The sequence below is a fragment of the Flexivirga oryzae genome (assembly GCF_014190805.1).
GTDB lineage: Bacteria > Actinomycetota > Actinomycetes > Actinomycetales > Dermatophilaceae > Flexivirga > Flexivirga oryzae.
In genome coordinates this window covers 1,827,123-1,883,617 of sequence record NZ_JACHVQ010000001.1, presented here as the reverse complement: position 1 = coordinate 1,883,617, position 56,495 = coordinate 1,827,123, and the positions used below count along the sequence as shown (strand labels likewise).

The window sequence follows — 56,495 nt, the reverse complement described above, 5'->3', positions numbered from 1 at the left end:
CACGGAACCGCGACCGCAGCCGCTGATCACCCCGCCGATCCAGATCTGAGAGGACCCCGGATCACCACCTCGTATGCCGAGCGCGAACTCGCCCAGGCCCGACGACTGAACACCCTGGGTCAGTGGTCCGCGTCCCGGGCCAGGCTCACGGAGGTCGTCGACCGGCTGGTCTCGGGCGACACGCAGGAGACCGAGATGCTGGGGCGGGTGCTGGTGACCAGGGCGCTCGCGGATCTGCACGTCGGCGGACCGGACGCGGCCCGCCGGACACTGGGGGAGGCGCGCCGTGCGGCGCGGGCTGCGGACTCGCGGTACGTCGTGGCGCTGGCGTTCGTGCAGGAGGGCACGATCGCCATGTATCGGGGGGACTGGGAGGCGGGGCTCGCGGCGCTGGACCAGGTGCACGAGGATGATCTGCGTGCGCCTGCCGAGGTGCTCGCGGTGCTGCTCAACCGTGGTCTTGCCAGCATCACGCTGCGTCGGCCGGCAGCCGGCCGACGGGATCTGCGTGCGGCGCTCAGGCTTGCGCTGCAACAGGATTGGCCGGAAGTCGTCTTCAAGGCCCGGCACAACCTGGGCTGCCTGGAGTTCTTCGTGGGTCACCTGCCCGAGGCCATCCGGATCATGCAGGAGGCGGACGAGCTGCCGGTGCGGGTGGACCGGCTGCAGTCCCGGCGTGACATCGCCACGGCGTTGCTCGAGGTCGGTCTGGTGGACCCGGCCCAGGAACTGTTACGGCTGGCGCTGCGCAGCGCCCGGGGTCGCCACCTGCGACTGGACGAGGGCAACATCCTGTTGGACCTGGTGGGTGCCCAGCTGCTCGCCGGAAACGTCACGGGTGCTGCGCGCAGTGCGGCGGCCGCCGTGCGCGCCTTCCGTTCGTACGGCGACGAGCGGCTCGCCGCGCACGCCGACCTGATGGCGACCGCGGTGGACCTTGCCCGCGGACGGACGAGGGCCGCGCCGCGCCCGGAACTGGTCGACACCCGGACCGCGGCCGGCCGGACCGCGACCCGTCTCACCGCCGAGCTGCTGATCGGAAGCGGCGACCTGGTGGAGGCGGCGGGACTGCTCGACGAACTGGCCGGAGCTCCCGCGGACGGGATCGACACGGTGATGCACGAGCATCTGCTGCGCGCGCGGATCGCCGCGGACGCCGGGGACACCGCCGGCACCGAGCGTGAGTTTCGTTCAGCGGCACGGAAGCTGGCTCGGATGCAGGGATCGGTTGCCAGTCTGGAGACGCGTGCGGCGGTGGCTGTCCACGGTGCCCGCCTCGCTGACTTCAACGTGTCCCGGGCGATGCGCCGCGGTGACCCCGCCGAGGTGTTCCGGGCGGTCGAGCGGTGGCGGGCCGCATCGCAGCGGCTGCCCGCGGTCCACCCGCACCCGGACCCGAGGGTGGCTTCGTTGGCGTCCCGTCTGCGGCAGCTGCGTCACGACGTGCAGGCCGGCGACGACCGGGCGGACCGCCGTGCCGACATCGCTGCCCTGGAGGCCCAGCTCGGCCGACGGTTGTGGTCGGCCGGTGCGTCGGACTCGGCCGTCGGGTTGGCGCCGGTGTCCTACCGCGGCCTGCGCGCGCAACTCGACGCCGCCGGCACGACGTTGCTCTACTACTTCTGGGACGCGGACACGATCCATCTGCTCAGCTGCGGTCCGGGCGGGTCCGCGGTGCGGCGACTGGGTGACACGCGCGTGGCGAAGGGGCTCGCCGAACGCCTGGAGGCGGACCTGCGGGTTCGCGCGCACACCGAACCCGGCGGTGCACTCGGGGCGGCGATCGACCGGGGGGTCGCCCGCACCCTCGAGCGGCTAGACACGCTGCTGCTACCCGGCGACCTGGAGCCACGCACCGATTCGGTGCTGATCGTGCCCACGCCGGAGCTGGGCTCGTTGCCCTGGAGCATGCTGCCGAGCCTCTCCGAGCGCTCGGTGGTGATGGTGCCCTCGGTCTCCAGATGGTGTTCGATCCGCGACCAGGAGACACGGGCAGGTTCCGCCGCGTTCTTCCTGGGACCCCGGATCGCACACGGCCCGGCCGAGATCGAGCAGGTCGAGCGGGTATGGCGCGCCACCGGCCTCGCCGTCACCGGTCATCCAGGGGCGACCACCGTCGACCTGCTCGAGGCGTTCCGGTCGAACGACCTGGTCCACGTGGCCGCACACGGGGTCCACGCACAGCAGAGCCCGCTGTTCTCCCGGCTGGAGCTGCAGGACGGCCCGCTCTTCGCCCACGAGCTGACCGGTGTCGGACGGATGCCGCAGCACGTGGTGTTGTCCGCGTGCGATCTGGGCAGGTCGCGGATCGGTCCGGGCGACGAGCCGTTGGGGCTGGCCGCGGCGCTGCTCGGCCTGGGGGTGCGCAGTGTGGTCGCGGCGGCGGGACCGGTGAACGACGCGCAGGCCGCCGAGATCATGGGCGGCTACCACCAGGGGCTGGCTGCCGGCCTCAGCGCGGCGCAGAGCCTGCGCGCGGCACGGGCGGACCACCGCGGCGCGGCGATCTTCAACGTCTACGGCGCGGACTGGACGGCGGTGCGCGGCGCACCGGAAGAATCCGCCACGCCGGCGGGGGAGAGGAACGCGGTGAGCGCGTCGGCATACATCCGCTGATCGTCCCTGCCGACCAGCTCGCGGACCGAGTGCATCGACAGGGTCGGTGCGCCGAAGTCCACCGTGGTGACGCCGGTCAGCGCCGACGTGATCGGGCCGACGGTCGAACCGCACGGCAGGTCCGAGCGCACGACGAAGCGTTGCACCGGCACGTCGGCCTGCTCGCACGCAAGTGAGAATGCCGCGGCACCAACGGAATCGGTCGCGTACCGCAGGTTGGTGTTGATCTTCAGCACCGGGCCGCCGTTCATCGCGATCTGATGCTGCGGCTCGTGCCGGTCGGCGTAGTTCGGGTGCGTCGCGTGTGCCATGTCTCCGGAGGCGATCACGCTGCCGGCCAGGGCTCGATGCATCGCCTCGCGGTCACCGCCGAGGGTGCGTGTGATGCGCTCCAGCGTGGTCATCAGCAGCGCGGACTGGGCGCCGCGCTCGGAGACCGAGCCGATCTCCTCGTGGTCGAACAGCGCGAGCACCTGCGTCGTCGCAGTGCCCGGCGCCGACTCGTGTGCCCGGATCAGGGCCAGCGTCCCGGCATACGAGGTGGCCAGGTTGTCCATCCGTGCGCCGGCGATGAACTCCTGCTCGCGGCCGAAGAACGCCGCGGGCTGCAGGTCGTAGGTCATCGCGTCCCAGGCGAGCAGGTCGCCGGTCGCGACCCCGAGCCGCTGCGCCAGGTAGGCCCGGAAGTCACCCGGTGTGTCACCGAGACCCCAGTGCGGCACCAGGTGCTGCTGCGGGTTCAGTTGCTCGCCCTCGCGGGCCGACCGGTCGAGGTGTATGGCGAGCCGGGAGATACGGAGGATCGGCTCGTCCACCACGAACAGCCGTTCAGCGACGCCGTGGCCGTCGCGGACCGCGGCGCGTCCGGCCACTCCGAGGTCGCGGTCCATCCAACTGGGCGCGATGATCCCGCCGTACGGCTCGACACCGAGCAGCTGCCAGCCGGCCCGGGCGACGTCCGGCTGTGGCTTGATGCGGAAGTTCGGCGAGTCGGTGTGCGCCCCGACCAGCCGGATCGGGGTGGTCGCCCCGGCGGAGTGCCGGGTCGACCAGGCCAGCAGGGACCCGCCGCGGATCAGGAAGTAGCCGCCGGGCTCCGTCGGCCACTCGTCGCGCTCGTCCAGCCGGCGGAAGCCGGCGCCGCCGAGCAGCCGCGCGGACTCGGCGCACGCGTGGAACGGGGTCGGCGATGCGGCGAGGTAGTCGATCAGGCCGCTACCGACGTCGGGCGCCGCGTTCGTCGCTGGGGCGCCCGTCACTTGTTGGAGTCCTCCAGGCCGCCGCGCGCCTGTGCCAGCCAGGCACGGCGCGCCTGCAGCGAATCCTCGAGTTCCTTCGCCTTCTTGTCGTTGCCGCTCTCCCGGGCCTTCGCGAGGTCCGCTTCGAGGTCAGCGACGGCCTTCTCCAGTTGGTCGACCATCGACTGGGCACGGGCGGCCAACTCGGGGTCGGTCTTCTTCCACTTGGAGTCCTCGGCGTCGCGCACCGCCTGCTCGACCTTGCGCATCGCCTGCTCGATGCGGGACAGGTCCTTGCGCGGCACCTTGCCGGCGGCGTCCCACCGGTCCTGGATGCTGTGCAGCGCAGCCTTGGCGGCACCCAGGTTCTTGACCGGCAGCAGCGCCTGAGCCTCCTTGAGCAGTTGCTCCTTGACCTCCAGGTTGGCCTCGAACTGCTTGTTCTCCTCGGCGACCACCTCGTCCTTGGCCGCGAAGAACGCATCCTGCGCCGCCTTGAACCGGGCCCAGAGCTTGTCGTCGTCCTGCCGGGACGCGCGGCCCGCCTGGCGCCAGTCACCCATCAGCCGCTTGAACGCGGACGCGGTGGGACCCCAGTCCTTGGAGGCGGCGAGGTGCTCGGCCTCGGTGATGAGCCGCTCCTTGCGCGCCTTGACCGCGGCGTGCTCCTCGTCGAGGCGGGCGAAATGGGCCCGGCGCGTCTTGTCGAACCCGTTGCGGGCGTGGCTGAACCGCTGCCACAGGGCGTTCTCGGTGGGTTTGTCGAGTTTGGCCCCGGAGCGCTGCTGGGTCTTCCACTCGTCGAGCAGGGCGCGCATCCGCGCGGTGCTGGACTTCCACTGGATCTTCTGGGTCGGCTGCGCGGCGATCTGTTCCGCCTCGGCGACCAGGGCCTCCCGCTGCTCGGCAGCCTCCGCCCGGGCGGCGGCGCGAGCCTCACCCTCAACTTGAGCCTTCGCCTTCAGGGCGGTCGCGATCTGCTCGACCGTGGCGTCCAGTTGGGCGAGATCGCCGACGACGTGCGCGCTGCCGACCTGCTCGCGCAGGGCACGCAGGGCCTCCTGCCCGTCGTGCGCCGACAGGTCGGTCTGCACCACTCGCTGCAGCAGCAGACCGGCGGCAGCGGCGAGTTCGTCGTACTTGCGCGCGAAGTAGGCGAGGGCCTCCTCGGGCGTGGCCTCCGGGTACGAACCCACCTCGCGGTCGCCGTCCGGCGTGCGCACGAAGACGGTGCCGTCCTCGGCCACCCGCCCGAACGAGGCCGAGTTGCTGGCGACCGTGGGCGCCGGAGCGGGGGCCTGCGGGGTCACCGGAGCCACCGGCGGGTGCGGCGTCGGAGTCGTCGGCGGGTGCGGCACCGGCGCGGTGGGCGGGTGCGGCTTGATCGACGCGGGCGACGGGGCCGGCGAGGCCGGTGTCGGTGACGGTGCCGCCGCGGCCGGCGCCGGCGTCCCGGTCTCCGCCGCGCTCTGCTGCTCCTCCGGCGCCGCCGGCGCAGCGGGTTCGGGCGCGACCTGCTCCGGTGCCGGGTCCGGACGTTCCTCGGTCGTCTCCACCTGGGGCACCGCCTCGGCGGACTCGTCCGTGGGCTGCGGGTTCTCAGGTGACATGCTGTGTTGCTCGCTCATGATCGTCCCCTCCTTCGTCGGGTCCGATCCTTCGCCTGGTCCCATGGGTCGCTCGCTGCGCTCGCTCATGCCTTCTTCTTCTCCGTGACGGTGACCTTGAGGATGCTGATCGGTTGGGTCGGGGCGCCGTCGCCCGTCGAGCTGTTGGTGCCCGTCTTGGCCACCGCGTTGACGATGTCCATGCCGTCGACGACCTTGCCGAAGATGGAGTAGCCGCCGGTGTTGGTGGGCAACTGGGTGTCCTTGTAGACGATGAAGAACTGGCCGCCGTTGCTGTCCGGGTCGTCGCCGCGAGCCATCGCGACGGTGCCCGCCGGGTAGTCGCCGTTCTCGGGGGCGTTCTCGATGCCGAAGCCGTAGCCGGTGGAACCCGTGCCGGTGCCGGTGGGATCGCCGCACTGCAGGACGTAGATGCCCTGCGTGGTCAACCGGTGACACGGACTGTCGTCCCAGTAGCTCTTGGCGAGCTGGAGGAAGGACGCCACGGTCTGCGGCGCCTTGTCGCCATACAACTCGAAGGTGACGTTGCCACAGGAGGTCTGCAGCACGGCAGTGAATGTCTTGCCCTGTGCCGTCCTCTTGGACGGCAGTTGCAGCTGCGGCGCGGACGCCGCCGGCGCGGGTGGCTTCGCACAGTGCAGTGAGGTCCCGACCACGCCGAGGGTGGCCGACGTCGAGGCCGCGCCGGTGCCGCTGCCACCCGGGTTCGCGGTGCTCGACCCGCACGCGCTGAGGCCGACCACCGAGAGGAGGCAGGCGACCCCCAGGACGGACCGTGTCCGGTTCAGACGCAAGGGTCGGATCTCCTCGGTGTTGTCCCTCCGGCGGATGCGCGCAAGGTACAGGGGTCGGGCAAACGTCCGCCAGTCTATGCGGTCCCGTCTGGATTTCCACCGGATAGTCGGCGGCCGATACGTCGTCGTGACCTCCACCCGGCCCCGATAGGCTCGACGGGTGCTCACCGCGTCGTTCCCCGCCACCATCTTCGGCACCAACTGCTACGTGCTCGCGCCCGGCCAGGGCGAGGAGTGCGTCATCGTCGACCCGGGCATCGGGGTCGTCGACACCCTGCGTGACGCCCTCGCCGAGCTGCGGCTGCGGCCGGCGGCAGTGCTCCTCACACACGGGCACGTGGACCACGTCTACTCCGTGACCCCGGTGTGCGCCGGCACCACCGCGGCATACATCCATGGGGAGGACCGGTACCGGCTGAAGGACCCGATCGGCTCCCTCGGCCCGCAGCTGGTCGGGATGTTCGAGCAGCAGTTCGGCAAAGCACCGACGTGGAGCGAGCCCACCGACGTGGTCGAGATCCGCAACCACGAGACGCTGGAGCTTGCCGGTATGACGTTCGACGTGCGACATACACCCGGACACACCGAAGGCTCGGTGCTCTTCGGCATGGAGCAGGTCCCCGACGGACTACCCGCGGAGGCCGAGGTGACCTCGACACAGCTGACCGGTGACACGCTGTTCGCCGGCTCGATCGGGCGGACCGACCTGCCCGGTGGCGACGGCGCGGCGATGACCCGGTCGTTGCGCGACGTCGTGCTGTCGTTGCCCGACACGGCCCTCGTCCTGCCCGGGCACGGCCCCGGCTCCACCATGGCGCGCGAACGCGCCACCAACCCGTATCTCCAGAATCTTTAGGAACATCCACACATGGCAACCAAGGTCACCCCGATCAGTGGCTTCCAGGAATGGCTCCCGGCCGACCGCATCGCCGAACTCGTCGTGCTGGACACGATCCGCGAGGTGTTCGAACTGCACGGCTTCGCCTCGATCAACACCCGGGCGATGGAGACCGTCGAGCGTCTGGCCGGACAGGGCGAGGACGCCGACAAGGAGATCTACGGTGTGCGCCGGCTCGCGGCGGGCCCCGATGACGCCGGCGACACGTCCATGGGGCTGCACTTCGACCTGACGGTCCCGTTCGCGCGGTACGTGCTGGAGAACTCCGGCAAGCTCACCTTCCCGTTCCGCCGCTACCAGATCCAGCCGGCCTGGCGCGGGGAGCGCCCGCAGCGCGGCCGCTACCGCGAGTTCATCCAGGCCGACGTCGACATCATCGACGTCGGGTCGCTGCCCGACCACTACGAGGCGGAGCTGCTGCTCGTCGTCGCGGATGTGTTCTCCCGGTTGCCGATCGGGGAGTACCACATCCACGTCAACGACCGGAAGATCTGTGAGGGCTTCTACCGCGGGCTCGGCATCGAGGACGTGACCGGCACGCTGCGCATCGTCGACAAACTGGACAAGATCGGCGCGGACGGTGTGCGCAAGCTGCTGCTCGAGGCGGGCTGCACCGAGGAACAGGCGAAACAGTGCCTGGCACTGGCCGAGATCCGTTCGAACGACACCGGTTTCGTCGATCAGGTGCGCGCCCTCGGGGTGGAGCACGAGATGCTCGACGAGGGTCTGGCCAAGCTCGCGGGGATCATCGAGGTCGCGAACGAGCACGCACCCGGTGTCGCGGTCGCCGACCTGCGGATCGCCCGCGGCCTGGACTACTACACCGGCACCGTCTACGAGACGATGCTCGTGCGCGACCCCGGCTACGGCTCGATCTGCTCCGGCGGGCGGTATGACGCCCTCGCGAGCGACGGGAAGCGGACCTTCCCGGGCGTCGGCATCTCGATCGGCGTGTCCCGGCTGCTCGGCAAGCTGATCACCGAGGAGGGCCTGACCGCCTCCCGCGAGACCCCGGTGACGGTCCTGGTCGCCGTGAACGACGAGGACTCGCGCCGCGACTCGATGCGGGTGGCGACGGCGTTGCGGGCGCGCGGCATACCGACGCTGGTGGCGCCGAAGGCGGCCAAGTTCGGTAAGCAGATCCAGTTCGCCGACCGCCGGGGTATCCCGTTCGTGTGGTTCACCGGTGCCGACGGCGATCAGGTGAAAGACATCCGCAGCGGCGACCAGCAGCCCGCCGACGCCGCCTCCTGGCAGCCGCCGGCCGACGACCTGCGCCCGTCACTGGTCCTCCCGGAAACCCCCTGAACCGACAGGCTCACATCTCACCCGCAGGCTCACTAATTTCGGCGGATTTCGCCGATCGTTCTGAGCCGGTGGGTGCGTTTGTGGGCCTGTCGGTTCGTGGGTCGTCGGGTGCGTTTGTGGGTCTGTCGGTTCGTGGGTCGTCGGGTGCGTTTGTGGGCCTGTCGGTTCGTGGGTCGTCGGGTGCGGTTGGCCGGGTCGGTTTGAGCCCGAGGTGGCCGAGGTAGGTGTCTGCCAGCGCGGTGATCGTCTCCTCGTCGCCGGCCCGCCACTTCTCGACCGGCCGCGGGTCGACGTCGGCGAGCAGACCGGCCGGCAGCCGGGTCAACGCGTCCAGTGCCAACAGGTCGGCGCCGCCGGGCTGCCGCGCCAGGACCGTGGCGCGGCCGGCGCGGCGGGCGTAGCCGACACGCAGGAACAACCAGCCGAAGACGGCCACCAGCACCGGGACCAGCGCGACCTCGAAGCCGATCGCCGCGCCGAGTTTGCCCAGGTTGTCGGCGAGTTGTCCGCCGGCGTGCTGCAGGCTGGTCGCGGCGTCGGCCGACTTGTCGATGGGTTTGCGGACCTTGCCGCCGATCAGCGGGGTGTGGGACAGGATCTGCGCCGCGTTGTGCAGGTGTCGGGCCAGGTCGCCGCCGCTGCGCTCGATGTTGCGGGCGCCGTCCTGCGACCCGGACACCTGCGAGTGCACGTGCAGGCCGAGCCAGACCCACGCCGCGATCCAGCCGACGGTCAGTACGTCCCATCCCACTTGTCGCAGCGCGCGCGACCGGCGCTCGGCATACAGCTTCACCGGTGTCCTCCTTGCCCCTTCACGTCAGTGCAGACGACGCGCGTGAGAGTGTCGTTCCGTGGCAATGGTGACCCCACTGGAGCGATCGATGCGTGGTTGGCTGGACCACCTGCGCGTCGAGCGCGGGGCGTCGCCGCACACGCTGCGTGCCTACGAGCGTGATCTGCGACGGTATGCCGAGCATCTCGCCGGCAGGGGCATCGACACCGCGGACCGGGTGACCGAAGGCGACATCACCGACTTCCTCGCGACGCTGCGCGAAGGAGACGCCGACCACCAGCCGCTCGCGGCGTCCTCGGCGGCGCGGACCATGGTCGCGGTGCGCGGTTTCCACCGGTTCCTGACGCTCGAAGGGGACGCCCGGATCGACGCCGCGGCGGCGGTCTCCCCGCCGAAGCCGCCGCGCCGGCTGCCGAAGGCGATCCCGCTGGACCAGGTCGAGCGGCTGCTCGCGGCCGCGAGTGTCGGGGACACCCCCGCCTCGCTGCGGGACCGGGCGCTGCTCGAGCTGCTGTACGGCATCGGCGCCCGGGTCAGCGAAGCGGTCAGCCTCGACGTGGACGACCTGGACTTCGAGTCGGCGACCGTCCGGGTGCTCGGCAAGGGCGGCAAGGAGCGGGTGCTGCCGCTGGGCCGGTATGCCGCGGAGGCGCTCACGGCATACCTCACCCGGGCGCGCCCGGCGCTCGCGACCAAGGGCACGGGGACACCGGCGATCTTCCTGAACCAGCGCGGCGGGCGGCTGTCCCGGCAGTCGGCGTGGAACATCATCCAGGCCGCGGCCGCACGTGCCGACCTGCCCGGACACCTCAGCCCGCACACGCTGCGGCACTCGTTCGCGACGCACCTGCTGGACGGCGGCGCCGATGTGCGGGTGGTGCAGGAACTGCTGGGGCACGCCTCGGTGACGACGACCCAGATCTACACGATGGTCACCGTGCAACAGCTGCGTGAGGTGTTCGCCACGTCGCACCCCCGCGCCACCTGACGCCGTCACCCGGGACCGGGTACGGCGAATGGTCACCGCGGCGAGCCTCCCATCCCGCCGGGACGGTCGGATGTATTAGGTTTGACCGCGATCGCCGAGAGGCCGAACGAGTTACGGGAGCGCGCAGTGAGTTCGAAGGAGCAGGTCGGGCCGACAGGACGTCCGCTGCCCACCTTTCCCAAGCCCGCGGAGCTGAAGAGCCACGGGCCGGCCCGCATCATCGCGATGTGCAACCAGAAGGGTGGCGTGGGCAAGACCACCAGCACCATCAACCTCGGGGCGGCCCTGGCCGAATACGGCCGCAAGGTGCTGCTGGTCGACTTCGACCCGCAGGGTGCGCTGTCGGTCGGCCTGGGCATCCGCGCGCACGAGCTGGACACGACGATCTACAACCTGCTGGTGTCGCGCGACGACGACATCCACGACGTCATCCAGCACACCGCCGACGCCAACCTCGACGTGTTGCCCGCCAACATCGACCTGTCGGCCGCCGAGGTGCAGCTGGTGGGTGAGGTGGCCCGCGAGATGGTGCTCGCCCGCGTGCTCCGCCCGGTCGTCGACGAGTACGACGTCATCCTGATCGACTGCCAGCCGTCGCTCGGCCTGCTCACGGTCAACGCGCTGACCGCCGCGCACGGTGTGCTGATCCCGCTGGAGTGCGAGTTCTTCGCGATGCGCGGTGTCGCACTGCTGGTCGAGACGATCGACAAGGTCACCGACCGGCTCAACCCCAGGCTGGAGATCGACGGCATCCTCGCGACGATGTATGACGGGCGCACGCTGCACAGCCGCGACGTGATCCGCTCCGTCGTGGGGCATTTCGGCGACAAGGTGTTCCACACCGTCATCAGCCGCACGGTCAAGTTCCCGGACGCGAGCCTGGCGGCGGAACCCATCACCACCTATGCATCCGGCCACGGTGCGGCCGAGGCGTATCGGCAACTGGCGCGCGAGCTGGTGGCCCGCGGCGACGCGGCCTGACCATGGATGTCACCGACCGCGCTCCTTCCGATCAGGTGGAGCCGGACACTGACGCGAGCCGGCCGCCCGAACCCGGCGGAGTGGCATCGCCGGTCGACGCGGTTCCCGGCGGTGTCCTCACCCGCCGTGCGGCGTCCTCTCCGTTCGAGGTGCACCTGGACGTGTTCTCGGGACCGTTCGAGCTGCTGCTCGGGCTGATCTCCAAGCACAAGCTGGACGTGACCGAGATCGCGTTGGCCAAGGTCACCGACGAGTTCATCGCGCACATCCGGAATGCCCAGGAGCAGCAGGCCGACTGGGACCTGGGGCAGGCGTCGGAGTTCGTGCTGATCGCGGCAACCCTGTTGGACATCAAGGCTGCTCGGCTGCTGCCGGACCTGCGGGCCGATGACGACGACGACCTCGCGCTGATCGAGGCGCGGGACCTGCTGTTCGCGCGGCTGCTGCAGTACCGCGCATTCAAGGAAGTCTCCGCCGACTTCGCGGAGCGGATGGCGTCGGCGGGTCGTATGACGGCTCGGCAGGCCGGGTTGGAGGAGCGTTTCGCGAAGCTGCTGCCCGAGCTGATCATGAATGTCACACCCGACCAGCTGGCTCGCATCGCCGCCACCGCGATGACGCCGCGGCCGGAACCCACGGTGGGTTTGACCCACCTGCACGCCCCGGCGGTGAGCGTGCGCGAGCAGGCGGCGATCGTGATCGGCGAGTTGCGGGACCGGCGTCAGGCCAGTTTCCGGTCGCTGGTGTCGGATGCGGACTCGACCCTGGTGATCGTGGCTCGTTTCCTGGCGTTGCTGGAGCTCTACAAGGAGTCGGCGATCACGATGGAGCAGCCGGAGGCGCTGGGGGAGCTGATGGTGCACTGGACCGGTGACGATCGTGGAAACGTCGAGGTGAGCGCGGAGTTCGACGAACTCGACCACGACACGCCCGCTGACGGTGACCCGGCGAACGACACCGACGACGGCACGGAGGAGATGTGATGAGCGCCGAACAACCACCGACCGAACCGGACGTCGACGACGCCGGCGAGGCGACCGCGGAGGAGCAGGCTGCGGCCCCGGAGGAAGCAGTCCTGAACCTCGACACGATGCCCGGTGGCGCGCGCAGCGCCATCGAAGCGGTGCTGATGGTGGTCGATCAGCCGGTGACCGCGGCCGAACTCGCGACCGCACTCGAACTGCCCGAGCCCGAGGTCACCGAGATCATCGAGGACCTGGAGCGCGAATACGCCGAGCAACAGCGGGGATTCACGCTGCGTTGCATCAACGAGGGCTGGCGGGTCTACAGCCGCCCGGACTACGCGCCCGCGGTCGAGAAGTTCCTGTTGGACGGGCAACAGGCCAAGCTCACCCAGGCCTCCCTGGAGACGCTGGCGGTGATCGCGTACCGGCAGCCGATCTCCCGGTCCCGGATCAGTGCGGTCCGCGGGGTCAACGTCGACGGTGTCGTGCGGACCCTGCTGACCCGCGGGCTCATCGTGGAGGTCGGCTCCGAGGGGGAGCAGGGTGCGATGCTGTACGGGACGACTCCCTATTTCCTGCAGCGACTCGGGCTCTCCTCGCTCGACGAGCTGCCGGCACTGGCGCCATACCTGCCCGATGCAGATGTGGTGGACGAACTCATTGCGCAGGGACACGGATGACAGGCAACAGAAGAAGCAATCAATCCGGCGGCGGAGCCGGCCGGCGCGGGCATCGCGGCCAGGGCGGCCGGACCGGCGGCGCGGGACGGCCCGCGCGCACCCGCTCCGGCGGTGGTGCACGCCGCCCGCAGCAGTCGGCACCCAAGACACCGAACACGCCATACGTGGACGTGCACGACCCGGACGGAGTGCGGCTGCAGAAGCTGCTGGCGGCCGCCGGCGTCGGCAGCCGGCGGGTGTGTGAGGACCTGATCCGGCAGGGCCGGGTCTCGGTGGACGGCAACGTCGTGAAAGAGCTCGGGGTGCGGATCGACCCGCTGCGGCAGACGGTGCACGTCGACGGCGAGCACATCCAGCTGGACGAGTCGCGCGTCTACCTCGCCTTCAACAAGCCGCTCGGTGTCGTGTCGACCATGCACGACGAGATGGATCGGCCCTCGGTCGGCGACTACGTGGTGCACCACAAGGAGCGCCTCTTCCACGTCGGCCGGCTCGACGTGGACACCGAGGGGCTGCTGTTGCTCACCAACGACGGCGAGCTGGCCAACCGGCTGCAGCACCCGTCCTACGGCGTCCCGAAGACGTATGTCGCGATGATCCCCGGGCCGGTGCCGCGGGCACTGGGCAAGCAGTTGCGCGAGGGCGTCGAGCTGGACGACGGCAAGGTCGCGGTCGACTCGTTCAAGGTGGTCGACTCCACCCCGGGCTGGGCGCTGGTCGAGGTCGTGCTGCACGAGGGCCGCAAGCACATCGTGCGGCGCATGCTCGAAGCGGTCGGTCACCCGGTCGAGTCGTTGTCGCGCACCGATGTCGGGCCGGTCCATCTCGGTGAGCTGCGCCCCGGCAAGATGCGTCCGCTCACCCGTCAGGAGGTCGCGGGGCTCTACAAGGCGGCGGGGCTGTGAGCGCCGACGCGGGTCGAGTGCCGGGGGAGTCGGAGAGCGGAGGTGTATCGAGACCGAGCCGTCCTACCGTTCGGATCGTCGGCACCGGCCTGATCGGTGCGTCGATCGGTCTTGCGTTGTCCCACAAGGGTTTTCGCGTGTTCTTGACGGACCCGTCGCCGACCGCGCAGGCGCTGGCCGCGGATCTGGGCGCCGGGCAGGTCGACGACGAGACCGATGCCGACGTCGTGCTCGTCGCGGCCCCGCCGGATGTGGCGGCGGCCGTGGTTGCCGAGCAGCTGAAGCGGTGGCCGTCCGCGGTGGTCGCCGATGTCGCCTCGGTCAAGCAGCGGGTCGCCGAGGAGGTGCGCCGGCTGGTCGAGCCCGGCCAACTGCACCGGTATGTCGGCAGCCACCCGATGGCCGGCCGCGAACGATCCGGCGCCGTTGCAGCACAAGCAGACCTGTTCGAGGGACGCACCTGGGTCGTCTGCCCGCAGCAGGAGACCGACCCCGACGCGGTCGTCGTGGTGCAGGAGCTCGCCAGAGCCACCGGCGCCGCCGTAATCACCATGCCGGCCGACGAGCACGACGCAGCCGTTGCCGTCGTCTCGCACGTGCCGCAACTCGCGGCGTCGGTCGTCGCTGCGCAGCTGCGTGAACTGCCCGAGGACGCGATCGCGTTGTCCAGCGGAGGGATTCGCGACGTGACGCGGATCGCGGCGAGCGACCCGATGCTGTGGACCCAGATTCTTACCGGGAACGCCGCCGCGGTGCAGCCGGTGCTGCAGCGCGTCATCGAGCAGTTGACGGTCGTGTCCCGGTCGCTGGAGCAACTCGCCACGGACGACACCGCCGGCGGCAGCCGGGGCGCGGTCGCCCGGCTGATCTCCGACGGGCAGCTCGGTCACGCCCGGATCCCCGGCAAGCACGGTTCGGCGCCGGCGACATACGCCACCCTCATCGTGCCGATCCCGGACGAGCCGGGTTCGTTCGCCCGCCTCTTCAACGACGTGGGCGACGCGGGTATCAACCTGGAGGATCTGCGCATGGAGCACGGCGTCGGCGCGATGGTCGGTCTGGTCGAGCTGTCGGTGCTGCCCGCCGTGGTGGACCGGTTGCGAGAGGTCTTGGAACACAAGGGATGGAGCGTTCATGAGTGAGCGCAGCGAACGATCAGAGGGCTCAGGGCGAATGGCGGGACCCGACGAAGGAGGGGGCTGGCATGAATAAGCCGCTGGTCATTGCGATCGACGGCCCGTCGGGCACGGGCAAGTCGAGCGTCTCGAAGGCGGTCGCCAAGCACCTGGGCCTCAGCTATCTCGACACGGGGGCGATGTACCGGGCGCTGGCCTGGTCGTGCGTGGCATCTGCGATCGACCTGGACGACGCCGAGTCGGTGGCGCAGCACGCGCGGACGTTCGACCTGCGGATGGGCATGGACCCGGCCGCGCCGTCGGTCGGTGTCGGTGACCGGCTGATCGACCGGGAGATCCGCCAGGACGCGGTGACGTCGGTCGTGTCGCGGGTGGCCACCAACCTGGACGTGCGCGCCAACATGAAGCAGCGGCAACGTGATCTGATCGCCGAGGGCAGCGCGGCGCGCGGCGGGTGTGTGGCCGAGGGCCGGGACATCACGACGGTGGTGGCACCGGATGCACCGGTCCGCATCCTGATGACGGCCAGCGAGGAAGCGCGCATGTCCCGGCGGTCCCGGCAGCTGCGGGTCGCCGCCGAGTCGACCCGGTCCCAGATCGTCGATCGCGACCGGACGGACTCGACGGTCTCGCAGTTCACGACGGCCGCCGACGGGGTGGTGACGATCGACACGTCGCACATCGACTTCCGGCAGTCTGTGGAGGCGGTCCTGCAGGTGGTGAAGGAGGTCACCGATGGCGACACAGAGTTATCGACCACGGCGGGTTGACGGCTACCGCAAGTTCGGCGTGCGCCTCGGGCGGCTGCTGTATGACGTCGAGATCCTCCACTCCGAACGCATGCCGAAGACCGGCGCGATGATCGCCGTGTCCAACCATGTGGCCTTCCTGGACGGCCCCGTGGTGTTCGTCTACGCACCCCGGCGGCTGCGGTTCCTGGTGAAACGGTCGTACTTCTCCTCCGCCTGGGGCGTGCTGCTGAAGATGACCGGTCAGATCCCGATCGACCAGAACACCGCCGATCGGGAGGCACTCGCGACCGCTCGCCAGGTGCTCGCCGACGGCGGCGGCATCGGCATCTTCCCGGAGGGCACCCGCGGTTCGGGTGCAGTGCAGACCGCGCAGCAGGGTGCTGCGTTCCTCGCGCAGGCCACCGGCGCGCAGATCGTGCCGGTCGCTGTCTTCGGCACGCGCGGTGCCGGCGGCAAGGACTCGTGGCCGAAGCTGCGTGGACCGCTTCGCCTGGTGGTCGGCGAGCCGTTCATCCTCACCAAGCGGGTCGGTGTGCCCGGCCGTGAACGACTGCGGATCGCGACGGAGGAGTTGCGCACCAAGCTGGCGGCGCACGTCGCCGAGGCGGCACGGGAGACGGGCCTGGCCCTGCACGCCGGGACGCCCGAATAACGCTTGCGGCCGCCCGTCAGGGATGATGGGGCAATGTCTGATTCCACCCACGACGAGTCCGTCGAGAATGCGCTCCGGGTCGGCCTGGACGATTTCGAGCTGAGCGACGAGGACCGGGCACTGCTGTCCGCCGACGGTGTCGGCGCTGACGGCGAGGAACAGGCTCCTGCGCGGCCCGTGGTCGCGATCATCGGCCGGCCGAACGTCGGCAAATCGACCCTGGTCAACCGGGTCCTAGGCCGTCGCGAGGCCGTCGTCGAGGACGTGCCGGGCGTCACCCGGGACCGTGTGGCGTATGACGCCGAGTGGTCCGGCCGGGACTTCACCCTGGTGGACACCGGCGGCTGGGAGGTGGACGCCAGCGGCATACACCTGCGGGTTGCGGAGCAGGCGGAGGTCGCGATCGAGCTGGCCGACGCCGTGCTGTTCGTCGTCGACGCGAAGGTCGGCGCCACCGACACCGACGAGGCCGTCGTCCGGCTGCTGCGCCGCTCCAAGAAGCCGGTGGTCCTGGTCGCCAACAAGGTCGACGACCAGAAGACCGAGTTGGAGGCGGCCGCGCTGTGGTCGCTCGGGTTGGGCCAGCCGTGGCCGATCTCCGCGCTGCACGGCCGGGGCACCGGCGACGCGCTCGATGCGCTGCTGGAGGTGTTGCCGGAGAAGTCGGCCGTGTCGGCATACGGGCGCGGGGGACCGCGCCGGGTGGCCCTCGTCGGACGACCCAACGTCGGTAAGTCCTCGCTGCTGAACAGGCTGGCGGGGGAGGACCGTGTCGTGGTCGACAACGTCGCGGGCACGACCCGTGACCCCGTGGACGAATTGATCGAACTCGGCGGCAAGACCTGGCGATTCGTCGACACGGCGGGCATCCGCCGCCGGGTGCACCTGACCCGGGGTGCCGACTTCTACGCGTCGCTGCGCACCCAGGCGGCGATCGAGAAGGCCGAGGTCGCGGTCGTCCTGATCGACGCCGAGGACAACATCGCCGAGCAGGACGTGCGTGTCGTGCAGCAGGTGATCGACGCAGGGCGCGCGCTCGTGCTGGCCTTCAACAAGTGGGACCTGCTGGACGAGGAGCGCCGGCACTACCTGGAGCGGGAGATCGAGCGGGACCTGTCCCAGGTCGCGTGGGCGCCGCGCGCCAACATCTCCGCGGTGACCGGTCGCCACATCGACCGGCTGGTGCCCGCGCTGGAGGTCGCGCTCGACTCCTGGGACCAGCGGGTGCCCACCGGACGCCTGAACTCCTTCCTCGGTGAGGTTGTGGCCGCGCACCCACACCCGGTGCGCGGCGGCAAGCAGCCGCGGATCCTCTTCGCCACCCAGGCGTCGACGCGCCCGCCGCGCTTCGTCGTGTTCGCGTCGGGCTTCATCGAGGCCGGCTACCGCCGCTTCCTGGAGCGCCGGCTGCGCGAGGAGTTCGGCTTCGAGGGCACCCCGATCGAGCTGTCGGTGCGGGTGCGGGAGAAGCGGCGTCGCTGACGCGCCTGCCGATTGGGTCGCACGGTCGGTCGTGCGATATCGTTTCGGACGGCCCGAGAGGGCAACGGGCTGTAGCGCAGCTTGGTAGCGCATCGCACTGGGGGTGCGAGGGTCGCAGGTTCAAATCCTGTCAGCCCGACCCGGTGATGTCTCAGGACATCGGAGACACCCGGATCCACGTTTTGTGGGTTCGGGTGTTCTTGTTTCGGGAGTCGTGGTAGTCCGCAGCCGGGGGCGACATCGCACGCTGAATGTCGGTGGTCACTCGTAGCGTGCGCCACATGTCACCGTCGCCAGGCTATACAGATGACGAGCTCCGACGGGCGGTCGACGTTTCGCACTCGTGGCGCGAGACGTTGCGGCACCTCGGCCTCGCCGGCACATCGTCGGCTGCGATCAGATCGGTCCGACGACACGCGGACCGGCTTCAACTCGATTACACCCACTTCGCGGGAGGCCGTCACTGGAGCGACGCCGAGCTGGCGAAGGCTGTTCTAGACGCTGCGACGTGGACGGAAGTTGCGCGCCGACTGCAATTGACAGGTAGCTCGGCCACGGCAACCCTGCAGCGGCACGCCGGGCGGCTAGGGCTGGAGATCGCGCACCTCGCTCAATTGCCCTTGCATGAGAATTGGGCCCAACCACAGCTGGCGAACCTCAGGCGTGCAGGCTCGCTCATCGCCGCTGCGTGGTACACGCTGTGTGGTCAGGACGTCTCGTGGCCGCTGGAGCCCTGCCGGTACGACCTCGTGGTCCGGGACGGTGCACGGATGCGACGGGTACAAGTGAAGACCACGACGGTGGCGTCCGAAAGCGGCGTGTGGCAGGTGAATGTCTCGACGACAAGTCGCCGCAGCCGCAGAATTTACACAGCTGATGAGGTCGACGATTTCTTCGTGATCGACGGAGAGCTGAACTTCTACGTCATTCCGCTCGAGAGCATGGTCGGAATGCACGGACTGTCGTTGAGTGCCTACGAGCGGTTCCGTGTCCGCAGCGGGACGGTACCCCACTCGCTGATCTCACCTGCACCGGCGCCAACATGAAGCGTGACCTGCCAGGCAGCAACGGGCCTCCCGCCGGACCGCGCGGCCGCGTTCAATGGGCCGCCAAGGAGCCCTGAACGGCCGGCCGAAGCAGACCTCCGTCGTCCCGGCTGTGCATCAGATCGAACTGCATCCGTATGTCGCGCAACACCCCACTCAGGACTTCGACGCCGCACACGGCATACTCACCCAGGCCTGGTCGCCGATCGGCGGGATCACCTTCTACCGGAACACTGATGGCAGCCGCGGCACCCTCGACGACCCGGTGATCGGGTCGATCGCGCGGACGCACGGCAAGAGCCCGGCCCAGGTGATGCTCCGCTGGCACGTTCAACAGGGGCGCTCGGCGATCCCCAAGTCGGTCAAGCCGTCCCGCATTTAGGAGAACCTCGCGATCTTCGACTTCGAGCTCACCGACGCCGAGCTCGCCCAGCTCGACGCCCTCGACACCGGGGGCCGCACCGGTGACCCCGACCGGATCACCCTGGAGACGTTCGATCGCACCATCCCCGAGGTGTAGGCGACGTGCGGGACCGGGGTGACCTCGTCACCCACGGCGTGGTCAACGGCACCGATATCTCCACGTGCCGGCCCGCGTGGACCGGCGCCGGTGCCCTGCCGATGGATCAGTGGCAACCACCACGGCGATCAGCGATGCCACCGCGACCACCGCCCAGAAGTCGAGCGCCCACCGCCAGTCGTGGGCGCCGACCGACGGCAGCACGATCGGCTGCCGGAACAGGTACCGCAGCCCGACGTCGAGCATCATGACCCCGATACCCAGCACCCCCGCGATCGCGGCGCCCGGAGTGGCCTGCCCGCACCTCCGCAGGACGGTCGCGACCGCGGCACCCGCGACGAGTGCGCCCAGGCCGAGCAGCACCGCCACCGCGCGGTGACCGGAGGCCGGCCCGGGCCGGGCCGGCGATCCGACGTACCAGGCGAACACCACCCACACCCCGGCCAGCGGCAGCAGCGGGAGTGATCGGGTCGCCGTCCGCCAGCGTAGGTTGCGCGGGGCGGCGTCCACCACGGCGGCCGCCGGTTCATCCATCGACAGGGCCCCGCAGGCGACGAGCAGTCCGACGGCGACCGCGAGGCCGGGCCACAGCCGGGGCCAATGTCCGATGAGGACCAGGACCGGGACGAGTACGACGACCCCCGCGCCCAGGTCGCGCCACGGTGTCGCGCGGGCGACATACGCCTGCACCGCCGCCATCCGCTCGACCATCGCGCCCGCCTCACTGGTGCTGCGCGGCGACCCCGGACGGAACCGGCAGATACCGCGGGTCGTGCGCACCGGTCGCCATCGACAGCGTCAGCGACGCGACGGTCAGCACGGCGAGGACCACGGCGACTCCCCTCAGCCGCCTCCGCTCGGCCGTGCGGTCGTGCCGAACAGCGGCGAGGACCGCCAGCCCGGTCAGGCCGATCGCGTAGACCAGCCACCACACCGCGTTGCCCGGCAGGTAGACCGCGGAGCCGTTCTCGACGCCGGTGGCCTGGAAGGAATCCCATCGATCATGGCGAATGTGAAGTATCCGCTGGAGTTGCGTGAGCGTGCGACCCGGTTGGCTGTGGAGGCCCGTCGTGACCCCGATACCCGTACCGGCGCGATCGCTCGGGTCGCCGAGCAACTCGGGGTGCACAAGGAGGCGTTGCGGATGTGGGTCCGGAAGGCCGAAGCAGCGGATCTACCGGTCGAGCCGGAAGACTCCGAGGCGCGGATCCGGTTGCTGGAGAAGGAGAACCGGGAACTACGTCGTAGTAACGAGATCCTGAAGTCGGCCGCGGCTTTCTTCGCGGCGGAGTTGTGCGCCACGAGGCGCCGTGTTGTCGAGAGGCGGTGGGAGACCGTCTCCGCCGGGTTGTCGTAGCAGCTTGGTGAAGCCTGGGGGCAGCCTGGTGCGGGTGGTGACTCGCGCCGGGTGGCAAGCGGCCCCGACAAGCGCAGGGCGTGCCGGTACTGCCAGACGGTGCGGGCCTGTGAGGCGAGGTCAGAGGGTACAGCGAGAGCGAACCAGTGGTTGACGCCCCGTAATCGCGAAGCCGGCTCGAACCTGGTAGATCTGGGCCGGTGCGCAGCGCACGCTCATCGGGCACCGTGTGGTGACCGGTGGGTGACTTCGAAGCCGTGTAGCTCTGACGGTGGGAAGGCTGCGGTGAAGGGCTACGGCGTAGCCGCAGCGATGCTGCCGGGGTAGAGCTGGGTGCCGGACTGGCTGATCGAGACATGGTGAACGTGGGAACCACCCCGTGGTGCGAGAGCCCGTTGTCCGGGCTCGGGTCGGTCACCACCGGTGCGCCGCGGGGTGGGGCGGAGGCCTGGTAGTAGTCGCGGGCGTGACGACCCGCCGTAGGAGTCCGGGAAAGCCGGGCACAGGGCGAAGCGGGCCAGCAGGTCGAGCAGGTTGTGTCACTGGAAGATCAGGAGGTTCCCGTCCCACATGGGCGGGTGTCGATGGTGAATACCGACGAACTGGAAGCTGCGCTGTTCACGGCGCAGCAGCGGGTACTGAAGATTCAGACCAAACTGCATGGTTGGGCGCTGCGGGATCGTGATCAGCGGTTTCGTGACGTGTTCAACCTCGTTGCCGATCCGGCGTTCCTTTTGGTGGCGTGGGATCGGGTCGCGGGAAATACCGGCGCACGTACTGCCGGGGTCGACGGACGAACTGCCGTCAGTGTTGCGGACGGGATCGGTGTGGACGTGTTCCTGGCCGATCTTCGGGCGGCGTTGCGTGACGGGACGTTTCGGGCCTTACCGGTGCGGCAGCGGATGATTCCGAAGCCGTCCGGTGGGAAGCGACGGTTGGGGATCCCGACCATCGCGGACCGGGTGGTGCAGGCGTCGGTCAAGCTGGTGTTGGAGCCGATCTTCGAGGCGGACTTCCTGCCGTGCTCGTACGGTTTCCGCCCGAACCGCCGCGCGCATGACGCGGTCGCCGAGGTGCGTTACCTGGCCAGCCGCCCACGCTGTTACCAGTGGGTGCTGGAAGGAGACATCAAGGCGTGCTTTGACGAGATCGACCACACGGCCTTGTTGGGGCTGGTGCGTCGTCGCGTCAAGGACAAGCGCGTGATCGCGCTGGTGCGGGCGTTCTTGAAGGCCGGGCTGATGGATGAGGCCAGGGCCTTTGAAGAGACCACCGCGGGTACCCCGCAGGGTGGAGTGCTGTCACCGTTGTTGGCGAACATCGCGTTGTCCGTGCTGGATGAGCACATCGCGGCTCACCCGGGCGGGCCGCGCGCCAGTAAGGACCAGCGACACCGGCGTCGCCGTCACGGGCTGCCGTCGGTGCGGTTGGTCCGGTACGCCGATGACTGGTGTCTGATGGCCAAAGGCACTCGGCAGGACGCGGCTGTTCTTCGCGAGCAGATCGCCGTCGTGCTGGCAACGATCGGGTTACGGCTCTCGCCGGACAAGACGTTGATCACCCACATCGATGAGGGACTGGACTTCCTGGGGTGGCATCTTCAACGCCACCGTAAGAGGGGAACCAGCCGGTACTACGTCTACACCTACCCCTCACGCGCTGCGGTGCGGCGCGTGACCAGGAAGGTCAAGTCGCTGTCCCGGCAGGTCGGCACGAGCCAACCACTGGCCGAGCTGCTGCGACGCGTGAACAACGCGGTCCGTGGCTGGTGCGGCTACTTCCGGCACGGGGTGTCGTCGCGCGTGTTTTCCTACCTCAACCACGTCGTGTGGTCGCGGGTGTGGAACTGGATGCGGCGCAAGCACCGTCACGCCACGTGGAAGGACCTACGCCGCCGGTACTGCGGCGGCAGGTGGTGGCCCGCGGACGACCGGGTCGTCTTGTACGACCCGGCCAAGGTCCGCACGAACTGGTACCGATACCGCGGAACACTCATCCCCAGCCCCTGGCCACAACCGGCCCAGGGGCAGGCTGCCTGAGCAGACCTGTGGAGAGCCCGGTGCATTGAAAGGTGCACGCCGGGTTCGGGAAGCGGCCCGGGGAAACGGAATCCGCCCCTGCGGCGGACACCGCGCCCCGGGCCGACTTTCACCGACCGCCCATCCAGGTAGTCGTCGCGTTCATCGACGAGCACCGGCACCGCTGGGGTGTCGAACCGATCTGCCGCGTCCTTTCCACCGAACTGGACGTCAAGATCGCCCCCGGCACGTACTACGCCCACAAGAAGCGACCGCCCTCGGCACGCGCCCGCCGCGATGCCGAGTTGAAGGAGGAGATCATGCGCATCCACGCCGACCGGCGGATGCGGGTCTACGGGATCCGCAAGATCCACGCGCAGCTGAACCGCGACGGGATCGACGTGGCCCGGTGCACCGTGGAGCGACTGTGCAAGCAGCTGGGCATCCGCGGCACGGTACGCGGGAAGTTCCCCCGCACCACCCGGCCGGCACCAGAGACCGGCCGGCCCAAGGACCTGGTCGATCGGCAGTTCGTCGCGGCCGCCCCGAACAAATTGTGGGTCGCGGACATCACCTACGTGCGCACCGACGCCGGCTGGGTGTACGTCGCGTTCGTGCTGGACGTGTTCTCCCGGATGATCGTGGGCTGGCAGGCCTCCACCCGGATGTACACCGACCTGGCGTTGGACGCGTTGAACATGGGCCTGTTCGCCCGCCGCCGTGACGGGCATGACGTCAACGGCCTTGTCCACCACAGTGATCGGGGCGTGCAGTACCGGGCGTTGCGGTACGCCCACCGGCTGGAGGAGGCCGACGCGGTCGCGTCCGTCGGGTCCCGTGGGGACTCCTACGACAACGCGATGGCCGAAGCGCTGAACTCCTTGTACAAGGCCGAACTCATCCACCTCGACGGCCCCTGGGACGGCATCGACGACGTCGAGACCGCGACCGCGGACTGGGTTGCTTGGTTCAACCACCACCGGATCCACTCCATGCTCAACTATCAACCTCCGGTCGAGGTCGAAGCAGCGTACTGGACGCAACACGCGACCACCGCAGCATAAGAAAATCAAACCCGCTGAGCCTCAACCAAACCCGGGACTTGACAGGACGCTCAGATCGAGGAACGCTTGGCCCCTTTCGCCGATGCGGTGGCACGACTGGTTGAAATCCCCGGGATCAAAGCCACCGCAGCGGCAGTCATCCTTGCCGAGATCGGGACCGACATGACCCGCTTTCCCACCGCCGGGCACCTTGCGTCATGGGCGAAGTTCGCCCCCGGGATCAAGTCCAGCGCCGGCAAGAACAAGGGCAACGGTTCCACCGGTCACGGCAATCGTTACCTGGCCCGCGTGCTGGGCGAGGCGGCGGTCGGCGCTGGCCGGACGAACACCTTCCTCGGCGCCCGCTACCGCCGGATAGCGCGCCGCCGCGGCAAGAAGAAAGCCATCGTTGCCGTAGGACGATCACTCCTGGTGATCATCTGGCACTTGTTCTCTGACCCCGAAACCCGCTTCAACGACCTCGGCATCGACCATTACGACAGGCACGTCTCGACCACCACCAAACGCCGAAACCACGTCCGCGGCCTCCAAGCCCTCGGATACCACGTCATCCTCGAACCAGCCGCCTGACCGCACAACCTCACAAACCACCCCGACCGCGTCGAGGCCACTGCCGCCTGCCTGGTCACCTTCATTCTCGGACTAGGCACCCTGACCTGCGCAAACGCTAAATACAGTCACATTTTTCGGCCGGACATCGGCTGGGTCACGGACATGAGACGCCAAGGCGCGCTATCCCGCTGGGATGGGCACCGTCGTGAGCTGTGCCGTGACCAGCACCACGATCTTGGTGGCAACCCGGCGTATCCGCGAACAGAATATCTTGAAAAATGCCTGTGTGCGATCTGAAAGCTTGGTATGTTCTGCCGCAGCGAAGCCGCGCACCGCTGCCTAGCTTTGATGACAGGGGGTAGCCCTATGGCGAGGAGAGTCAAAATGCGACGGACGAATCTTTTGCAGTGGGAATCTGCACACTATTAGCGTTCGGTGGGGCATCAGGGGGCGCCACCGCGCACGCTAACAGTGATCGTTCAAGTAATGCCGTCCAGATTCCCAGACCAGAACTGATACCCGCACCGCCTCTGGCGAAAAGCGACCAGATCCTGGCCGGCGTCGTGAGCCCTACGGTCAGTCAGATGTCGTTCACCATTGAGGATTACCAAGGGCCGGACGACGGATACGCAAACTCCTTCTCATACGTACTGGACTCCCAGGCACCGGTTTCGGTGTCCAGCCTGTACAACCCGGACACCGATACCGAGAACGCGTCGATCTCCATAAGCCCGTCTCCATCAGGACACCACACCATGACCATCTGGGCGGTAGCTCTTCGGGGGACTCGATCTGACCCGGTGACAATCACATGGGACGTGGGCTCTGCACAATCCACAGCCCCTGACTCCTCGGACCTTCCGACACCAATCGAGGAACAGGCGCAAGCGATTGAGCAGTACATTGCAGACAACGGCCTTGACTCCACCGTCACCCTAGTAGACATCCGGCCGACTGGCGACGCTATTGATATCTACGGCAAGGGAACAATTCCCTCCGGCCTTTCTGGGTATGTGGCGAGCATAGGGGGCAGTACGACTACGTCGTACAAGAGTGTTCCCTTCTCCCACGATGAACTTGACGCAGCCGAACAGCAACTAATGGGCGCACCCGGCGTACTTGGGGTATCGATCGCGGACAACATCGCTGGACTAGTGGTAACTCCGGATGCATCTTATAACTCGGTACCCCTGGACAACGCGTGACGGCGAGTCAGGAGGCTGCGATTCGATCGTCCAACACGTCTGGGGTCCCAATGACAGTCAATCCAGCTGAAGACGCTGCCGCAGGAGCCTGGGCAATGGCCCCAGCCGCAACACGCAATAATGACAGCAACCCGGTATATGGGGGGGCCTTGATTCGCAACCCCGCAGGAGGATCGTGCTCCTCAGGAATTCCAGTAAAGTGGGGAAACTCCCACGGAATTACCACAGCAGCTCACTGTACTGAGGGGACCTTCCGTACTGCACGCGGAAGTAAGATCGGGTCGACCGCGAAGAGCAAATGGACAGCTGATACCCAGGTCATCCATGCGAGTTCCCCGGGTCATTCGCGCATGTGGGTAGGTTTTTGGAACTCCGATATGAGTGTTCACGTTTACCACGTGGCGCGGCCCGCCCGCGGCTCTCGCCAGTGTGTTTCTGGCGGCGTAAGTGGAATAACATGCGGACGAAGCTACGTAGAAAAACTGCTCTACGGAGGTTACATCCGGTACCCATTCTTACAGTCGACCTGGAATCTCGGCCCGGTGTTCTTGGTGATAAACAAAGACAAGTACACGATTGGCCGCGTAGGAGATAGCGGGAGCCCGGTCGGGACATTCACGTCCAGCGGCTCATCATTCAACGTCAACGGGTTCTTCCTCGGGACGTACCCTAAGCGATGCGCTGCACCCGGCAAGGGAAATCCAGGTGTGAGAATTTCGGGGTTTGCATGCGAGGGTATATCGATAATGGCCTCCGACGCGCTTAAGAGGCTTGGCGTCAGTTCATATTGAGAGAAGCAGTGGAGTCGAAGAATACATCAACTAAACTGTTTGACCAAACAGTGCGAATGATAGATCTGGTCGACAACGACGGCGTCATTCCCAATATTTATGCAATCAATACCGAATTTACAGGACCCTGTATCGTGCGATTTGATGGAGATAATACTTCGCTCGATCAGTGTTCAGGCCTATCTTCTGATGTAGTTGTGTACTATAATGCCGATGCCGAGGACCCGGGGAGTACCCGAGTTCCAGGAGTAATTTTGATCCAAAATTCGAAATTTATTGCATGTACGTTCGCGAACATTAGCCAGGCAGTGCCAGTTGTAGAGAACCCCGGTGCCATATCGGGATAGTTCGGGTGCGAGTAGCAGTGCTGCAGGATCGTGCGTTTAGGGACGCGCTCGTGACTGGTCAGGGCTCGTGGCCCGCTCCACAAGCGGGTGCGCTGGTACCCCGAGTAAGCCCGGAGCTTATGAACGTGTCCCGAAGGGGCAGGTAACAGGAGCGTAAGTACTACCAGCACCGCGATGGCACATGCGAACCGAGCTCAGAACGTGCGGGGCCTCTGACTCTCCGATGGGACCACGGTGCTGTGCCGTCACGCCTCGGATGGTATGCCGACCACACCGCTCAATCCGGTTTCAGCCGCCGGCCCACCGCTTCGGCCGCTTTTTGACTCCTTCGATGCCCCGAGACCGCTCGTCGGGCACGCGGCGTGGTGTCTCGAACGACCCTGGAGCGGGCTGGGGCGACACGGCCGGCCGACCAGTTGGGGTGCCGTGCCGGATGCCCTCGACTGCGCGCTGAGCGGCTGGCGACAAGCTGGTCGACCGGGCAGGGTCGTACAGCAGGTGATCGATACTCACCGCTGCATGCAGTTGCTCCAGACGTTGCGTTGCGGCGCCGACGGCCGCGTACATGTCCGCCGTTGCACGACGTGCGGCCGCAAGCTCCTGGCGGGCACGTTGTGCGTCCTCGATCGCTTTCATGGTGCGTCCGAACTGCTGCATCACCGCGAGCCAGCCGCGGTGGCTGTCGGGGCTGGACGCGCGCATCGCCAAGATGACCCGGCAGGCAGCGAGCTCCGCCCGGGACGGCCCCGCCGGTCCCGCCGGCGGACTTGAGGTCCGCGGTCCGGCTACTTGTGTCAGCTGGTCCGCGCCGCGCCCCCGCAGGTACTCGATTTTGACTGGCTCGGCCGACTGGTCGGCCTGCTTCTCGGTCTGGAAGACCGGCGGCAGTGACATCGCCGAGGCAACGCCTGCGGCGCGCAACATTTGCTCGTTCCAAGCCTGGGTGTCGCCCGCGTCCAGGTCGCGCAGCTCGTTGGTCCACTCCCGCAGGTGTTCTGCTGCTTCCTCGAGCGCGGGTGCGGCGTCCTCAACTTCCTGGGCGGCTTCCGGTTCGGTCTCTTCGGCCCACAGACGCCGGGCCTGCTCCCGCGAAGCATCATTCTCGTTGTCGGCCCACCGGGGCCGCAGCTTGCCGAGGGTGAGGTCTCGTGCGAGCTGAGAGGCGGTGTACCACCGGCGGGCGTCACTGTCGGTCAGCCCGACCTTGTACCCGGTGACTTTCGTGTCGTCGTTGGCGTCATACCGTGCCGCCTCGATCTCGACGTCGTTGTGCACCACGGCGTTGAGGAAGTCGGCTTCCGTCGAGGACGACTCCGCCGCTGCACGCACGGCGCGTTGCAGCAGCACCCGCTCGGGGACGATCGGCTGACCTTGCCGGGTGTCTTTCGCAGCGGTCGCTGCCTCGTCGATCGTGTACGCAGGCAGCTGCTGGCCGTCGGGGGAGTACGACGGCGGCGCACCAGTGCGCACAGCAAGTCGACCAGGGCGTCGGTGATCTCCCCAGACCGCGTCCAACACAACGCAGCCAGCAACGTCAGCCGCACCGGAAGCCGGCGCGGCCCGCAGGTCCGAGGGGTACGAGCGTGCGGCGCGCGCCCGCCAGCCCATCACCTACCGCTCGGAGGCGTCGGTGAACAGATCCACCGGCAAACCCAACGCCGTGACCACGGCCAGCTTGTCGACTTCTCGCAGCAATGTCTCCAACCCGACCTGTCCCGGGTCGGCTTTCAACTCGGCGAGCAGCCCCGACTCACCTGGCGAAATCAAGGCATCCAACCGGTGCGCGCATTCCGCACCCAGTCGAGTGACGGTCTGCTCGCAGAACGCCGTCTCGAAGGTGGCGCGGGCGGCGCCGATGATCCGATCCACGCGACCCGGCGGCTCGATCTGCAGCTCACGGCAGCGGACCAGCAGGGCCTCCCGCAGCTGTTCATCGCGTTGCTCGACCGGACACACCTGCTCAGCAAGCCACGCCGCGAGAGGCTCTTCGTCGGCACGAGTGAACTCACGGAATCCGAAGGCCTCCCGCACCTGTGCGCGGTGATACTTGATGGCCCGACCGACCCACTCGTACCTCGCCAGCGCGGCCGGGTCGACCTGAACCTGCTCGGCCAGATACTCCAAGGCTGCAGCGGGCAGCTCCGCCGCGGCTGTTGGGAACGCTGCCTCAAGCTCGACGAACTTCAGTAGCGCTGCGAAACCAAGCCTGGTGGCGCCGGACTTGTTGCCGATCAGCCGCCAGTCCTCCTCCACCAGCGTCCACGACCCGACGAGCTCCTCCGGCGACCACTCCATCCGCATGTCCACGAACGTACGGCCGGACTATGGAGTCCCGACGGGTTAATCACGGGTTACTTTGCCCACTGGGACACGTTCGGGAGTCCCGGGCCGTCTGAGGGTATGCCGGCGGGCCCCCGCCCACCGCGTGCTCACCGGCGGCTGGTTCGCTGATCTCCTGACCAGCCGTGCGATGCCCGAAGGAGACGCCCCATGGAAGTTGTCATCGTCGAGACCGATCGGGAGGCCGCCGTCATCGCGGCCGACGCGATCAGCCGGCTGTTCCGGGAGAACCCGAGCGCGGTGCTGGGCATCGCCACGGGTTCGAGCCCGCTCGGCATCTACGACGAGTTGGGGCGACGGGTCACCGGTGGCGAACTGTCGCTGGCGGACGCGCGGGCGTTCATGCTGGACGAATACGTCGGACTGCCCGAGGACCACCCCGAGCGGTACCGCAACGTCGTGGCACGGGATTTCGTCGCGAAGGTGGACATCGACCGGGCCAACGTGCACGGACCCGACGGGCTCGCGAAGGACGTGCCGCAGGCGTGCGCGTCGTACGAGCAGCAGATCCGCGACGCCGGCGGCATCGACCTGCAGATCCTGGGCCTGGGCACCGACGGACACATCGCGTTCAACGAACCGGGGTCCTCGCTCGGCTCCCGCACCCGGATCAAGATGCTCACCTCACAGACCCGCTCGGACAACGCGCGCTTCTTCGACGACCAGGTGGACGCGGTGCCCCAGCACTGCCTCACCCAGGGGCTCGGCACCATCAGCGAATGCCGGCACGCCCTCGTGGTGGCGACCGGCCGGCACAAGGCGCAGGCGGTGCACCAGGTGGTCGAGGGCCCGGTGACCGCCATGTGGCCGGGCAGCGTGCTCCAACTGCACCCGCACGCGACGATCATCGTCGACCGTCCGGCCGCGTCCCGGCTGCAACTCGCGTCCTACTACGAGGAGATCCAGCGCGGGAAGCCGGCCTGGCAGGGTCTCTGAGGACCGGTCACCCGCCGAACGCCGCGGCGGTCGACGAGGACGGCACGCCCAAGCCGGTGCACGGGTCCCAGCCCGCTGCGGCGGAGTAGCGACCGTTGCTGCCCGAGGTGATGTCACGCAGCGCGGCGACCGGCTGGCCGGCAGTCGCACCGGCATACAGGGCAGATTGGGCGAGCCCGGGCCGTTTGCCGGTGACCTGCGCGATGCGAGCGATCAGCCCGGCCCACAACGGGGCGACCGCGGACGTGCCGCCGATCACCGTGGCGGAGCCGTCGACGTAGACCCGGTAACCGGTCTGGGGATCGGCGTCGGCCGCCACGTCGGGCACCCCACGGCCCCCCTTGCCGCTCGCCGCGGTCGGAACACCGGCCGTCGACTGCCATGACGGGACGGCGAAGACGTCACTCACGCCACCGCCGGTCGCGCCACCGGATCCGCCGTCGTTCCAGACGGTTTCGCTCTGTACCGTGCCTCCGGAGGCGTGCAGCGAGGTGCCACCGCAGCCGAGCGCATGGGGGCTCGACGCCGGGAAGTCGACGTGTGTGCCGCCCCCGCTGGTGTCGTTGTCGCTGCTGCCGTGGTCGCCGGCCGCGACCGTCACGGTGATGCCGAGAGCGACCGCATCGGCGAACGCGTCGTCCATCGAGGTGCGCGCCTGCGCGGTCCACTGGTCCTCGCTCTGACCCCACGAGATGCTGATCGCGACCGGTGTCGGAGACGCATGGGTCGCGGTGGTGATGGCGTCCAGGAAACCGGCGTCGGTGTTCGGCGCGAAGTAGACGACGACGGACGCCTTGGGAGCGATCGCGCCGGCGACCTCGATGTCGAGCAGCACCTCACCGTCAGCCCCCTGCGGATCCTGGCCGGGGACGTTCTCCGCGCCGTCGACGCCCTGGGCCGTCACCGTCGGCGTCGCCAGCCCGAGACCGTTGAAGTAGGTGTCCAGGTCGGACTGCCCGAAACCGCCGCCGAGCTCGATGATCGCGATCGTCTGCCCGGAACCGTCCGCCTGCGGCATGCCATAGACGGTGGCCAGGTCGAGCGGCGTGTATGACGAGCTCACCGCCGACGTGTTGGCCACGATGTGCCGCGTGGCTGCCTGGGGGCGGTCGTCGAGGCCGAGCACCGCAGTCACGACGCCGCGCAACGCCGAAGGCACCGACAGGGTCCCTTCGCGCACCCGCCGCGAACCGCCGCCCCCGGGCTCCTCCAGCGTGCGCAGGTCGGTGCCGAAGAACCGGGCGACGTCGGAGGCGGGGCCGGAGACACGCACCGTGCGCGATGCGGGATGCTCCTCCAGCACGGTGAGTCCGGCATCGGTGACCGCCGCGCGGACGGCGTCGAGGTCGGCCGGGTCGGCGCCGTAACCGGCGGCGAGTTCGGCGCTGGTCAGCGGCGCGGCCGTCGGGTCGTAGGCCGGGAGCGCTGCACGCCGGCGCAGCACGAGGGTCGCGGGCACCTCCGCCTCGGGTGCCACGGCACCGGTCGTGCGCTGCAGCGCGGGGCGGAAGCTGTCGGGCAGCTCGACCAGTTCAATACTCATGTTCCGAGTATGTGCCTGTGGTCGGACAGAGTGGGGGATGCGGCCGCGGGATAGCTTGGGGGAGAACGGACGAGCCAACGATCCGGAGGGACAAGGATGACGGAGCGACGCAGTTACACGGTGGATCTGATCGCGGGTGACGGGATCGGGTTGGAGGTGGTGCCGGCTGCGACGCGGGTGGTGGATGCGTTGGCGGCGCGTCATGGTTTCGGTGTCAGCTGGCGGGAGCGGGAGTGGGGTTCGGAGTATTTCTTCGCGCACGGGCGGATGATGCCGGTGGACGGTATCGAGCGGTTGTCCGATGGGGACGCGGTCTTGTTGGGTGCGGTGGGGCATCCGGAGTTGCCGGATCATGAGACGTTGTGGGGTTTGTTGATCCCGATCCGGCGGGAATTCGTGCAGTACGTCAATCTGCGTCCGGTGCGGATCCTGCCGGGGGTGGTCTCCCCGTTGCGGGATGTGTCGCAGTTGGACATCGTGGTGGTGCGGGAGAACGTGGAGGGGGAGTATTCGGCGATCGGGGGCCGGGCGTATCGCGGGGGTGCGGAGGAGTTCGCGGTGCAGGAGGCGGTGTTCACCCGGGGTGGGATCGCCCGGGTGGCCCGGTTCGCGGCGGAGTTGGCGTTGGCGCGTGGTGGTGGCCTGACGTCGGCGACCAAGTCCAACGGGATCATTCATTCGATGCCGTTCTGGGATGAGGTGGTGGCCTCGGTGGTGGGGGAGTATGACGGGGTCGGGTTGCGTAGTGTGTTGATCGATGCGTTGGCGGCGGCGTTGGTGTTGCGGCCGGGTGATTTCGATGTGATTGTGGCGTCGAATCTGTTCGGGGACATCCTGTCGGATCTGATCGCGGCGTTGGCGGGGTCGATCGGGATCGCGCCGAGTGCGAACATCAATCCGCCGCGGGAGCATCCGTCGATGTTCGAGCCGATCCACGGGTCGGCGCCGGATATCGCGGGTCGGGGCGTCGCGAATCCGGTGGGTCAGTTCTGGTCGGCGTCGATGATGCTGGAGCACCTGGGTGAGCGTGCCGCGGCGGCCGGGTTGATGGACGCGGTCGAGGACGTGATGCGTGCCGGGACCCGCACCCGTGACCTGGGTGGGAGCGCCGGCACCGAGGAGTTCACCTCCGCCGTACTGTCCACCATCAACACCTGACCCTCGGGGTCAGGTCGAGGGGCAGGCCGCCGTCTTGCGGTATGCCGTCTGGGCCTTCTTGTAGGCGGCCAGTGGCTTCTCCGCGTTGTGGACCCGTCCGAACCACTCGGTGAAGTAGGCGTCCGGATCCTTGGACTTCTCCTCGGTGTGCGTCATCTGGGTCTGGTGCCCCTTCCATTCCGCGTACACCGGCTCGGCCTTCTTGAGCACGTCGAGCATCGCTGCGGAGCGATCGCTGCACTTCCGCACGGTCTGCTGCGACGCTCCGGCGCCGGACCGCAGCCCCGTGCAGGCCTTCTGGTCGGCCTTGTCCCACGCCTTCTTCGCCGTGTCGTACTGCGACAGATCGCCGGGTCCGGCCTTCTTGGTGCGGTCCCAGATCGCGTGAGCCTGTTCGGAACTGATCCTGCCCTTGTCGTAGTCGGTCTGCGCATACACGTGGCCCGACCAGTCGGCGTAGTTCTTGTCCGACGCCGCGACGAGTTTCTGGCCGGCGCCGATCGTCGCGCGGCACGCGGTCAGCTTCGCCAGTTCCACGGAACGGGTGCTCGTCACGCTCGGCGTCGTGGCCGCAATGGTCTGCCTCGATGACGGCGACGATGACGAGGTGCCGGGTGCTGTCGGCGTGGTGGCGGACGTCACCGGCGTGGTCGGCGATGTCGCCGGCGTCCGGAGTGACGACGCGGTCGTGGAGTGTGTCCCGTCGGTGGAGTCGCCGCCCCCGCGGGACAGGCCCCAGGCCGTGCCGCCCGCCGCGACGCACACGACGGCGGCACCCGCGACGATCGGCCAGACCTTGCGGGACTGGCGTGCTGGACGGTGCCGCCCGGCTCGGCGTTCGGTCATGGCAGGAACTCCCCTCGTGCGGGCCGATGGCGAGCCCCTCCACCCCGGCGGGCAGTTGACGTCTGCGGTCCACCGGTGCCGGTCGCCACCCGAGACAGAGGCTATCGAAAATGGCGGCGAGAACTCGGCGGATTCGGCCAGATCGGCACTGCCCGCCGGGCCCCGGCTGAACACCTGACCAGCGAATTCCTGCCCGGCCGACTGGACAGGTGACTAGTGCGCGGCGCGAATGCACCGGTGCGGCCTACCAGGCCAGGTCCTCCCGGGTCGGCACGAAGGGGTCCCAGAGCAGCCGCATCCCGGCCTCGTCCGGTGTCCGGTCGGCCTTGCGCTGGTTGCACGGTTCGCACGCCGCCACCGCGTTGTCCCAGGACGTCGCGCCGCCGCGCGATTTCGGGACCACGTGATCCATGGTGGTCGCGACCGGCTGCCCGCAGTAGGCGCACTGCCCGTGGTCGCGTTTGAGCACGCCCGCCTGGCTGTAGACCGGCGTGCCGTGCGAGAACTGCTCCCAGGTGATCTTGACGCTGGCCTCGGTGAGCTTCAGGCCACCGCGCTTGGCGTAGGCCCAGGTCATCTTCACGTAGCGCAGCAGCCGCAGCACGGTGGGCTTCGGGAACGGCCCGAAGGTCTCCTCCGGGTGTGACTCCTCGACCGTCGCGACACCTCGCCAGAGCATGTTCATGGCGTGCTTGACCGACACGGTGTGCAGCGGCTCGTACCCCGCGTTCAGGACCAGGACCGACATGGCTCGACTTCACTCCTCTCCCAAGGAATGGTCACCGTCTGATGGCGCGATCGCACCCCATTATCGGTGAAGAAGCCGCGGATTGCCCGGAGGGTCCACGCAACGGCGATCCCGGAAAGACCCTTCGCGAGGCTCTGTGCAGTGGTGGGCGCATGATGAACGGAGCGCATTCCGCACGTCATGGTGCGGCTGAACGGGAGAGTCCATGGGACGCATCACCAGCAGACACAAGGTCCTTCGCATCGACCTCGACCGCGGGTCGACGAGTCGGGTGGAAACGGTCGCGGTGGAGGAGCCGCTCGAGATCCGGATCGACGACGAGGTGCTCACCGTCACCATGCGCACCCCCGGCCACGACATCGAGTTGGCCCACGGGTTGCTGCTGGCCGAAGGCATCATCAGTACCCGCGAGGACGTCCTCGTCGCGCGCTACTGCGTGGACACCACCGAGATGAACGTCCTGCAGTTGCAACTGCGCACGGCGCCGGGTGTGCCGGCGACGGCACAGCGCCGGCTCATCTCGCACGGGGGGTGCGGGCTGTGCGGCAAGACCAGCATCGACGCGATCACCGAGTCCCCGGTGTATGACGCCGCGGCGTTGACCGGCGCCGACGTCCGGGTCCCGGCCGGGCGGATCGCGCAGCTGCCGGAGCTGCTGCGCGCCGGCCAGGACGTGTTCGACCGCACCGGGGGCGTGCACGCGGCCGGACTGTTCGGCGCGTCCGGCGACGCGCTCGTGATCCGGGAGGACATCGGGCGGCACAACGCGGTCGACAAGATCACCGGGTGGGCGCTGCTGCAGGGCCGGCGGACGGCCGAGTGCGTGGCGATGGTGTCCTCCCGCGCGTCGTTTGAGATCGTGCAGAAGGTCGCCATGGCCGGCATACCCGTCCTGGCGTGCGTGTCCGCACCGTCCAGCCTGGCGATCGAGGCCGCCGACCGGCTCGGGGTGACCCTCGTCGCCTACACGCGCGGGCACCGGATGACCGTGTGCAGTCACCCGGACCGGGTCGTCCTGCCATAACGATCCGGACCGGCCGGGCGACGCTCGGGGGATGTCGTCGGCGGCGACAGGGGCACCACATAGCCTTGAGCCGTGAGTGACTCGTTGCCGCTGCATCGGCAGGTCTGGACGGTGCCCAACCTGCTGTCCATCGGGCGACTGGTCTGCGTCCCGGTCTTCCTGTGGTTGATCGCCACCGACCACCGGCTGTGGGCGCTGTGGGTGCTGGTCGGCTCCGGCATCACCGATTACCTGGACGGCAAGATCGCCCGCAAGTACGGCCTGGTGACCCGGCTCGGCCAGTTGCTCGACCCGGCCGCCGACCGCCTCTACATCCTGTCCACGATCGTCGCGCTCGCCTGGAAGAGCATCATCCCGTGGTGGCTGGTCGCCGTGCTGCTCGTGCGGGAGGTGATGGTGTTCGCGCTCGGCCCGACGCTGCGCAAGCACCGCCTGCCCATCCCGCCGGTCCATTTCGTCGGCAAGTCGGCGACCTTCTGCCTCATCTACGGTTTCCCGCTGGTCCTGCTGGGCAGCCTGGACAACGTGTGGGGTCACGTCGCCCGCCCGATCGGCTGGTCCTTCATCTGGTGGGGCACGGTCCTGTACTGGCTGGCCGGGGTGATGTATGTCGGGCAGGTGCGCGGCATGGTCCGGACCCGCCAGCAGGCACCGGCGGAGCAGCAATGAGGAACGAAATGCCTACGCAGCGTGCACGAGCCTCGGTCGCCCGATGACCGCGTCGGGACAGCGACCGACCGGCGCTCCCGGGGCGGACCACGGCCGCACCGACCCGGCCTGGTCGATGTCGTTGATCAACAACCTGATGCAGGCGCCGCTGGACCCGGGCTACCGCGCGGCCGCCGACCGTCGGCGGGCCGAGGGCAAGCCCGCGGCCGTGGGTCTGCGCTCGCCGCTGCTGATCGTGACCCTCGTGGTGATCGGCCTCTGCCTGGCGGTCGCCGCCCATGCCCTCCGGGTCCCGCAGGCCGCCTCGGACAAACGCCGCACCGAACTCATCGACGGCATCAAGGCGCGGCAGAGCACCATCGACGCCGACAGCCGCACGATCAACTCCACCCGCAAGCAGATCAACGCACTGCAGGCGAAGGCGTTGCAACACCAGAACGACACCTCGCTGGCCGATCGGCTGCGGACCCTGGAGGTGACCACGGGAGCGGGCGCGGCACGGGGACCGGGCCTGGTCCTCACCGTGGACGACGCGCCGGGCTCCGGCACCGACGCCGAGGGGAACCCGCGCACGGACACCTCGAACACGGGACGGCTGACCTCGACGGACCTGCAGATCATCGTCAACGGACTGTGGGCGGCGGGGGCCGAGGCCGTGTCGATCAACGGGCAGCGGATCGCCAGCCAGACCGCGATCCGCTTCGCCGGCGAGGCGATCCTGGTCAACTTCCGTGCCCTCAGCCCGCCCTACGCGATCTCGGTGATCGGCGGCCCGAAGCTGGCCGACCGGTTCCGGGGCGACGCCGGCGGTGCGTACCTGCGGGCGCTGGTCAGCGGCTACGACATCCGCGAGAACCTCGCGTCGAAGACGTCCGTCGCGGTGCCCGCCGCGGCCACGGCACCGCTCGTGCACGCCTCCGCCGTCACCTCCCCGCCCTCGTCATCGTCCACCACCCAAGGAGGGTCATGATCCCGGCCATCGGACTGGTCGTCGGCCTCGTCGTCGGCATCGTGCTGCACCCCGACGTGCCGCTGTCGCTGCAGCCCTACCTGCCCATCGCGGTGATCGCGGCACTCGACGCCGTCTTCGGTGCCGTGCGCGCCGTACTGGACGGCATCTTCGACGACAAGGTGTTCGTGGTGTCGTTCCTGTCCAACGTGGTCGTCGCCGCGCTGATCGTCTATCTCGGCGATCAGCTCGGTGTCGGTTCGCAGCTGTCGACCGGGGTCGTCGTCGTGCTCGGCGTCCGGATCTTCAGCAACGTCGCCGCCATCCGCCGCCACCTCTTCCACGCGTAGATGTCGCAGGAGCAAGCGCCCGAGGCGCAGGAGTCGGTGCGGACGGGGTGGCAGCGCCTGTGGCGTGCCGGTCGGCCGCGGCTGACCCGCGCCAACGTCTACATCACGGTGCTGGCGGTACTGCTCGGCTTCGCGATGTTCGCCCAGGTGCACGAAACGCGGTCCTCGGGTCTGGAGAACCTGCGCCAGGAGGACCTGGTCGCACTGCTGGACAGCGTCAACCAGCAGTCGCTGAAGCTGAGCAAGGAGGCCGGCAACCTCACCGACACCAAGAAGAAGCTGCAGGACGACAACGGCGACCAGGCCGCGCTGAAGGCGGCGACCGCCCGGCTGCAGACGCTGGGGATCCTCGCGGGCACCCTGCCGGCGACCGGGCCCGGCATACGGATCACCGTCAAGGACCCCAAGGACGTCGTCAAACCCAGCGACGTCCTCAACGCCGTGGAGGAACTGCGGGACGCCGGTGCCGAAGCGATGCAGATCAACGACGTGCGCATCGTCGCCTCGACCTACTTCGCCGAGTCGACCGACGGCCGGCTGGTGGCCGACGGTACGGCGCTGCAGGCGCCGTACACGATCGTCGCGATCGGCGATCCGCACACGATGGCGACCGCGATGGAGATTCCGGGAGGGGTCGTCGACGCGTTGAAGCAACTCGGGGCCACCCCGTCGGTCGCCTCCGCCAAGCACGTTGACGTGACCGCGTTGCGGGCGGTGAGCACGCCTCGTTACGCTCAGGCAGACAACCCGTGACCCGATGCCCGTCATCAGGCCCCACCCAATCCGTTTAGCGTTCAAGGAGACTCATGAGCGACCTCGAATACCCAGCCGACGTGCGCTACACAGCGGACCACGAGTGGGTGAAGGACCAGGGCGACGGCGTCGTCCGCATCGGCATCTCGGCGTTCGCGCAGGACGCGTTGGGCGACGTGGTCTACGTCAGCCTGCCCGCCGTCGGCGACACGGTCGCCGCCGGTGACGCGTGCGGTGAGGTCGAGTCGACGAAGTCGGTCAGCGATCTCTACGCGCCACTGGCCGGGGAAGTGACCGCGATCAACGAGCAGCTCGACGCCACGCCCGAGCTCGTCAACAACGACCCCTACGGCGAGGGCTGGATGTACGAGCTGAAGCTCGCCGACGCGTCCGCGCTGGACGGGCTGCAGGATGTGGATACGTACAAGGCATCGCTCGGCTGAGCGTACGATCAGCATTTCCGACACATCCCGCCCACGACCCCCGAGGTTGATTCGATGACCAACGACGACAGCGACATCGCACCGGGCGATGCGGAGCGTGGCGAGCAGGCCACCGCGCCGCAGGCCGGCGGGGACGCCACTGCCCGATTCACCGCCGTCCCGGCGGGGGAGAGTGTGGTCGAGCGGCCCAGCAGTTCCGAGGTGCGGCTGTCGGCGTCGGACCAGGCGACCGTCGACGCCCTGCGCCCGGGCACCGCACTGTTGCTCTCGCTGCGGGGACCGAACGCGGGCGCCCGATTCCTGCTCGACGACGCGGAGGTCAGCGTCGGGCGGCACACCAGCAGCGACATCTTCCTCGACGATGTGACGGTGTCGCGGCGTCATGCGGTGTTCCGTCGCACCGACACCGGCTACGCCGTCACCGACATCGGCTCGCTCAACGGCACCTACGTCAACGGCGCGTTGGTCGACTCGCACGACCTGCAGACCGGTGACGAGGTCATGGTCGGCAAGTTCCGTCTCGTCTTCTTCGGCGCACCGACGTCGTGACCGCGGGGGCGTCCGGCCTGTCGATCGGCGCCGTCCTGACCCGGCTGCAGGAGGAGTTCCCGGACCTGACCTTGTCGAAGGTGCGGTTCCTCGACGCGCAGGGTCTGGTCTCTCCGGAGCGCACGCCCTCCGGTTACCGCCGGTATGCCGAGCGGGACGTCGAGCGGCTGCGCTTCGTCCTGCAGTGTCAGCGCGACAAGTACTGGCCGCTGAAGGTGATCGCGGAGGCCCTCGACGCCTTCGACCGCGGGCTGCGCCCGGCCGAGGAGCAGGACATCCCGCAACCGCCGGCCCGCACCTCGGACCCGGCACTGGGAGCTGCCGCCGGACAGGCCCCGCGGGAGGAACGCGACGTCCGGCTCACCCGGGCCGAGCTGCAACGGGCGACCGGTCTCGACCTGCGCGCACTGGTCGACCTGGAGTCGTTCGGTCTGATCAGGACCGACGACGACAAGCTCTACAACGGACTCGACCTGCAGGTCGCCCACGCCGCCGCGACCCTGCTCTCCTACGGCATCGAAGCGCGCCACCTGCGCCCCTTCCGGCTGGCCGCCGAACGTGAGGTGTCGCTGATCCGCGGCCTGACCGGGACGTCGCACGACGCCGACGTGGAGGAACTGCTGCGGCAGTGCCTCGAGCTGCACCTCGCGCTGGTGCGAGCAGACCTCACCCGGGAGTAGCGTGGGACCTGTGAAACAGGTCGATGTGATGGGTGTGCGGGTCGAGATGCCGACCAACAAGCCGATCCTGCTGTTGCGTGAGCGTGACGGAGAGCGTTACGTGCCGATCTGGATCGGCGCCCCCGAGGCAACTGCGATCGCCTACGCGCAGCAGGGTGTGACCCCGCCGCGACCGCTGACCCACGACCTGCTGCTGGACGTGCTGACCGGGCTGGGCCATGAGCTGTCCAGCGTGCTCATCACCCGCATGGAGGACGGCATCTTCTACGCGGAGCTGGTCATCGACGGCGGCACCCGGATCAGTTCCCGGTCCTCGGACGCCGTGGCGGTGGCGCTGCGCGCCCAGGTTCCGGTCTTCGTCGACGAGGCGGTCCTGGACGAGGCGGGTGTCGACGTACCGGTCGAGGAGGAGGACGAGGTCGAGAAATTCCGCGAGTTCCTCGACAACGTCTCGGCCGATGACTTTGAGTCTCACGATGAAGGTCCGGACGAGCCATGACAACAACCTTCACCTTCAAGTTTAAGGTTAGATCAGATTCCGCGAGCGCGACACGCGCGGCGGTCGTTGCTTCCGCGGGGTCCTGGCCATACCTTTGCGGAGCATCACGCGCGAGTTCGGGCATGATGTTCCGGACCGTTGGGGCAGTCGATGGAGGATGTCGTGGTCAGCAAGGGTGAAGCACGCGAGGTGCAGTCGAAGGCGCCCGCGCCCATGCAGGAAGCGCTGTTCCCGCAGGAACTGCCGGAGGAGATGACCGAGCAGGTCGGTTACCGCGGTCCCGCGGTGTGCCGCGCCGCCGGGGTGACCTACCGCCAGCTGGATTACTGGGCGCGCACGGGTCTGCTCGAGCCGTCGGTGCGCAACCCCAGCGGGTCCGGCCACCAGCGCCTCTACAGCTTCCGTGACATCCTGGTGATCAAGGTCATCAAGCGGCTGCTGGACACCGGTGTCTCGTTGCAGCAGATCCGGGTCGCGGTGACGGTGCTGCGCGAGCACGGCGTCGAGGAGCTGGCGGGCATCACCCTGATGTCCGACGGCGCGAGTGTCTACGAGTGCACCTCCGACGACCAGGTCATCGATCTGCTGCGCGGCGGGCAGGGTGTCTTCGGCATCGCGCTCGGCTCGGTCTGGCGCGAGGTGGAGGGTTCGCTGTCGGAGCTGCCGGGTGAGCGCCCGGACGCCGAGGTGCCGGCCGACCACCCGGGCGACGAGCTTCGGGAGCGCCGCGCGCGGCGCCGCACCGCCGGCTGAGCACATTGCCGGCTCATGGAGCCACTGTGCCGGTTCTGCTAAATTAGAAGCGCTTACGACACCGGGCGGGAGAGTCCTGCCAGCACGGTCGGGACGCCGAAGGGGCAACCTCCCCAGAACCTCTCAGGCGCCAGGACCGCCCGGCTGAGGCAGCTCTGAAGACACCGTTCGGTGGCGACAGTTGGGGAGACGTCATCAAGCCCACGAATGTCTCCCGAAGGTGTCGCCCATGACTGCTGTCGATCTGCCCGACTTCGTTTCCCGCCACATCGGCCCCACCGATGACGATGTGGCGACCATGTTGCAGGTGCTCGGTTACGCCAGCACCGACGAACTCCTCGCCAAGGCGGTGCCCGGTGGGATCCGCGCCGCGGAGGCGCTCGACGTCGAGGCCGCGGCCTCCGAGCCCGCGGTGATCGAGGAACTCCGCGCGAAGGCGGACCGCAACACCGTGCTGACCTCGATGATCGGCCTCGGCTACTACGGCACCCACACGCCGCCGGTGGTGCGCCGCAACATCCTGGAGAACCCCGCCTGGTACACGGCATACACGCCGTACCAACCGGAGATCTCGCAGGGCCGGCTGGAAGCCCTGCTCAACTTCCAGACCGTCGTCTCCGACCTGACCGGCCTGCCCACCGCGGGTGCGTCCCTGCTCGACGAGGCGACCGCGGTCGCCGAGGCCATGACCCTGATGCGGCGTGGCGCGAAGGCGCCCAAGGATGCGGTGCTGCTGCTCGACGCGCAGCTGATGCCGCAGTCGATCGCGGTGGTGCAGACCCGCGCGGCCGCCCTCGACATCGACCTCGTCGTCACGGACCTGCGCGACGTGACCGACGCCGCCGGGCTGCGTGCCGCGGCGGGGGAGCGTGACGTCTTCGGCGTCGTCGTCCAGTACCCCGGTGCCGACGGGGTGATCGTCGACTGGCGCGCGCTGGTGGCTGCGGCCCACGAGGTCAAGGCGCTGGTCACCGTCGCCGCCGACCTGCTGGCGCTCACCCTGCTGACCTCGCCGGGCGAGCTGGGCGCCGACATCGCGGTCGGCACCAGCCAGCGGTTCGGCGTGCCGATGGGCTTCGGCGGGCCGCACGCCGGTTACATGAGCGTGCACAAGGGCCTGGAGCGCAACCTGCCGGGCCGGCTCGTCGGCGTCAGCGTGGACGCGGACGGGGCTCCGGCATACCGGCTCGCCCTGCAGACCCGCGAACAGCACATCCGCCGGGAGAAGGCGACCTCCAACATCTGTACCGCCCAGGTGCTGCTGGCGGTGATGGCGTCGATGTATGCCGTCTGGCACGGCCCCGAGGGGCTGCGGCGGATCGCGCTGGAGGTGCACGGCAAGGCCGTCGGTCTGGCCGAGGCACTCACCGCGGGCGGCGTGCAACTGGTCAGCGACACCTACTTCGACACGCTGACCGCGGTGGTCCCCGGACGCGCCGACTCGGTGGTCGAGGCCGCGCTGCAACGCGGCATCAACGTCTGGCGGGTCGACAACGACCACGTCTCGTTCAGCGTCGACGAGACGACCACCGACGAGCAACTGGCCGCCGTCGCCGGCGCCTTCGGCGTCAACGCGCCGGTGCCGTCCGACGGTGAACTCGGCTGGGACGGCGCCCTCGTCCGCACCGACGAGGTCCTGACCCACCCGGTGTTCAGCGCCCACCACAGCGAGACCGCGATGTTGCGCTACCTGCGCACGCTCGCCGACCGCGACTACGCCCTCGACCGCGGGATGATCCCGCTCGGCTCCTGCACGATGAAACTCAACGCGACCACCGAGTTGGAGTCGATCACCTGGCCGGAGTTCGCGAACCTGCACCCGTTCGCGCCGTCCGATCAGACCGTCGGCATCCGGGAGCTGATCACCGACCTGGAGCAGTGGCTGTGTGAGATCACCGGCTACGACTCGGTGTCGCTGCAGCCGAACGCCGGCTCCCAGGGCGAGTTCGCCGGACTGCTCGCGATCCGCGGCTACCACGAGGCCCGGGGCGAGTCGGCACGCAACGTCTGCCTGATCCCGGCGTCGGCGCACGGCACCAACGCGGCGTCCGCGGTGATGGCCGGCATGAAGGTCGTCGTGGTCAAGACGGCGCCGACCGGTGAGATCGACATGGAGGACCTGAAGAGCAAGCTCAAGGAGCACGGCGAGGACCTGGCCGCCATCATGGTGACCTACCCGTCGACGCACGGGGTCTTCGAGGACACCATCTCCGAGCTGTGCTCCCTGGTGCACGAGGCCGGCGGCCAGGTGTATGTCGACGGCGCCAACCTCAACGCGCTGATCGGCCTGGCGCGTCCGGGCAAGTTCGGCGGCGACGTGTCGCACCTCAACCTGCACAAGACGTTCTGCATCCCGCACGGCGGCGGTGGCCCTGGCGTCGGCCCGATCGGGGTGCGCGAGCATCTGGCGCCCTACCTGCCCTCCCACCCGTTCGCGGAGGAGCTGACGGGGGAGACCGGCCCGGTGTCGGCGGCGCCCTACGGTTCGGCCTCGATCCTGCCGATCTCCTGGGCGTACGTGCGGCTGATGGGTGGCGCCGGGCTGGCCAAGGCCACCGAGGCCGCGATCCTGTCGGCCAACTACATCGCCAAGCGACTGGGCGAGCACTACCCGGTGCTCTACTCCGGCGAGGGCGGCCTGGTGGCCCACGAGTGCATCCTCGACCTGCGCGCGCTGACCAAGGAGTCCGGAGTGACGGTCGACGACGTCGCCAAGCGGCTGATCGACTACGGCTTCCACGCGCCGACGATGTCCTTCCCGGTCGCCGGCACGCTCATGGTCGAGCCGACCGAGAGCGAGTCGCTGGAGGAGCTGGACCGCTTCAGTGACGCGATGATCGCCATCCGCGCCGAGATCCAGGACGTGCTCGACGGCAAGGTCGACGCGGCGGACTCCGCGCTGCGCAACGCGCCGCACACCGCCGAGTCGCTGACAGCCGACGACTGGGAGCACCCGTACTCGCGCCGGGACGCGGTCTACCCGGACGGTGTCGACCCGCTGCACAAGTACTGGTCGCCGGTCCGCCGGGTCGACGGTGCGTACGGCGACCGCAACCTGGTGTGCTCGTGCCCGCCGCCGGAGGCGTTCGAGGACTGAGCCGTCGCCCGGCGGATCGAGTAGGCGAGGAACGCGGATCGAGTAGGGCGAGCAACCAGCACCACCTCGCGGATCGAGTAGGGCGAGGGACGAGCCCGTATCGAGATCCCTGCGGACCCACTCCTGCGGGATGCCAGAATCGTCGGGTGCGAAGCCGTTTGCGACGAGAACTCGAGGGGTCCGACGACGGAACGTTCTCCCTGGCGTGGCTGGACCTGTTCGACGAGCGTGCCCAACCGTTCGTCACGACCGTGTTGCTCGCGCTGGCGTTCCTGATCCTCCACCCGCTCGCGGGGCACCTCTGGCTCAGCTATGTCCTGCTCGCGGTCTGTGGTCTCCTCGCCTACGCACGGCTGGTGCCCGCGAGGATCCTCGGTCTGCTGCCCCACTTCGCGATCAGCCTCGCGTTCGCGGTCTGCGGTGGGCTGGTCTTCGGCGCGCACGGCTGGGCGATCTCGATGGCGATCCTCGCCTGCGGGCATGTTGGCGTGGTGTGGCCGCCGCGCGTCGCACTCGGCCTGACCTGTGTGACGGTGGCGGTCTCCCTGGTGAGCAACTTCCTCGGGGCCGACGAGCCCTGGCCGTGGTGGGGCGTGCTGCTCATCGGACTGTCGGTGCTCCCGGGCATCGCGACGCAGAACCGGCGCCGGAGTCTGGCGCTGAGCCGGCAACTGGTCGAACAGACGCGCCGTACCGCTGAATCCGATGCCAGGGCAAGCGCATTGGCCGAGCGCGGACGCATCGCCCGGGAGATCCACGACGTGCTGGCGCACTCGCTGTCCGGCGTGAGCCTCCAACTGGAGCTGGCCGGTGCGCAGTTGGAGGCCGGGCAGTGGGAGCAGGGCCGGGCAACGGTGCAGACCGCGCGCGGCCTCGTGGTGGAGGGCCTGGGCGAGGCCCGGCGCGCGGTGCGGGCGCTGCGGGAAGGCACCATCGACCTGCCCACCACGCTGCAGCGGATGGTGCAGCAGGGTGAGGAACTCGACCTCGGGGGAGAGCTCGGGTCTGCGGGGTCCACGACCGCACAGGAGGTGGTGCGCATCGTGCAGGAGGCGCTGACGAACGCGCGCCGGCACGCGCACGGAGCCGGCGTTCGTGTGCGGGTCGCCGGTGAAGGGGAGCACGTGGTGCTGGACGTGGTCAATGGTCCCGGCGAGGAGATCTCGGCGGGTGCGGGCAGCGGAATGGGCCTGGTCGGCATCCGCGAGCGGGTCGAACTGCTCGGCGGGAGCTGCTCCATCGGCCCGGTGAACGACGGGGAGTATGCCGGGGGCTGGTCGGTCGCGGCCAGGTTGCCGATGCACCAAGGGAGTCCGGATGTCACCTGATACCAAGCCGATTCGAGTGGTCGTCGTCGATGACCAGACCGTGATCCGGGAGTCGGTGGCCGCGATGCTGGACCTGTACGACGACCTCGAGGTCGTGGGCACGGCGGCCGACGGTGCGCAGGCGGTGTCGACCGCGATCGCGCAGCGCGCGGAGGTCGTCCTGATGGACCTGAACATGCCGGTCATGGACGGCGCCGACGCGACCAGTGCGCTCAGCGAGCGTGCGCCGGAGGTCAACGTGCTGATCCTGACGACATACGGCGACGACGCGTCGATCATGCGCGCGCTGGACGCCGGTGCGCGTGGGTACCTGACCAAGGACGCGGGGCGGGCCGAGATAGCGGCCGCGATCCGCACGGTTGCCGGCGGTCAGGCGGTGCTCGATCCGAAGGTGCAGGAGCAGCTGGTGCGGGCCGCGATGCAACGGTCCGCCGCTCCGGCACCGGCAGCACCGGCCGCTGCGCCCGCGGGCCTGACCCCGCGGGAGTCCGAGGTGCTCACCCTCATCGCATCGGGGCTGACCAACCGGGAGATCGCGCGCCGGCTGGTGGTGAGCGAAGGCACCGTCAAGACGCACATCAACAACCTCTTCGCGAAGGCGGGAGTCCGGGACCGGGCCGCGGCCGTGACCTTCGCCTTCCAGCACGGCCTCGGCCCCACCGACGGTTCGTGACCGTCGGCGGGGCCGGGGGAGTCGCTACTGTCCTCACTTCCTCGGGGGTATGGCGTCAGGCCGCGACGGGCCGCTCGACCCGCACCGTGCGCTGCGGCACCTGGGGCAGCTGACCGGCGCGGACCGCGTTGGCCGCGATGCGGGACACCACCATGGCGAGCGCCCAGATCACGAAGAACGGCGCGATCGCGGCCTCGTGCAGCTGGTGGTGCATCATGAACGACCCGAGGTGGGCCCGGAAGGTCAGGTTGTGCTCGGCCTCCCAGACGAACGCCAGCCGGGCAGCGACCACGACGAGCCAGGTGGCCGCGAAGCCGACGCCGGACACCGTCATCACCTTGCCGGTGACGGCGTCGCGCTCGATGCGGGTGAAGACCGTGGCGACCGCGCCGCAGAGCAGCCCGATGCCCAGGCCCGCGGCATACAACCACAGTTCGGAGCGGTCGGTCGGCATGCCGCGCAGGTAGAAGAACCCGACGCCGACGATCATCAGCAGCGGCCGCAGCACCGAATGCAGCGAGAACGCGCGGCGCCCCCACTGGGTGGCGAGCACCAGGACCGCGATCCCGCCGCTGATGAGAAGTGCCTGCTGGAAGTCCGACATGATGGGTGCCTTTCCGGAATGTCTTGAGTGGTGCTCGGTGATGACTCAAGCTTCGGGATTCGGCGGCGGATGCGGATCCCCCCGTGGGCAGATCTGCGGGTGGAGACCGGGTGGAGACCGGTCTCCACCCGCCGCGCCGATCGTGGACTACAGTGCGCTGTCGGACCGAGTTCGACCGTTCCGTGCGTACGGCGACGTGCGGGGGTCTAGCCTCCGGTTGGCGGGACACAGGGTGGGCATCAGGAGGGAACATGAAGGGTCGGTTATGGCGGAGCCGGGTGCTGACGGCGGCGTGTGCGGTCGCGTTGGCGCTCGTCGGGTCGGCTGCGGCCGGCAATACCGCGGAGGCGGCGACGGCGACGGGCACGACGGTGCTGAAGGCGTGCCATCACGTCACACACCTGGAACGCGACCCCACACACAGCCTGTTCGACGCCGGCGACTTCACCCTGCAGCTGAACGGGGACCTGCTGGGCATCGACCAGGCCACCACCGTGCCGGGCTCGAAGGGTAGCTACAGCGTGCAGCTGTGGACCTGGGTCCGGACCGACCCGCACGGCGTTCACAAGAACTATCGTGACGCGACCGTGCTGTCGCTGTCGTGCACCGGTGACATCACGCTGCGGCACTCGACGGGCGCGCTGCTCTGGCACAGCAAAACGTCCGGGCTCGGCGGAAAGCGACTGGCGTTGTTGCCGTCCGGCATCCTCGCGCTCTACGACGCGAGCGGCCACATCGTCTGGCGCAGCGGCACCACCGCCCGCCTGATGGCCACCGACCACAGACTGTGGCCGGGGCAGTCCTTGAGCGCTTCGACCGCGGACAACACCTCGGTCAACCGAAAGCTGCTGATGCAGCCGAACGGCAACCTCGTGTACCTCTGGGGGTCGAAGGTGTTGTGGCAGAGCCACACTCACGTCTCCGGGTCCCACTTCACGTTCACCAAGAACGCTCAACTGGGCGTCGTGTCGCCGTCGGGGCATGTGCTGTGGCGCAGCACGTCCAGGATCGGGCCGCGCGGTTCGTTGCTGGACGTGGAGAACATGCGCATCACCGAGTACTACCCCAAACAGGCGCTGGTGTGGCAGCTGTCCGGCGTTCCGTGGATCGTCTTCTGAGGGCCTGCGGACGGCTGGTGCTCAGTCCGGGTCGGACCAGCCGGTGAGTCGCCAGCCGTCGCCGCGCAGCTCGGTCTCGGCATACGCGCAGTTGGCGAATTGCCTTGGCCGCACGCCTGATTCGAACATCAACAGGTTGTGTACGGCGAGCGTGAGGATGCCGCCGTGCGACACGACGAGGATCGTTTCGCCGGGGTGCGCATCGGCGATGTCGTCGAGCACGCGTCCTGCCCGGGCGACGACCTCGGCGCCTGTCTCGCCACCGTCGACCCGCACGTCCAGGTCACCGTCGAGCCACCGGCCGAACGTCTCGGCGAACGGGTCGGTGTCGCGTTCGACACCCGCGAACGATCCGGTGCTGAACTCCTCCAGCCCCACCCGGGTGCTCACGTCCACGCCCAGCTTCGCGGCCGCGATCTCGGCGGTCTGCACGGCGCGGGCCAGGGTGCTGCAGTAGACGTGTGCGACCCGCGCGCCGTGCAGCCGGTCGGCGAGTGCCGCGGCCTGGCCCCGGCCTGCCCGGGTGAGCGAGCCGCCCTCACCGGACCAGGTGGTCGCTTCGTATGCCGCCTCGCCGTGCCGCGCGAGCAGCACCGTGGCGGGGCAGTGCAGCATCGTCATGCCGAGGGTGCGGAGGCAACCGGTGCCCCCGCGCGAACGGCACTGAGGAAGCTGGCGATCCGGCCGATCGCCTCCGTCAGCACCTCGATGTCGGGCAGCGTGACGAGGCGGAAGTGGTCCGGCTCGAACCAGTTGAAGCCGGTGCCGTGGGTGACCAGGATCTTCTCGGCGCGCAGCAACTCGATGACGAACTGCTGATCGTCGTCGATGGGGTAGACGTCCGGGTCGAGCCGGGGGAAGCAGTAGAGCGCTCCGCGCGGCTTGACGCAGCTCACCCCGGGTATCTCGTTGAGCAGCCGCCACGCGGTCATCGACTGCTCGTAGAACCGGCCACCGGGGCCGATGAGTTCGTTGATCGACTGATAGCCGCCCAGGGCGGTCTGGATCGCGTGCTGCCCGGGCACATTGGCGCACATGCGCATATTGGCCAGCAGGGTGAGGCCCTCCAGGTAGTCGGCGGCCAGATGCCGCGGACCCGAGATCATCAACCAGCCGGCACGGAAGCCGCAGGCGCGGTAGGCCTTCGACAGGCCGCTGAAGGTCAGGCAGAGCACGTCGTCGCCGGCGAAGGTCGCCGCGTGGTGGTGCACGGCGTCCTCGAAGAGGATCTTCTCGTAGATCTCGTCGACCATCAGCACCAGGTCGTGCCGTCGGGCGATGTCGACCAGGCCACGGACCGTCTCCTCGGAGTAGACCGCGCCGGTCGGGTTGTTCGGGTTGATGATGACCAGGGCATGGGTGTGGTCGGTGATCTTCGACTCGATGTCGGCGAGGTCGGGGTTCCAGCCGTTGCTCTCGTCGCAGCGGTAGTGCACCGGGGTGCCACCGGCCAGTGACACGGCGCCGGTCCACAGCGGGTAGTCCGGTGCGGGGATGAGGATCTCGTTGCCGTCGTCGACGAAGGCCTGCAGCACCATGCTGATCAGCTCGGAGACCCCGTTGCCGATGAACACGTCCTCGACGCCGGTGTCGGTGAGCCCGTGGGACTGGTAGTAGTGCGCCACGGCCGTGCGGGCGGAGTAGATCCCGCGGCTGTCGCTGTAGCCCTGGGACTGCGGCAGGTTGTGGATCATGTCGCGCAGCACGGCGTCGGGGGCCTCGAAGCCGAACGGCGCGGTGTTGCCGATGTTGAGTTTCAGGATCCGGTGCCCCTGGGCCTCCAGCTTCTCCGCTTCGACGAGGATCGGTCCCCGAACGTCATACCGGACGTGCTGGAGCTTCTTGGACTGCTTGATAGGCCGCACGTGCACAGTTTCCCATGCGGCAGCGGGCGATGCCGAGACGTCCGCGGCGTGGCGACGCACAGCGGGGCAGGTCAAGCCGCGCCCGCGGCGACCACCTGCAGCGTCGACCCCCGGACCGTCTTGTGCACGCGGATCTGTGCCGGGATGCGCGCACGCAACTCGGGCACGTGACTGACGATGCCGATGCTGCGGCCGCCGGCCCGCAGCGCGTCGAGCACGTCTAGCACCTGGTCGAGGCTGTCCTCGTCGAGGGATCCGAAGCCCTCGTCGACCAGCAGCGTCTCCAGACTTCGGCCGCCGGCGGCCTGCAGGACCGCGTCGCCGAGCCCGAGGGCGAGAGCCAGCGAGGCGATGAAGGACTCGCCGCCGGAGAGGGTCGAGGTCTCCCGCGCCGTCCCGGTCCACGCATCGCGCACCCGCAGGCCGAGACCGCTCTTGGTGCCGCGGCCGGCTTTCTCGTCGGTGTGCTCCAACTGGTAGCGGCCGCCGCTCATCACCTGCAACCGCTCGTTGGCGAGGGCGGTGACGGTCTCCAGCCGGGCGGCCAGCACGTATGCCGTGAGACGCATCCGCATGACGTTGTCCCCGGAGCCGGTCACCGCGGCCGACAGCGATGTCGCCACGGCCAGTTGCCGATGCAGCGGCGCGCTGTGTTCGTCGTGCGCCTGCAGGTCGTCGGCGATGCGCTCGATGCTCTGCAACGCGCGGCGCACGTCACCCACGGCCTCCTGGGTGTGCCGTGCCGACCGCTCGGCCACCGACAGCTCCGCGGTGACACCGGCGACGTCGGCGGGACCGCCGGCGAGTGCGGCCGCCACCTCGGGCTGCTCCAGCACGCCGGTCGCCTTGGCGTGCTCGGTCCGCGCATCGTCGACCACGGAACGGAGCCGCCGCTGGTCCGCCTCGGGGAGCACGGACGCCGTGGCGGCCGCGAGGTCCTCGAACCGGTGCTCACGGAGCGCCTCGTCGACGTCGTCGAGTGCGCTGGCGGCTTCCGTGGCGGCGACGCGTTCGGCCTGGGCGGCGGTCGTCAGCGCAGTCAGCTGCTGGACGCAGCGGAGGTGAGCCGCAGCAGGGTCGGTCTCGCCCGAGCACCCGCACACCGTGTCGTGCTCGTGGATCAGCTCGTCGAGTCGCTCGCGGGCCGCGGCGAGCCGGTTTTCCAGCGCCGCGACGCGGCCCTGCGCGCTCCGTGCGGTCTCGGCTGCTGCTGCGGCTGTCTGCTCGGCGGTGAGTTCGTCGGCGCGCAGCTGCTCGAGCCGGTCCTCGAGCGCTCGAACCTCGTCGGCGGCGCCGGCAGCCGACGCGGCACCCTCGGCGACCGTGTCACGCACGGCGCCGAGCGTCGCACGCAGCGTCTGCAGCAGGAGCAGGTCGTCCCCGCCGACTGCTCGCGACTCGGTCGCGAGGGTGTCTCCCAGCCCGATGACGCCCGGGCGTGCCGCGGTGGCGATCGAGCGCAGCTCGGCGAGTGCGGCGTCGAGGCCGGCGTCGGCCGACGGCGGGTGCTCGACGTCCGGATCGGGCGGATCGAGGGCGTCCCGGAGCAGTCCGCAGCTGCGCTCGGCCCGTCCGCCGGCCGCGGACCACCGGGATGCGGTGCGTTCGGACCGTGACAGCGCGGCGGCCGCGACCTCCTCGGCGGCGGCCACCTGTTCGGCGTCGACGTGGTCCGGGTCGGTCGGTGCCGGGTGCGGATGATCGACGGACCCGCACACCGGACAGGGGGCACCGTGCCGCAGGTCGGCCGCCAGCTCCGCGGCGATGCCCGTCAGACGTGCCTGGCGCAACCGGATCACCCCCTGCTCCGCGGCCGCCCACTCCTGCTGCGCGACCCGGCGCTCGTCCTCGCACTGCAACGCGTGCTCGAGATCGGTGACCGCCGCACCGGCCGCCCGACCGGCGGCGTCGACCCACGTCAGCAACGCCCGCCACTGCCGATCGGTGGCCGCACGCGGGCGGCGGTCGTCGAGGCGTGTGGTGAGGGCGGTGACCTGTGCGGCGACATCGGCGACGGCGGCCGCGCATCGGACCGCGCTGTCGTGTGCGCGCTCGTGCTCCCGCTCCGCTGACCGCAACTCCGCTTCCGTCGCCTCGGACTGCCGCACCAACTCCGGCTGCCCGGCCAGTGCCGTGCTGCCGGCGAGCGCCCGCTCGTGCAGCGGCTGCAGCGCGCTCTCGGAGATCGCACCCGAACCGTGCGCCTCGGGAACCGGCCAGCGGCTCGACGCGGCCAAGGCGCCGCGTGCGTCACGAGTCGCGGCTGCTGCAGACCGGAGCGCCACCCGCCGGCGTTGCACGGCAGCAATGGCCGCACGACAACCGTCGGCTCTGCGTGCGCGCTCCAGTTGCTGCTCGGCGGCGGTGACCGTGGCTGCCTGCGCGGCGAGTCTGTCGAGGACCTGCTGGGCGCCGTGCGCCTGGCCCTGGAGACCCGCGAGCGTGCGTTCGTCGGCCAGCCGCGCACGCAGCCGCTCGGCCGTGGCGGTCGCACCGTCCGCCTCGGCCAGCGCCTCCGTGAGTCGCTCCGAGAGGTGCTCGCACAGCGCGTGCAGCGCGGCTACGCCACCGGCGTCGTCGAGATCGGGCCACGGGGTGCTCTGGTGCGCATCGTCGGTGGGTATGGCGCTCAGCGCCTCCCGCGCCCGCGCGACCAGCGCGGCGCGCCGGGCGTCGGCGCGAGTGGTCTCGGTCTCGAGGGTCCTGCGGTGGTCGACCAGCCACTGCTCGACGGCTGCGAAGTCGCTGATGTCGAACAGCCGCTCCAGCAACTTGCCCCGGTCGTCGGGTTTGGCGCGCAGGAACGCGGTGAACTCGCCCTGGGGGAGCAGCATGACCTGGGCGAACTGCGCCAGGCCCATGCCGAGCAATTCGCCGATCACCTGGCCGACCTCGTCGGCACGGGTGCTGACCGTCGCCCACCGACCGGACCGCAGCTCTTCCAGGTGCACGGCACCACGCTGGGACCGGGTACCGGTGCCGCGCTTCTTCGCGACCTGGTGCTCCGGCGAGCGTTGCACCCGCAACCGCCGGCCGCCGACGGTGAACTCCAACTCGACCTCGGGTCGGGTGGTCGGTGCCGCGTGGTCGCTGTGCAAGCTGTTGCGTCCCTGCATGCGGCTGCCGGGGACTCCGGAGAAGAGAGCGAAGCAGATCGCGTCGAGGATGCTGGACTTGCCCGCGCCGGTCGGGCCGTGGATGAGGTGCAGTCCGTCGGCGGCCAGGTCGTCGAAGTCGATCTCCTCGCAGCCGGCGAACGGCCCGAACGCCTGCAACCGCAGGCGATGCAGTTTCATGCCACACCGTCGACGGCGCGGGTGCGGGCGGGGCCCTCGTGTGCGTCACCGGCGACCCGGGTCGCCTCGACGGCGGTGCGCAGCAGCCGGCGCTCGTCGTCGGTCGGCCCGGCGCCGTCGCGCGTGTGCGCCAGGAAGTCGCAGCACAGGTCGAGGGTGCCCCGGCCGGCGACACGGGCGGTGTACCGGGCGCCCTGCAGCCGCGGCACCGGCTGGTCGAAGAGCAGTTGCGCGGTGTGCGGGAACCGTCGGCGCAACTGCTCCATGGCCCCCAACGGCCGCGTGGCATCGGTGAGCGTCACCTGGCACCAGGAGTCCTCGGCGTGCGCCAGACCGGGGTCGGACAGCAGCTCCGCGAGCGTGCCACGCAGGATCGCCAGAGGCCGGTCCACCGGCGCATCGACGAGCTGCGTCGTGACCTCGCCGTCGCTGATGTCGACCAGCACGGAACTCTTGCGCTGCGTCGCTTCCGAGAACGACATGGCCACCGGTGAGCCGCTGTAACGGCCGACCTCGCCGACCTGCTGGGCGCCGTGCAGGTGGCCGAGCGCGGCATACGCCAGGCCCGAGAAGGTCGCTGCGGGAACCGCGCTGGCACCGCCGACACTGATGTCCCGCTCGGACTCGCACGACGTGGCGCCCACGACGAACGCGTGCGCCATGACGACGCCCGGAACGTTCCTGCCGATCAGGTCCGCGTGCACCCGCCGCATCGCGGCCCGCAGGACACCGGCGTGGGTCGGCTCGGTGGCGTCCAGTGCCGGCGCCGTCAGGGCCGGCTCCAGGTAGGGCAGCGGGTAGATCGCGACGTCGCCGAGCAGCACCGGCCGTCCGACGGACCCGACCCGGGTGCGGATGTGCACGCCACCGTGTTCGAGCACGCGCGAGCCGAAGCCGAGCCGGATCGCCGAGTCGTGGTTGCCCGACGAGAGCACGACCGCGGCGCCCGCGTCACGCAGCCGGGCCAGGTTCTCGTCCAGCAACTCGATGCTGTCCGGCGCGGGCAGCGCCCGGTCGTAGACGTCGCCCGCGACGAGCACGGCGTCGACCCGCTCCGCGCGCACGGTCTGGACCAGATGGTCCAGGTAGCGGGCCTGCGCAGTCAGCAACGAGGCGCCGTGGAAGCGGCGACCCAGGTGCCAGTCGGAGGTGTGCAGGAAGCGCATGGAAGGCACATTAGAAGCCGGTGCCGACAGCCGCGTGGAGCCGGCCCGGCGTGTGGCATCTCGTCCGGATGCTGGCGCCGCGGAAGAAGCTCTTGGCGTTTTGCCGCCGACGGCTTCCAGAATGTGCAAGCGTGGCGTCACGCTGATCCGAGGAGGTTCATCATGGGCAAGGACGTCGCCGCCACGTCATACACCCGCGAGCAACGACAGCGTTACCGCGAGAAGGTGCACCAGGACCTCGACGTGTTCGAGCGCATGCTCACAACACACAGCTTCGACTTCGAGCGCCAGCTCACCGGCATGGAGATCGAGCTGAACCTGGTCGGTGACGATCTGCAGCCGACGATGAGCAACGCGAGCGTGCTGGAGTCGATCGCGGACGAGGACTACCAGACCGAGCTCGGGCAGTACAACATCGAGCTCAACGTCAGTCCGCGCCCGATGCCCGGCCACTCGGCGCTCAAGCTGGAGGAGGACCTGCGCGACAGCCTGAACCGCGCCGAGAAGAAGGCGAACGAGGCCGGCGCCCAGATCGCGATGATCGGGATCCTGCCCACCCTGATGCCCGAGCACTTCACCACCGAGTGGATGAGCGCCAACGCGAGGTATGCCGCGCTCAACGAGGCGATCTTCTCCGCGCGCGGCGAGGACATCTTCATCGACATCGAGGGCCCGGGCGGGGAACGCCTTGCCATGTATGCCGATTCGATCGCGCCGGAGTCCGCGTGCACGTCCGTCCAGCTGCACCTGCAGGTGCAGCCGCACCGGTTCGCCGACTTCTGGAACGCCGCGCAGGCGATCTCCGGCATCCAGATGGCGATCGGGGCCAATTCGCCGTACTTCTTCGGCAAGGAACTGTGGCACGAGAGCCGGGTGCCGCTGTTCGAGCAGGCCACCGACACACGCGCGATCGAGTTGAAGAACCAGGGTGTTCGGCCGCGGGTGTGGTTCGGGGAGCGCTGGATCACCTCGATCTTCGACCTGTTCGAGGAGAACGTGCGCTACTTCCCGGCGCTGCTGCCGGAGTCCACCGACGAGGACCCGGTCGCGGTGTTCGAGGCCGGCGACGCACCGCACCTGGACGAGCTGCGCCTGCACAACGGCACCGTCTACCGCTGGAACCGGCCGATCTACGACATCGTGGACGGCAAGCCGCACCTGCGCGTCGAGAACCGCGTGCTGCCGGCCGGGCCGACGATCATCGACTGTATGGCGAACAGCGCCTTCTACTACGGTGTCGCCCGGATGCTCGCCGACTCCGACCGCCCGGTGTGGACCCGGATGAGCTTCGACGCTGCCGCCGACAACTTCTCCGAGTGCTGCCGGCGGGGCATCGAGGCGAAGGTCTACTGGCCCGGCTTCGGCGAGGTGCGCGCCGACGAGCTGACCCTGCGCCACCTGCTCCCGCTGGCCAACGAGGGCCTCGCCGAGTGGGGCGTCGCGCAGGACGTCCGGGATCGCTACCTCGGTGTCATCGAGGACCGGTGCCGCACCGGGCAGAACGGCGCCTCCTGGCAGATCGACTGCGTGAGATCCCTTGAGGCGCAGGGCAAGGACCGCGCGAGCGCGCTCAACGGAATGCTGCGCCGCTACCTGGAGCTGATGCACGCGGGCGACCCGGTGCACACCTGGGAGGTCCCCAGCTGACGGCCCCGGGCGTCAGGCGTAGTCGCCGCCGGTGTTCCAGCGCTGGATGCACGGTGTGCCGTGGTAGAAGCCGAGCGTGGACAGCGATCCGGCGTTCAGGATGAGCTGAGCGCCCATACGCGCCTCCTGGCGCAGGAAGATCGCGGCGAAGATCCGCAGCGAGTGCCCGTGCGCCACCAGCGCGACGTTGCCGACCTCGAGCAGGGGCACCACGCGCCGCACGACGTGACTGACGCGGGCCGCTACGTCCTCGACGGTCTCGCCGGGCGTGTCGCCGGGCTCGACCCCGTCGGCGAAGATCTCCCACGACGGGTCGCCGAGCTTCTCCCGGATCTGTGGCGTCGAAAGTCCTTCGTACGCGCCGTAATCCCACTCGCGCAGATCCGGGTCGATCCGGACGTCGTCGAGGCCGGCGAGCTCGGCGGTGCGCCGTGCGCGCTGCATCGGGCTGCAGAATGTCGCGACGATGTCCAGGCCGTCCAGTTGGTCGCGCAGCTTGCGCGCGTCCGCCTCGCCCTCCGGTAGCAGCGGCAGATCGGTCGTGCCGGTGTGCCGGCCGTTGCGCGACCACTCGGTCGCGCCGTGGCGGATCAGGACGATGCTGTGGTCGGAGTGTGCGCTCACGTGGCACACGGTACTCAGGCGCGCCCGAAACGGCCCGCGTGGCAGGCTTGCGGTATGACGACTCAGCCTTCCGACGCGCACCGCGCCGTCACCATCACCCGTACGTCGCCGGGCAAGTTCC

Annotated in this window: 54 protein-coding genes, 1 tRNA gene, 1 pseudogene and 1 riboswitch (2 of these 57 cut by a window edge); of the genes and pseudogenes, 39 read left to right on the top strand and 17 right to left on the bottom strand. The window is 69.1% G+C overall.

Annotation, left to right across the window (positions count from 1 at the left end; translation table 11 throughout):
- Both FHU39_RS08750 and FHU39_RS08745 read left to right on the top strand, forming a co-directional pair.
- Positions 1–49, top strand: partial view of a hypothetical protein gene (locus FHU39_RS08750; RefSeq protein WP_183319990.1) — the 3' portion only. The gene continues 434 nt to the left of window position 1, outside the view; the window shows 49 of its 483 coding nt (coding positions 435–483); its start codon lies off the left edge, out of view; its stop codon occupies positions 47–49.
- Between the two features lie 146 nt (positions 50–195).
- The gene (locus FHU39_RS08745; RefSeq protein ID WP_183319989.1) at positions 196–2,616 is read left to right on the top strand and encodes a CHAT domain-containing protein; all 2,421 of its coding nucleotides are present in this window, start codon (positions 196–198) and stop codon (positions 2,614–2,616) included.
- Here the strand turns inward: FHU39_RS08745 and FHU39_RS08740 are convergent.
- From FHU39_RS08740 to FHU39_RS08730, 3 genes are all read right to left on the bottom strand, one after another.
- On the bottom strand, positions 2,517–3,875 hold the full coding sequence (locus FHU39_RS08740; RefSeq protein WP_183319988.1) for a M18 family aminopeptidase: 1,359 nt from the start codon (positions 3,873–3,875) through the stop codon (positions 2,517–2,519). The two genes, FHU39_RS08745 and FHU39_RS08740, sit on opposite strands and share 100 nt — an antisense overlap.
- A complete protein-coding gene (locus FHU39_RS08735) occupies positions 3,872–5,482 on the bottom strand; it encodes a DUF349 domain-containing protein (RefSeq protein ID WP_246336189.1) in 1,611 nt (536 codons plus the stop codon). The genes FHU39_RS08740 and FHU39_RS08735 overlap by 4 nt, the downstream gene beginning before the upstream one ends.
- A 65-nt stretch (positions 5,483–5,547) precedes the next feature.
- Complete coding sequence (locus tag FHU39_RS08730; RefSeq protein ID WP_246336188.1) at positions 5,548–6,276, bottom strand: peptidylprolyl isomerase; 729 nt, start codon at positions 6,274–6,276, stop codon at positions 5,548–5,550.
- Between the two features lie 160 nt (positions 6,277–6,436).
- Between FHU39_RS08730 and FHU39_RS08725 the strand changes: the two genes are divergently transcribed.
- Together FHU39_RS08725 and hisS are read left to right on the top strand one after the other, a co-directional pair.
- Complete coding sequence (locus tag FHU39_RS08725) at positions 6,437–7,132, top strand: MBL fold metallo-hydrolase (protein WP_183319986.1); 696 nt, start codon at positions 6,437–6,439, stop codon at positions 7,130–7,132.
- Positions 7,133–7,144: 12 nt separating this feature from the next.
- Entirely contained in the window at positions 7,145–8,482 is a 1,338-nt protein-coding gene (hisS, locus tag FHU39_RS08720) for a histidine--tRNA ligase (protein WP_183319985.1), read from the top strand.
- A 10-nt stretch (positions 8,483–8,492) separates the two neighbouring features.
- On the opposite strand, the gene FHU39_RS08715 is transcribed toward hisS, so the two are convergent.
- Entirely contained in the window at positions 8,493–9,275 is a 783-nt protein-coding gene (locus FHU39_RS08715) for a PT domain-containing protein (RefSeq protein ID WP_183319984.1), read from the bottom strand.
- Positions 9,276–9,339: 64 nt separating this feature from the next.
- Between FHU39_RS08715 and xerD the strand changes: the two genes are divergently transcribed.
- The 12 genes from xerD (at position 9,340) to FHU39_RS25200 (ending at position 19,244) form a co-directional block, all read left to right on the top strand.
- Positions 9,340–10,263, top strand: a complete 924-nt coding sequence (gene xerD, locus FHU39_RS08710) for a site-specific tyrosine recombinase XerD (RefSeq protein WP_246336460.1) — start codon at positions 9,340–9,342, stop codon at positions 10,261–10,263.
- A 126-nt stretch (positions 10,264–10,389) separates the two neighbouring features.
- Complete coding sequence (locus FHU39_RS08705) at positions 10,390–11,244, top strand: ParA family protein (protein WP_343065788.1); 855 nt, start codon at positions 10,390–10,392, stop codon at positions 11,242–11,244.
- 2 nt (positions 11,245–11,246) lie between these two features.
- Positions 11,247–12,227, top strand: coding sequence for a segregation and condensation protein A (locus tag FHU39_RS08700; protein WP_183319983.1), 981 nt, complete (start codon positions 11,247–11,249; stop codon positions 12,225–12,227).
- Entirely contained in the window at positions 12,227–12,889 is a 663-nt protein-coding gene (gene scpB, locus FHU39_RS08695; protein ID WP_183319982.1) for an SMC-Scp complex subunit ScpB, read from the top strand. The genes FHU39_RS08700 and scpB overlap by 1 nt, the downstream gene beginning before the upstream one ends.
- Positions 12,886–13,794, top strand: a complete 909-nt coding sequence (locus FHU39_RS08690; RefSeq protein ID WP_183319981.1) for a pseudouridine synthase — start codon at positions 12,886–12,888, stop codon at positions 13,792–13,794. The genes scpB and FHU39_RS08690 overlap by 4 nt, the downstream gene beginning before the upstream one ends.
- Before the next feature lie 17 nt (positions 13,795–13,811).
- The gene (locus FHU39_RS08685) at positions 13,812–14,936 is read left to right on the top strand and encodes a prephenate dehydrogenase (protein WP_183320960.1); all 1,125 of its coding nucleotides are present in this window, start codon (positions 13,812–13,814) and stop codon (positions 14,934–14,936) included.
- A 62-nt stretch (positions 14,937–14,998) separates the two neighbouring features.
- On the top strand, positions 14,999–15,700 hold the full coding sequence (gene cmk / locus FHU39_RS08680; protein ID WP_183319980.1) for a (d)CMP kinase: 702 nt from the start codon (positions 14,999–15,001) through the stop codon (positions 15,698–15,700).
- Complete coding sequence (locus FHU39_RS08675; protein ID WP_183319979.1) at positions 15,666–16,334, top strand: lysophospholipid acyltransferase family protein; 669 nt, start codon at positions 15,666–15,668, stop codon at positions 16,332–16,334. Before cmk ends, FHU39_RS08675 begins: the two co-directional genes overlap by 35 nt.
- Positions 16,335–16,367: 33 nt before the next feature.
- Positions 16,368–17,816, top strand: coding sequence for a ribosome biogenesis GTPase Der (der, locus tag FHU39_RS08670; RefSeq protein WP_183319978.1), 1,449 nt, complete (start codon positions 16,368–16,370; stop codon positions 17,814–17,816).
- A gap of 65 nt (positions 17,817–17,881) precedes the next feature.
- Positions 17,882–17,955, top strand: a tRNA-Pro gene (locus FHU39_RS08665).
- 142 nt (positions 17,956–18,097) lie between these two features.
- A complete protein-coding gene (locus FHU39_RS08660) occupies positions 18,098–18,862 on the top strand; it encodes a group I intron-associated PD-(D/E)XK endonuclease (RefSeq protein ID WP_183319977.1) in 765 nt (254 codons plus the stop codon).
- Between the two features lie 112 nt (positions 18,863–18,974).
- Positions 18,975–19,244, top strand: coding sequence for an aldo/keto reductase (locus FHU39_RS25200; RefSeq protein WP_425484770.1), 270 nt, complete (start codon positions 18,975–18,977; stop codon positions 19,242–19,244).
- A gap of 180 nt (positions 19,245–19,424) precedes the next feature.
- Here FHU39_RS25200 and FHU39_RS08650 read toward each other — a convergent pair whose 3' ends face one another.
- Both FHU39_RS08650 and FHU39_RS08645 read right to left on the bottom strand, forming a co-directional pair.
- Positions 19,425–20,093 carry a hypothetical protein gene (locus FHU39_RS08650; RefSeq protein WP_183319976.1) on the bottom strand — a complete coding sequence of 223 codons (669 nt, stop codon included), beginning with the start codon at positions 20,091–20,093 and terminating at the stop codon, positions 19,425–19,427.
- A 10-nt stretch (positions 20,094–20,103) separates the two neighbouring features.
- Complete coding sequence (locus tag FHU39_RS08645) at positions 20,104–20,316, bottom strand: hypothetical protein (RefSeq protein ID WP_183319975.1); 213 nt, start codon at positions 20,314–20,316, stop codon at positions 20,104–20,106.
- Positions 20,317–20,385: 69 nt separating this feature from the next.
- Between FHU39_RS08645 and FHU39_RS08640 the strand changes: the two genes are divergently transcribed.
- The 5 genes and pseudogenes from FHU39_RS08640 to FHU39_RS08620 all read left to right on the top strand — a co-directional run bounded on the left by FHU39_RS08640 (position 20,386) and on the right by FHU39_RS08620 (position 25,578).
- Entirely contained in the window at positions 20,386–20,739 is a 354-nt protein-coding gene (locus FHU39_RS08640; RefSeq protein WP_183319974.1) for a transposase, read from the top strand.
- A 584-nt stretch (positions 20,740–21,323) separates the two neighbouring features.
- Positions 21,324–22,778, top strand: coding sequence for a group II intron reverse transcriptase/maturase (gene ltrA / locus FHU39_RS08635; protein WP_221185436.1), 1,455 nt, complete (start codon positions 21,324–21,326; stop codon positions 22,776–22,778).
- Between the two features lie 113 nt (positions 22,779–22,891).
- Positions 22,892–23,821 (top strand): annotated as a pseudogene (locus tag FHU39_RS08630) (IS3 family transposase); the annotation flags it as partial.
- Between the two features lie 66 nt (positions 23,822–23,887).
- Positions 23,888–24,391, top strand: a complete 504-nt coding sequence (locus FHU39_RS08625) for a transposase (protein ID WP_246336187.1) — start codon at positions 23,888–23,890, stop codon at positions 24,389–24,391.
- A 566-nt stretch (positions 24,392–24,957) separates the two neighbouring features.
- Positions 24,958–25,578, top strand: coding sequence for a hypothetical protein (locus FHU39_RS08620; RefSeq protein WP_183319972.1), 621 nt, complete (start codon positions 24,958–24,960; stop codon positions 25,576–25,578).
- Positions 25,579–27,004: 1,426 nt separating this feature from the next.
- Here the strand turns inward: FHU39_RS08620 and FHU39_RS08615 are convergent.
- Complete coding sequence (locus FHU39_RS08615; protein WP_183321054.1) at positions 27,005–28,186, bottom strand: hypothetical protein; 1,182 nt, start codon at positions 28,184–28,186, stop codon at positions 27,005–27,007.
- A gap of 141 nt (positions 28,187–28,327) precedes the next feature.
- Positions 28,328–29,017, bottom strand: coding sequence for a DUF4158 domain-containing protein (locus FHU39_RS08610; RefSeq protein WP_221185188.1), 690 nt, complete (start codon positions 29,015–29,017; stop codon positions 28,328–28,330).
- Between the two features lie 189 nt (positions 29,018–29,206).
- On the opposite strand from FHU39_RS08610, the gene nagB reads away from it, so the two are divergent.
- Positions 29,207–29,992, top strand: a complete 786-nt coding sequence (gene nagB, locus FHU39_RS08605; RefSeq protein ID WP_183319971.1) for a glucosamine-6-phosphate deaminase — start codon at positions 29,207–29,209, stop codon at positions 29,990–29,992.
- Positions 29,993–29,999: 7 nt separating this feature from the next.
- Here nagB and FHU39_RS08600 read toward each other — a convergent pair whose 3' ends face one another.
- Entirely contained in the window at positions 30,000–31,535 is a 1,536-nt protein-coding gene (locus FHU39_RS08600) for a S53 family peptidase (RefSeq protein ID WP_183319970.1), read from the bottom strand.
- 96 nt (positions 31,536–31,631) lie between these two features.
- On the opposite strand from FHU39_RS08600, the gene FHU39_RS08595 reads away from it, so the two are divergent.
- Positions 31,632–32,693, top strand: a complete 1,062-nt coding sequence (locus FHU39_RS08595) for a tartrate dehydrogenase (RefSeq protein ID WP_183319969.1) — start codon at positions 31,632–31,634, stop codon at positions 32,691–32,693.
- Positions 32,694–32,702: 9 nt separating this feature from the next.
- Here FHU39_RS08595 and FHU39_RS08590 read toward each other — a convergent pair whose 3' ends face one another.
- Both FHU39_RS08590 and FHU39_RS08585 read right to left on the bottom strand, forming a co-directional pair.
- Positions 32,703–33,539 (bottom strand): hypothetical protein, encoded by an 837-nt coding sequence (locus FHU39_RS08590; protein WP_183319968.1) that lies wholly within the window; start codon positions 33,537–33,539, stop codon positions 32,703–32,705.
- A 244-nt stretch (positions 33,540–33,783) separates the two neighbouring features.
- Entirely contained in the window at positions 33,784–34,287 is a 504-nt protein-coding gene (locus FHU39_RS08585) for an HNH endonuclease (protein WP_183319967.1), read from the bottom strand.
- Positions 34,288–34,492: 205 nt separating this feature from the next.
- Between FHU39_RS08585 and fdhD the strand changes: the two genes are divergently transcribed.
- The 13 genes from fdhD to FHU39_RS08520 all read left to right on the top strand — a co-directional run bounded on the left by fdhD (position 34,493) and on the right by FHU39_RS08520 (position 46,054).
- Positions 34,493–35,311 carry a formate dehydrogenase accessory sulfurtransferase FdhD gene (gene fdhD / locus FHU39_RS08580; RefSeq protein WP_183319966.1) on the top strand — a complete coding sequence of 273 codons (819 nt, stop codon included), beginning with the start codon at positions 34,493–34,495 and terminating at the stop codon, positions 35,309–35,311.
- 72 nt (positions 35,312–35,383) lie between these two features.
- The gene (gene clsA, locus FHU39_RS08575) at positions 35,384–35,980 is read left to right on the top strand and encodes a cardiolipin synthase ClsA (RefSeq protein WP_183319965.1); all 597 of its coding nucleotides are present in this window, start codon (positions 35,384–35,386) and stop codon (positions 35,978–35,980) included.
- Between the two features lie 43 nt (positions 35,981–36,023).
- Entirely contained in the window at positions 36,024–36,950 is a 927-nt protein-coding gene (locus tag FHU39_RS08570) for a DUF881 domain-containing protein (protein ID WP_183319964.1), read from the top strand.
- Positions 36,947–37,279 (top strand): small basic family protein, encoded by a 333-nt coding sequence (locus FHU39_RS08565; RefSeq protein ID WP_171157714.1) that lies wholly within the window; start codon positions 36,947–36,949, stop codon positions 37,277–37,279. Before FHU39_RS08570 ends, FHU39_RS08565 begins: the two co-directional genes overlap by 4 nt.
- Positions 37,280–38,032, top strand: coding sequence for a DUF881 domain-containing protein (locus FHU39_RS08560; protein WP_183319963.1), 753 nt, complete (start codon positions 37,280–37,282; stop codon positions 38,030–38,032).
- A 53-nt stretch (positions 38,033–38,085) separates the two neighbouring features.
- A complete protein-coding gene (gcvH, locus tag FHU39_RS08555; RefSeq protein ID WP_183319962.1) occupies positions 38,086–38,475 on the top strand; it encodes a glycine cleavage system protein GcvH in 390 nt (129 codons plus the stop codon).
- Positions 38,476–38,529: 54 nt separating this feature from the next.
- Positions 38,530–39,024, top strand: coding sequence for an FHA domain-containing protein (locus FHU39_RS24675; protein WP_183319961.1), 495 nt, complete (start codon positions 38,530–38,532; stop codon positions 39,022–39,024).
- Positions 39,021–39,704 carry a transcriptional regulator FtsR gene (ftsR, locus tag FHU39_RS08545; RefSeq protein WP_183319960.1) on the top strand — a complete coding sequence of 228 codons (684 nt, stop codon included), beginning with the start codon at positions 39,021–39,023 and terminating at the stop codon, positions 39,702–39,704. Before FHU39_RS24675 ends, ftsR begins: the two co-directional genes overlap by 4 nt.
- Before the next feature lie 10 nt (positions 39,705–39,714).
- A complete protein-coding gene (locus FHU39_RS08540) occupies positions 39,715–40,203 on the top strand; it encodes a bifunctional nuclease domain-containing protein (protein WP_183319959.1) in 489 nt (162 codons plus the stop codon).
- A 213-nt stretch (positions 40,204–40,416) separates the two neighbouring features.
- Positions 40,417–40,956, top strand: coding sequence for a MerR family transcriptional regulator (locus FHU39_RS08535; RefSeq protein WP_246336459.1), 540 nt, complete (start codon positions 40,417–40,419; stop codon positions 40,954–40,956).
- Positions 40,957–41,012: 56 nt separating this feature from the next.
- A riboswitch (glycine riboswitch) is annotated at positions 41,013–41,105 on the top strand.
- Between the two features lie 80 nt (positions 41,106–41,185).
- Positions 41,186–44,053, top strand: a complete 2,868-nt coding sequence (gcvP, locus tag FHU39_RS08530) for an aminomethyl-transferring glycine dehydrogenase (RefSeq protein WP_183319957.1) — start codon at positions 41,186–41,188, stop codon at positions 44,051–44,053.
- A gap of 146 nt (positions 44,054–44,199) precedes the next feature.
- On the top strand, positions 44,200–45,381 hold the full coding sequence (locus FHU39_RS08525; RefSeq protein ID WP_183319956.1) for a histidine kinase: 1,182 nt from the start codon (positions 44,200–44,202) through the stop codon (positions 45,379–45,381).
- On the top strand, positions 45,371–46,054 hold the full coding sequence (locus FHU39_RS08520) for a response regulator (RefSeq protein WP_183319955.1): 684 nt from the start codon (positions 45,371–45,373) through the stop codon (positions 46,052–46,054). Before FHU39_RS08525 ends, FHU39_RS08520 begins: the two co-directional genes overlap by 11 nt.
- 55 nt (positions 46,055–46,109) lie before the next feature.
- On the opposite strand, the gene FHU39_RS08515 is transcribed toward FHU39_RS08520, so the two are convergent.
- Positions 46,110–46,658, bottom strand: a complete 549-nt coding sequence (locus FHU39_RS08515) for a hypothetical protein (RefSeq protein ID WP_183319954.1) — start codon at positions 46,656–46,658, stop codon at positions 46,110–46,112.
- Positions 46,659–46,909: 251 nt separating this feature from the next.
- On the opposite strand from FHU39_RS08515, the gene FHU39_RS08510 reads away from it, so the two are divergent.
- Entirely contained in the window at positions 46,910–47,776 is an 867-nt protein-coding gene (locus tag FHU39_RS08510) for a hypothetical protein (protein ID WP_183319953.1), read from the top strand.
- A 21-nt stretch (positions 47,777–47,797) separates the two neighbouring features.
- On the opposite strand, the gene FHU39_RS08505 is transcribed toward FHU39_RS08510, so the two are convergent.
- The 4 genes from FHU39_RS08505 to FHU39_RS08490 form a co-directional block, all read right to left on the bottom strand.
- Complete coding sequence (locus tag FHU39_RS08505; protein WP_183319952.1) at positions 47,798–48,397, bottom strand: histidine phosphatase family protein; 600 nt, start codon at positions 48,395–48,397, stop codon at positions 47,798–47,800.
- Positions 48,394–49,641, bottom strand: coding sequence for an aminotransferase class I/II-fold pyridoxal phosphate-dependent enzyme (locus FHU39_RS08500; protein ID WP_183319951.1), 1,248 nt, complete (start codon positions 49,639–49,641; stop codon positions 48,394–48,396). Before FHU39_RS08500 ends, FHU39_RS08505 begins: the two co-directional genes overlap by 4 nt.
- Before the next feature lie 71 nt (positions 49,642–49,712).
- The gene (locus FHU39_RS08495) at positions 49,713–52,937 is read right to left on the bottom strand and encodes an AAA family ATPase (protein ID WP_183319950.1); all 3,225 of its coding nucleotides are present in this window, start codon (positions 52,935–52,937) and stop codon (positions 49,713–49,715) included.
- Positions 52,934–54,103: an exonuclease SbcCD subunit D gene (locus tag FHU39_RS08490; RefSeq protein WP_183319949.1), complete on the bottom strand. Its 1,170-nt coding sequence runs from the start codon at positions 54,101–54,103 to the stop codon at positions 52,934–52,936. Before FHU39_RS08490 ends, FHU39_RS08495 begins: the two co-directional genes overlap by 4 nt.
- Positions 54,104–54,265: 162 nt before the next feature.
- Here FHU39_RS08490 and FHU39_RS08485 point away from each other — a divergent pair, with 162 nt between their 5' ends.
- Positions 54,266–55,750, top strand: coding sequence for a glutamate-cysteine ligase family protein (locus FHU39_RS08485; RefSeq protein WP_183319948.1), 1,485 nt, complete (start codon positions 54,266–54,268; stop codon positions 55,748–55,750).
- Between the two features lie 12 nt (positions 55,751–55,762).
- Here the strand turns inward: FHU39_RS08485 and FHU39_RS08480 are convergent, their stop codons facing one another.
- A complete protein-coding gene (locus FHU39_RS08480) occupies positions 55,763–56,374 on the bottom strand; it encodes a histidine phosphatase family protein (protein ID WP_183319947.1) in 612 nt (203 codons plus the stop codon).
- Between the two features lie 54 nt (positions 56,375–56,428).
- Between FHU39_RS08480 and FHU39_RS08475 the strand changes: the two genes are divergently transcribed.
- Positions 56,429–56,495 carry the 5' portion of an OsmC family protein gene (locus FHU39_RS08475; RefSeq protein ID WP_183319946.1) on the top strand. Its footprint extends 368 nt past the window's final position, so 67 of the gene's 435 nt are visible here — the first part of the coding sequence; the start codon lies at positions 56,429–56,431; its stop codon lies beyond the right edge, outside the window.

Bases quoted from the DNA above. Each gene is read 5' to 3' on its own strand.
- FHU39_RS08745 (WP_183319989.1), top strand. From the start codon at position 196: ATGCTGGGGCGGGTGCTGGTGACCAGGGCGCTCGCGGATCTGCACGTC.
- gcvP (WP_183319957.1), top strand. From the start codon at position 41,186: ATGACTGCTGTCGATCTGCCCGACTTCGTTTCCCGCCACATCGGCCCC.
- FHU39_RS08490 (WP_183319949.1), bottom strand. From the start codon at position 54,103: ATGCGCTTCCTGCACACCTCCGACTGGCACCTGGGTCGCCGCTTCCAC.
- nagB (WP_183319971.1), top strand. From the start codon at position 29,207: ATGGAAGTTGTCATCGTCGAGACCGATCGGGAGGCCGCCGTCATCGCG.
- FHU39_RS08700 (WP_183319983.1), top strand. From the start codon at position 11,247: ATGGATGTCACCGACCGCGCTCCTTCCGATCAGGTGGAGCCGGACACT.
- xerD (WP_246336460.1), top strand. From the start codon at position 9,340: ATGGTGACCCCACTGGAGCGATCGATGCGTGGTTGGCTGGACCACCTG.
- gcvH (WP_183319962.1), top strand. From the start codon at position 38,086: ATGAGCGACCTCGAATACCCAGCCGACGTGCGCTACACAGCGGACCAC.
- FHU39_RS08595 (WP_183319969.1), top strand. From the start codon at position 31,632: ATGACGGAGCGACGCAGTTACACGGTGGATCTGATCGCGGGTGACGGG.
- FHU39_RS08515 (WP_183319954.1), bottom strand. From the start codon at position 46,658: ATGTCGGACTTCCAGCAGGCACTTCTCATCAGCGGCGGGATCGCGGTC.
- FHU39_RS08495 (WP_183319950.1), bottom strand. From the start codon at position 52,937: ATGAAACTGCATCGCCTGCGGTTGCAGGCGTTCGGGCCGTTCGCCGGC.
- FHU39_RS08675 (WP_183319979.1), top strand. From the start codon at position 15,666: ATGGCGACACAGAGTTATCGACCACGGCGGGTTGACGGCTACCGCAAG.
- der (WP_183319978.1), top strand. From the start codon at position 16,368: ATGTCTGATTCCACCCACGACGAGTCCGTCGAGAATGCGCTCCGGGTC.
- FHU39_RS08620 (WP_183319972.1), top strand. From the start codon at position 24,958: ATGTCGTTCACCATTGAGGATTACCAAGGGCCGGACGACGGATACGCA.
- FHU39_RS08570 (WP_183319964.1), top strand. From the start codon at position 36,024: ATGACCGCGTCGGGACAGCGACCGACCGGCGCTCCCGGGGCGGACCAC.
- FHU39_RS08640 (WP_183319974.1), top strand. From the start codon at position 20,386: ATGGCGAATGTGAAGTATCCGCTGGAGTTGCGTGAGCGTGCGACCCGG.
- FHU39_RS08650 (WP_183319976.1), bottom strand. From the start codon at position 20,093: ATGGTCGAGCGGATGGCGGCGGTGCAGGCGTATGTCGCCCGCGCGACA.
- FHU39_RS08565 (WP_171157714.1), top strand. From the start codon at position 36,947: ATGATCCCGGCCATCGGACTGGTCGTCGGCCTCGTCGTCGGCATCGTG.
- hisS (WP_183319985.1), top strand. From the start codon at position 7,145: ATGGCAACCAAGGTCACCCCGATCAGTGGCTTCCAGGAATGGCTCCCG.
- scpB (WP_183319982.1), top strand. From the start codon at position 12,227: ATGAGCGCCGAACAACCACCGACCGAACCGGACGTCGACGACGCCGGC.
- FHU39_RS08535 (WP_246336459.1), top strand. From the start codon at position 40,417: ATGCAGGAAGCGCTGTTCCCGCAGGAACTGCCGGAGGAGATGACCGAG.
- FHU39_RS08600 (WP_183319970.1), bottom strand. From the start codon at position 31,535: ATGAGTATTGAACTGGTCGAGCTGCCCGACAGCTTCCGCCCCGCGCTG.
- FHU39_RS08505 (WP_183319952.1), bottom strand. From the start codon at position 48,397: ATGACGATGCTGCACTGCCCCGCCACGGTGCTGCTCGCGCGGCACGGC.
- FHU39_RS08485 (WP_183319948.1), top strand. From the start codon at position 54,266: ATGGGCAAGGACGTCGCCGCCACGTCATACACCCGCGAGCAACGACAG.
- FHU39_RS08520 (WP_183319955.1), top strand. From the start codon at position 45,371: ATGTCACCTGATACCAAGCCGATTCGAGTGGTCGTCGTCGATGACCAG.
- FHU39_RS08610 (WP_221185188.1), bottom strand. From the start codon at position 29,017: ATGCGGATGGAGTGGTCGCCGGAGGAGCTCGTCGGGTCGTGGACGCTG.
- ltrA (WP_221185436.1), top strand. From the start codon at position 21,324: ATGGTGAATACCGACGAACTGGAAGCTGCGCTGTTCACGGCGCAGCAG.
- fdhD (WP_183319966.1), top strand. From the start codon at position 34,493: ATGGGACGCATCACCAGCAGACACAAGGTCCTTCGCATCGACCTCGAC.
- FHU39_RS24675 (WP_183319961.1), top strand. From the start codon at position 38,530: ATGACCAACGACGACAGCGACATCGCACCGGGCGATGCGGAGCGTGGC.
- FHU39_RS08690 (WP_183319981.1), top strand. From the start codon at position 12,886: ATGACAGGCAACAGAAGAAGCAATCAATCCGGCGGCGGAGCCGGCCGG.
- FHU39_RS08510 (WP_183319953.1), top strand. From the start codon at position 46,910: ATGAAGGGTCGGTTATGGCGGAGCCGGGTGCTGACGGCGGCGTGTGCG.
- FHU39_RS08590 (WP_183319968.1), bottom strand. From the start codon at position 33,539: ATGACCGAACGCCGAGCCGGGCGGCACCGTCCAGCACGCCAGTCCCGC.
- FHU39_RS08660 (WP_183319977.1), top strand. From the start codon at position 18,098: ATGTCACCGTCGCCAGGCTATACAGATGACGAGCTCCGACGGGCGGTC.
- FHU39_RS08585 (WP_183319967.1), bottom strand. From the start codon at position 34,287: ATGTCGGTCCTGGTCCTGAACGCGGGGTACGAGCCGCTGCACACCGTG.
- FHU39_RS08735 (WP_246336189.1), bottom strand. From the start codon at position 5,482: ATGAGCGAGCAACACAGCATGTCACCTGAGAACCCGCAGCCCACGGAC.
- cmk (WP_183319980.1), top strand. From the start codon at position 14,999: ATGAATAAGCCGCTGGTCATTGCGATCGACGGCCCGTCGGGCACGGGC.
- FHU39_RS08560 (WP_183319963.1), top strand. From the start codon at position 37,280: ATGTCGCAGGAGCAAGCGCCCGAGGCGCAGGAGTCGGTGCGGACGGGG.